We start from the raw sequence: 43,500 nt of genomic DNA, 5'->3' as shown, positions 1-43,500 counted from the left end.
CTGTGATCGTTCGGGCACGGGGCTGGGGTTGTTGATCGGGTGCGGGGCGCGGGCTGAGGTTCTTGGTCACGCGCGGGGCGCGGGGTTGGGGCTGTTGGTTGTGTGCGGGGCACGGGGCTGGCGTCGTTGGGCACGCGCGGAGCGCGGGCTGAGGTAGTGACGCGGAGCGTGCTTCTAGCGCGGAGCGTGCCCTTTAGCGCGGAGCGCGGGGTTTGGCACGGAGCGTGCTTCTGCCTCAAAGCGTGCCTCTAGCATGCAGCGTGCCTCTGGCGTGCACCACGAAGCTAGACGTGCAGCACGAACCTAAGCGCGCAGCACGAAGCTAAACACGCACCACCAAGCCCAAATCGCCAGTCAAGCGCATCCCCCTACTCCTCCCTCTCCCCCTCCCCCTCACCCGTCACAGCACCAATCGCCTCCCGCAACATCCCCGCCACATCCCCCACCAGCAAATGCCGCCCCTCCCTCACGACCTCCCGCCCCGACACCACCACATTCCGCACATCCGCGTTCGTCGCCGCGAACACCGCCGCCTCCGCCGTGTACCCCGGAGCCGCCCCCGCCGTCCGCGCCGAATCCATCGCCACCGTCACCAAATCCGCGTAAGCCCCCGGCTCCAGCCGTCCCGCCTCCGGCCACCCCAGCGCGAAGTGCCCGTTGGACGTCGCGGTCGCCAGCAAGCCCCCCGCCGTCCAGTGGCCCCGCTCCCGCGTCCGCAGCCGTTCGTTCAGTTCGACCGCCCGCGCCTCCTCGAACAGGTCGATCACCGCGTGCTGGTCCGACCCCAAGCAGATCGGCGCGCCCGCATCCCGCAGGTCCCGGGCCGGGCCTATGCCGTCCGCCAGGTCCCGTTCCGTCGTCGGGCACATGCACACGCCCGTCAGCGTCGCCCCCAGCAGGCCGATGTCCTCCTCGGTCAGGTGCGTCGCGTGGACCGCCACCGTCAGCGCTCCCAGCGCCCCCGCCTCCGCCAGCAGCCGGGTCGGTGTCATCCCGTACGCGGCTTCGCACGCCTCGTTCTCCGCCGGTTGCTCCGACAGGTGGATGTGCAGCGGGGCCTGGCGTTCCTTCGCCCACGACGCCACGGCCGCTATCTGCTCGCGTGGCACCGCCCGCACCGAGTGGATCGCCGCCCCTACGCGCGCGTGCAGGCGGCCCGCCTTGCCCGTGTGCTCGTAGATGCTGTCCACGCGGCGCGCCCAGTTCCCCGCCGTGCCATCCCCGAAGCGCAGCTGCGGGCCCTTCAGCGGTGTCCCGATGCCACCCGCCAGATAGCACGTGTCCAGCAGCGTGATCCGGATGCCCGCGTCAGCAGCGGCCGCGATCAGGGCCTCGCCCATCGCGTTCGGGTCGTCGTAGGGCGCGCCCCCGGGACGGTGGTGCAGGTAGTGGAACTCCCCCACGCAGCTGATCCCCGCCAACGCCATCTCCGCGTAGACGGCCGTGGCCAGCGCCCGGTACGAGTCGGGGTCCAGGCGATCCGCCACCTTGTACATCTGTTCGCGCCACGTCCAGAACGTGCCGTGATCAGCCTGCACCCGCGAGCGCAGCGCCCGGTGGAAGGCGTGCGAGTGGGCGTTCGCCAGGCCCGGCAGCGTCAGGCCGGGCAGGCGGTGGGCGTCCGGTGGGGCGGGGACGTCGGGGATGATGGTGGTGAAGCGTTCGCCGTCGGCCTCGATGAGCACATCGGTGGCCACTCCGTCTCCGAGCCAGGCGAACTCGGCATGCCAGCGCATATCGGTTCCCTACCCGCCTGCCAGGTCTTTGAGCACCGTCGCCAACGCCTCAACACCGGCCAGGCAGTCGGCGGGTTCCGCGTACTCGGCGGGGGCGTGTGAGACGCCGGTCGGGTTGCGCACGAACAGCATCGCCGTGGGCAGCAGCGCCGACAGAATGCCTGCGTCGTGGCCCGCGCCGGTCGGCAGGACCGGGACGCCGCCCAGGGTTGTCACCAGGCGGTCGCGCAACGACTTGTTGAAGTCCACTACCTCGGTGTAGGACTCCTCAGCCAGCTCGACGGCCACACGGTGCTCGGCGGCTGCGCGCCGTGCGGCCTCGTGCACGTCGGCTACGGTCGCGCGCACCGCGTCGTCGTCGGGGCCTCGGCTGTCCAGCCAGGCCGTCACCTGCGACGGGATCGCGTTCACCCCGCCGGGCACCACGTTCACCTTGCCCACCGTCGCCACGCTGTCATGCCGCTCGGCGGCCTCGCGGGCTGCCAGGACGGCGTGTGCGAACGGCAGCATCGGGTCGCGGCGGTCCGTCAGCAGTGTCGTTCCCGCGTGGTTGCCTTCGCCGGTGAAGTCCAGTCGCCAGCGGCCGTGCGGGATGATCGCGCTGGCCACGCCGACTGGTTCCTGAAGGGCTCGGCCCTGTTCTACGTGCAGTTCTACGTAGCAGGCGACGCGGTTCAGGAGGTCGGCGTCCGGGCCGATTCGGGTCGGGTCCAGGTTGTGGGCGGCGATTACCTCGGCGAAAGTCTGGCCGTTGCCGTCGCGTAGGGTGCGGGCTCGTTCGGGTGTGATTGCTCCTGCCAGCAAGCGGGAGCCTAGGCAGGCTACGCCGAAGCGTGCGCCCTCCTCTTCCGCGAACGCTGCTACGCCGATCGGCTTGGTTGGGGTGAAGTTCTCGGCCCGTAGCTTGTCCAAGGCCGCGAATGCCGACACCACTCCTAGGGGGCCGTCGAACGCGCCGCCGCCTGGCACCGAGTCCAGGTGGCTCCCGGTCAGCACGGCCCCGGTGCGAGTGCCGTCGGCCGGGAGCCACCATGCGAACAGGTTCCCGTTCGCGTCGCGCTCGATCTCTAGGCCGCGCCCAGCCGCCTCGTCGAGGAACCAGGCGCGGCACTCCAGCTCAGGCGCCGTCCACGCGAAGCGGTGGTAGCCGCCGGTCGCGTCGTCCCGCCCTACGGGCAGCAGTGCCGCCCACATCTCCGCGAAGGTCATAGGGCCGCTACTCCGACATCGGGACGCGCACGCCGCGCTCCGCCGCGACCTCCGCGGCGCGGTCGTAGCCCGCGTCCACGTGCCGCATCACGCCGGTCCCCGGGTCGTTGGTCAGCACCCGCTCCAGCTTCTGCGCCGACAGCTCCGTCCCGTCCACCAGGCACACCTGTCCCGCGTGGATCGAGCGGCCGATGCCGACGCCGCCGCCGTGGTGGATCGACACCCACGTCGCGCCCGACGCCGTGTTCAGCATCGCGTTCAGCAGCGGCCAGTCGGCGATCGCGTCCGAGCCGTCGGCCATGCCCTCGGTCTCGCGGTACGGCGAGGCCACCGAGCCCGAGTCCAGGTGGTCGCGGCCCAGCACGAGCGGCGCGCTGATCTCGCCGCGCGCCACCAGGTCGTTGAAGACGGCCCCGGCCTTGTCGCGCTCGCCGTAGCCCAGCCAGCAGATCCGCGACGGCAGGCCCTGGAAGTGCACCTTCTCCCCCGCCATCCTGATCCAGCGGGTCAGCGGCTCGTTGTCGGGGAACAGGTCGAGGATCGCCTTGTCGGTGCGGGCGATGTCCTTGGGGTCGCCCGACAGCGCCGCCCAGCGGAACGGGCCCTTGCCTTCGCAGAACAGCGGCCGGATGTAGGCGGGCACGAAGCCGGGGAACGCGAACGCCCGGTCGTACCCGGCGAGCTGGGCCTCGCCGCGGATCGAGTTGCCGTAGTCGAAGACCTCGGCCCCGGCGTCCATGAAGCCGACCATGGCCTCCACGTGCGCGGCCATCGACTCGCGGGCGCGGGTGATGAAGCCCTGGCGGTCCTTGTCGCGCTCGGCGGCCATGTCCTCGAACGCCACGCCGCGCGGCAGGTACATCGTCGGGTCGTGCGCGCTGGTCTGGTCGGTGACGATGTCGATGGGCGCGCCCCGGCGCAGCAGCTCGGGCACGAGGTCGGCCGCGTTGCCCAGCAGGCCGATGGACAGCGGCGCGCGCTTGGCCTTGGCCTCCTCCGCCAGGCGCAGCGCCTCGTCCAGGGAGTCGGCGCGCACGTCGCAGTAGCGGTGCGCCACGCGGCGGTCGATGCGCGACGGGTCGCACTCGACGCAGATCGCGACGCCGCCGTTCATCGTGACGGCCAGCGGCTGCGCGCCGCCCATGCCGCCGAGCCCGGCGGTCAGCGTGATCGTCCCGGCCAGCGTGCCGCCGAACTTCTTGGCGGCCACGGCGGCGAAGGTCTCGTAGGTGCCCTGGAGGATGCCCTGGGTGCCGATGTAGATCCACGACCCGGCCGTCATCTGCCCGTACATCGTGAGGCCCTCGGCCTCCAGGCGGCGGAACTCCTCCCAGTTCGCCCACTGGGGCACCAGGTTGGAGTTGGCGATCAGCACGCGCGGCGCCCACTCGTGGGTGCGGAAGATCCCGACCGGCTTGCCGGACTGCACGAGCAGCGTCTCGTCGCCCTCCAGGTCGGTCAGCGAGCGCACGATCGCGTCGTAGGACGCCCAGTTGCGCGCGGCCTTGCCGGTGCCGCCGTAGACGACCAGTTCGTCGGGGTGCTCAGCGACCTCGGGGTCCAGGTTGTTCATGAGCATGCGCAGGGCGGCCTCCTGGCCCCAGCCCTTGGCGGTGAGGTCGGTGCCGCGCGGCGCGCGGACGGGACGTGGTCCGGACATGCGGTGCTCCTTCGGGGAAGACGGGGTCAGGAGAGGCGGCCGGTGACCGTCTCGGCGGCGGCGACCAGCGAGCCGTCGCGCACCAGCGCGGTGGTGGCGGCGATCTCGGGCGCCAGGTGGCGGTCCGGGCCGGGCCCGGGGACGTGCTCGCGCAGCGCGGCGACGACCGCGGCGGTGGCGGGGCCGGGCCGCAGCGGGGCGCGCAGGTCCAGCGCCCGCGCGGCCGCCATGATCTCGATGGCGACGACCTGGGCCAGCCCCTCGACGGACCGGCGCAGCTTGCGGGCCGCGTTCCAGCCCATGGACACGTGGTCCTCCTGCATCGCCGAGCTCGGGATGGAGTCGGCCGAGGCGGGCGCGGCCCGGCGCTTGAGGTCGGACACGATCGCGGCCTGGGTGTACTGGGCGATCATCAGGCCGGAGTCCACGCCCGCGTCGTCGGCCAGGAACGGCGGCAGCCCGGCCGAGCGCGCCCGGTCCAGCAGCCGGTCGGTGCGGCGCTCGGACATGGAGGCGACGTCGGCGGTGGGGATGGCGAGGAAGTCCAGCACGTAGGCGACGGGCGCGCCGTGGAAGTTGCCGTTGGACTCCACCCGGCCGTCGGGCAGCACGACGGGGTTGTCGACCGCCGAGGCCAGCTCGCGGGAGGCGACCAGCTCGGCGTGCGCGAGGGTGTCGCGGGCCGCGCCGTTGACCTGCGGGGTGCAGCGCAGCGAGTAGGCGTCCTGGACGCGGGTGCAGTCGGGGCCGCGGTGCGATTCCATGATCGGCGAGTCGGCGAGCAGGGCGCGCAGGTTGGCGGCGGAGATGGACTGGCCGGGGTGCGGGCGCAGGTCCTGGAGGTCGGCGGCGAACACGCGGTCGGTGCCGAGCAGCGCCTCGACGGACATGGCGGCGGCGAGGTCGGCGGCCTTGTACAGCTCGTGCAGGTCGCGGATGGCCAGCACCAGCATGCCGAGCATGCCGTCGGTGCCGTTCAGCAGCGCCAGGCCCTCCTTCTCGGCCAGCGCGACCGGCGCGATCCCGGCCTCGGCGAGGGCGTCGGCGGTCTCGCGCAGCTCGCCCTTGGCGTCGCGGACCTGGCCTTCGCCGATCAGCGCCAGCGCGACGTGCGCGAGCGGGGCGAGGTCGCCGGAGCAGCCGAGGCTGCCGTGCTCGTGGACGATGGGGGTGATCCCGGCGTTCAGCAGGGCGGCGAGGGCCTGCGCGGTGGCGGGCTGGACGCCGGTGCGGCCGGTGGCCAGGGTGTGCAGGCGCAGCAACATCAGGCCGCGCACCACCTCCCGCTCGACCTCCGGGCCGGACCCGGCGGCGTGCGAGCGGACGATGTTGAGCTGGAGCTTGGCGCGCAGCTCGGGCGCGATGTGCCGGGTGGCGAGCGCGCCGAACCCGGTCGATACGCCGTAGACGGGCGTGGAGCGGCCGGCCAGCTCCTCGATGTGGGCCCGCGCGGCGGTCATCGCGGCCATCGCCTCGTCGGTCAGCTCGACCCGCGCGCCGTGCCGCGTCACCGCCACGACCTGGTCCAGGGTCAGCGGTTCCGGGCCGACCTGGATGTTCTTGTCCCCCATGCCGAAACTCATACCCACCATTCCAGCGGGCGGATCGGCCCTGGTGGAGGGCCCCGGCGGGCGTTGTGTCTCGCATGTGAGACATTGGGGCCATGAGCCAGGTCCCCGCCGCGCGGCGCACGCTGGCGGTGTTGCGGTTGCTGGCGGGGTCGGCCGGGCCGCTGCCCGCCTCGGCGATCGCGCGCTCGCTCGACCTGCCGCGCTCCAGCACCTACCACCTGCTGGCGGCGATGGCGGAGGACGGGTTCGTGTCCTACCTGCCCGAGGAGCGCCGCTGGGGGCTGGGCGTGGCGGCGTTCGAGATCGGCTCGGCCTACCTGCGGCACGGGCCGCTGGAGCGGCTGGCCCGGCCGCTGCTGCGCCGCCTGGTGGACCGGACCGGCGAGATCGCCCAGCTCGGCATCCTGCACGGCGCCGAGACCCTCTACCTGCTGAAGGAGCAGCCCCGGCGGCACGCGACGCTGGTGACCGACGTGGGCGTGCGGATGCCCGCCCAGCTCACCGCGAGCGGCCGGTCGATGCTGGCGCACCTGCCCGCCGCGCAGGTGCGGGCGCTGTTCCCCGGCCCGTTCGTGGACCGCACCGGGTACGGCCCGGCGTCGCTGCGCGAGTTGCGGCGCGAGCTGGCCGCCGAGGCGCGGCGCGGCTGGTCCACCGAGGACGGCCTGGTCACCGAGGGGCTGGCCAGCATCGCGGCCTGCTCGTTCGACCACACCCGGCACCCGACGGCCGCGATCACCGTCACCTTCCGGCGGGAGAGCCGCCCGGAGGAGGGCTGGCCCGCGCTGGCCGAGAGCGTGCGGGCCACGGCCGCCGACCTGACGGCGCGGCTGGGCGGGCGGGTGCCCTGACGCCGGGCATGGAAAAGGCCGCGCCCGTGCGGGCGCGGCCTTTCTCAGGTTCCGGCGGTCAGACCAGGCCGGCCTTCTTCAGCCAGTCCTTGGCGACGTCCTCGGGGTCGGACTTGTCGATGTCCATCTTCCCGTTCATGTCGATCAGGTCCTGGGTGGTGAGCTTGGCCGACACCGCGTTCAGCACGGCGCGGGCGTTGGCGTCCACCTTCGCCTTGTTGACCAGCGGCAGCACGTTCTGGGCGCCGAAGACGTTCTTCGGGTCCTCCAGCGCGACCAGCTTGTTCTTGGCGATGGCCGGGTTGGTGGTGAAGAGGTTGCCCGCCTGGATCTGGCCCTTGGTCAGGTTCGACAGGGTGATGGGGCCGGTGTCCAGCGACTTGAACTGCTTGAACTTCAGGCCGTAGACCTTCTCCAGGCCGACGATGCCCTGCTGGCGGGTCTTGAACTCCGGCGGGCCGCCGACCACGAACGTCCCGGCGACCTTCTTCAGGTCCTCCAGGGTCTTGAGGCCGTTCTTGGTCGCGGTGTCCTGGGTGACGACCAGGGCGTCCTTGTCCTCGGCCTTGGAGGCGTCGAGCACCTCCAGGGACGCGGGCAGCTTGGCCTTGAGGGCGGCGTTCACCTCGTCGGTGGTCGCGGCCTTGTTCTCCTTGTCCAGCAGCGACAGCAGCGCCCCGTTGTACTCGGGGAACACCTGGATCGCGCCGCTCTCGGCCTGCTTGTAGTAGACCTCGCGCGCGCCGATCTTGAACTTGCGCTCGACCTTGACGCCCTTGGCCTCCAGGGCCTGCGCGTAGATCTCGGCGATGACCTCGCTCTCGGCGAAGTCGGCCGAGCCGATGGCGAGCGTCGCGCCGCCGCCGGAGGCGCCCTTGTCGCCGCCCTTCAGCGGGTCGCCGCCGTCGTCGCCGCCGCCGCACGCCGTCAACGCCAGGGCGGCGGCCAGTACGAGGCCCGCGCCTCGCATCATCCGGGACATATGAGTTCCTTCCTGGTGTTCACGGTAGGGAGGTGCGCCTCAGGAGCCGGTCTGGAGCCGGACCCCGGGCGAGACGACGAAGCGGCGCAGCAGCGCGAACAGCAGCTGGACGAGGACGGCCAGCACGGCGACGAGGATCGCCCCGCCCGCCATCTGGTCGTACTCCTGCCGGGCGTAGCCGTCCATGATGTAGCGGCCGAACCCGCCGAGGCCCACGTAGGCCGCCAGCGTCGCCGTCGAGATGATCTGGATCGCGGCGGTGCGCAGGCCGAGCAGGATCAGCGGGAGCGCCACCGGGGCCTCCAGCCGCAGCGCGACCTGCACACCGGTCATGCCCATGCCCTCGGCCGCGTCGCGCAGGCCGGGCTCGACCTGCTGGACGCCCGCGTAGGTGTTCACCAGCACGGGCGGGACCGCCAGGATCACCAGCGGGATCAGGATCGGGACCAGGTCGCCCGCCGAGGTCAGCACCACCGCGAGGATGAGCAGGCCGAGGGTGGGCAGGGCGCGGGCCGCGTTGGCGGAGGCCATCACGACGAAGCCGACCACGCCCGCGAGGCGGCCGTGCCGCACGTGCCCGAGCAGCAGCCCGAGCGGCAGCGCGATCGCCACGGTGATCAGGAAGGCCAGCAGCGAGTACCACAGGTGCTCGGCCAGGCGGCTGGGGATGCCGTCGGGGCCGCTCCACTGGCCGGACTCGCCGAACCAGGAGAGCGCGTCGAAAATGGCGTTCACGCGGCACCTCCGCCGGGCAGCGCGGCCTGGTCGGCGGTCTTGCGGCGGCGCGTGCCCCCGGCGCGCTCCCACGGGGTGAACGCGCGCTGGATCCCCAGCAGGATCAGGTCCGACAGCAGGGCCAGCAGGATCACCAGGACGACGCCGACGACGATCGGCGTCGGGAAGTCGCGTTGCAGGCCGGTGGTGAACAGCTGGCCGAGCCCGCCCAGCCCCATGATCGCGCCGACGCTGACCAGGCTGATGTTGGAGACGGTCGCCACCCGCAGCCCGGCCATGACGACCGGCAGCGCGATCGGCAGCTCGACCTGGAGCAGGCGGCGCAGCGGGCCGAAGCCCATCGCGGTCGCGGCCTGCCGCACGTGGTCGGGCACCGCGGCCAGGCCGTCCACGACGCCGGGCACCAGCACCGACAACGTGTAGAGGGTGAGCGGGACGACGACGGTGGTGTAGGTCAGCCCGGTGAAGGCGATCAGGATGACGAACAGCGCGATGGCGGGCAGCGCGTACAGGATGCTCGTGATCGCCAGCGTCGGCTGGTAGAGGCGCTTCCAGCGGGCGCAGGCGAGGCCCAGCGGCAGCGAGACGAGGAAGCCCAGCAGGACGGGCGTGAACGACAGGATGAGGTGCTCGCGCAGCGCCTCGGCGATGTCGTCGGTGAGGTTGTTGCTGATCCACTCCCAGCGGATCAGCGGCTCCCCGTCGTCCCCGGCGGCGAGCGGGCTCACCGGTCGGCCGCCTTGTCGGCGACCGTGTCGGCGGTCTGGCCGGACGCGTCGTCCTCGGCCTCCAGCTCCTGCGTGAAGCGCAGCCGCCGGATGCCCTTGTCGCCGCCGAGGAAGTCGCGCACGAACGCGTTGGCGGGCGCCGCCAGCAGCTCGTCCGGGCTGGCGTACTGCGCCAGCTTCCCGCCGACCTGGAACACCGCGATGCGGTGGCCGAGCTTGACGGCCTCGTCGATGTCGTGGGTGACGAACACGATGGTCTTCTCGACCTCGTCCTGGAGGCGCAGGAACTCGTCCTGGAGGCCGGTGCGCACGACCGGGTCGACGGCGCTGAACGGCTCGTCCATCAGCAGGATCGGCGGATCGGCCGCCAGCGCGCGGGCGACGCCGACGCGCTGCTGCTGGCCGCCCGACAGCTGCACCGGGTAGCGCTTGGCGAGGGCGGCGTCGAGGCCGACGCGCTCCATCAGCTCCAGCGCGTGCGTCCGGGCCTCCTTCTTGTTGCGGCCGAGCAGGAGCGGCACGGTGGCGATGTTGTCCACGATCGTGCGGTGCGGGAACAGGCCCGCCTGCTGGATGACGTAGCCGATGCCGCGCCGCAACGTCGGCGGGTCGACGTCGCGCACGTTCCGGCCGTCCACCGTGATGGTGCCGTCGGTGGCGTCCACCATGCGGTTGATCATGCGCAGCGTGGTGGTCTTGCCGCAGCCGGACGGGCCCACCAGCACGGTGATGCGGCCGGCGGGGATCTCCAGGTCCAGGTGGTCGACGGCCACGGTGCCGTCGGGATAGCGCTTGCTCACGCCCTCGAAGGTGATCAAACGGGTCACGTCCTCATCAGGGCGTTGCCGCAACGCCGTCGTTCCGTGCACTGACAGGTGATGATCGGTTCGGCTCTACCCAACAGTAGCCAGGGGACACCTTCGTGCGCGGCCCCCGGCAGGTCAAGCGACTTCTTCTTAAGCTTAACTACCTGAATTAAGGAGAAAGTAGCGTAAGCCCGTGGACAACAGCCGAATCGTTATCGGGGACGGCGCGCTGGACTGCGCGTCGATCGCCCGTGCGGCGCGTGCGGACGTGACGATCGCCATAGCCCCCAAGGGCGTCGTCCGAGCCCGCGCCGCCTGGGAGACCGCCCGCGCCATCGCCGCCGAGCGGCCGGTGTACGGCCGCACGACGGGGGTGGGCGCCAACCGCGTGGTGGACGTGGAGTGGGCCGACGCCGACGCGCACGGCCTGCGCCTGCTGCGCAGCCACGCGGCCGGGGCCGGGCCGCTGGCCGCGCCCGAGATCGCGCGGGCGATGCTGACCGTGCGCGCCAACCAGATCGCGGCGGGCGGCTCGGGCGTCGATCCGGGCGTGCTGGCCGCGCTCGCCGACGTGCTGAACCTGGGCCTGGTGCCGCCGGTGCCGGTGTACGGGGCGATCGGCACCGGCGACCTGACCGCGCTCGCCTCCACCGCCCTGTGCCTGCTGGGCGAGCGGTCCTGGCTGGGCGGCCCGGACCTGGGGCTGGCGCGCGGGCCGGGCTTCCGGCTGCGGTCGGCCGACGCGCTGGCGTTCATCAGCTCCAACGCCGCCACGCTCGGCGAGGCGGCGCTGGCGATCGCCGACCTGCGCATGTTGCTGGCCGCCTCGACGGTGGTGGCGGCGCTGTCGTTGTTCGCGGTGCGCGGTTCGGAGGAGCCGTACGCGCCCGCGGTGCACGACGCGTGCCCGCATCCGGGGCAGCGGGAGACGGCCGCGACGGTGCGGACGTTGCTGGCCTTCGACCGCGCCGAGCCGGTGCGCATCCAGGACCCCTACGGCTACCGCGCGTTCCCGCAGGTGCACGGCCCGGCGCTGGAGGCGGCGCGGTACGCCGAGGAGGTCGTGACGCGGGAGGTGAACGCGGCCTCGGAGAACCCGCTGATCGACGTGGCGGGCGGCGCGGTCTGGCACAACGGCAACTTCCACACCGCCTACGTCGGGCTCGCGCTGGACGCGGCGCGGGCGGCGCTGTTCCAGACGATGGCGCTGTCGGCGGCGCGGCTCGGCACGCTCGCCGAGCCGGGCTTCACCGGGCTGTACCCGTTCCTGGCGGCGACCGAGGCGTCGTCGGGGATCATGATCCTGGAGTACGTGGCGCACTCGGCGCTGGCCGACGTGCGGCGGCTGGCGACGCCCGCCGGGCTCGGCAACGCGGTGTTGTCGCGCGGGGTGGAGGAGCACGCCGGGTTCTCCACGCAGGCGGCGCGGGCCACCACCGACGCGCTCGCCGCCTACCGGATCGGGCTGGGCTGCGAGCTGCTGGCGGCGGTGCGGGCGTTGCGGATGCAGGGCCGGGCACCCGGCGGCGGGGCGCTGCGGGCCGCCTACGACACCACCGACGCGGTGCTCGACCCGGGCGTGGAGGACCGGCCGCTGGACGGCGACATCGCGGCCGCCGCCGACGCCCTGCCCCGGCTGGCGCGGCTGCTCCCGTGACCCCGAACCTTCCGGCCTCTCCAGCTCCTCCGGCCTCTCCGGCCCCTCCGGTCTCACGGCAGGACGCCCCCGGTGGAGGCGCGGACCAGCAGCGTCGGCTCGCGGACGACGCGGCGCTCGCGCGGCTCGCCGTCGATGACGTCGACCACCAGCCGCACCGCCGAGCGCACGATGCCGTCGATGTCCCAGTCGACGGTGGTGAGCGGCGGGGTGAGCAGCGCCGACATCGGGTGGTTGTCGTAGCCGCAGACCGCCACGTCGCCCGGCACGTCGAGGCCGAGCGCGCGCGTGGCGGCGTAGACGCCGTAGGCGATGACGTCGGAGAAGCAGAACACCGCCGAGGGCCGCCCCGCCGCCGACAACACCTCGGTGGCCACGGCCGTCGCCTCGGCGAGCGACTGCGGCGCGACCACCGCCTCGGCGCGCAGGCCGAGGCGCTCGGCCTCGGCGTTGACGTGCACGTCGGCGGGCCGGTCGGGGGTGCTGGCGCGGGTCGGGGTGAACACCGCCACGCGCCGGTGCCCGAGCGCGGCCAGGTGCTCCAGCGCGAGGGTGACGCCGCGCCGGTTGTCGAACACGACCTCGCCCTGGGCGCGGTCGCCGTGCAGCGCGTCGCCGATCGACACCACCGGCAGGGCCTCGGCGAGCTCGGACCACAACGCGGCGGCCGGGTCGAGCGGCTGCACGATCAGGCCGTCGACCCGCTGGTCGCGCAGCCGCCGGGCGAGCGCCAGCTCGCGGTCGGGGTCGCCGCCGGCGTCGACCAGCAGCGCGTAGCGGTCGCGGGCCAGCAGGGCGCGGCCGATGCCGACCGCCAGCGACTGCTGCCAGTAGTCCTCCAGCGAGCCGCACAGCAGCCCGACCATGCCGGTGCGGCCGCTGGCCAGCGCGCGGGCGATCGGGTGGGCCTCGTAGCCCAGCTCGGCGGCGGCCGCGCGCACCCGCTCCTGGGTCTCCTCGGAGGTCTGGATGCCGCGCAGCGCGTAGGAGACGGCGGCCGGGGACAGCCCGGTCGCCTGCGCCACCTCCCGGATGGTCGCGCGCTTGCGCCTGTCCGCCGCCACGCGGCCACCCTACGGGGTGGGACCGACAAATCCACGGCGGCGGCTTGACGCGCCGCCTACTGAACCGCTTCACTGAAGCGGTTAACTGATGCGGTTCAGTACATGTCGGGAGGGTGCACGCCGTGACCGTCGCCGACGTGCACCAGCACCTCTGGGGCGCGCCGCTGCTGGCCGCCCTGCGCGCCCGCCGCACTCCCCCGTACCTCGACGGCTGGACCCTCCACCTGGACGGCGAGCCCCCGTACGAGGTCGATCCCGCCGCCCACGACACCGCCCGCCGCGCCGATCTCGCCCGCGCCGACGGCCTGGACCTCGCGCTGGTGTCGCTGTCCACGCCGCTGGGGATCGAGTGGCTGCCGCCCGGCGAGGCGCGGCCACTGCTGGACGCCTACCACGAGGGCGCGGCCACGCTGCCCGAGCCGTTCGGCGCGTGGGCGGCGGCGAACCTCGGCGAGATCGACGCGGCGGCGACCGCCAAGGCGCTGGACGCGGGTTTCGTCGGCCTCCAGCTCCCCGCGACCGCCCTAGCCGACCCCGCCGGGTTCGAGCGCTGCGCCCCGCTGCTCGACCTGCTCGAAGAGCGCAGCCTGCCGCTGTTCGTCCATCCCGGACCCGCGCCCGCCGCCGGTGACGTCCCGGCCTGGTGGGCGGCGCTGGTGCCGTACGTCCAGCAGATGCAGGCCTCCTGGTTCGCCTTCCGCGCCTTCGGCCGCCCCCGCCACCCGCGCCTGCGCGTCTGCTTCGCGATGCTCGCGGGCCTCGCGCCGCTGCACGGCGAGCGCCTGGCCGCGCGCGGCGGCGGGCGCGGCGAGGTCGACCCCGCCGCGTTCGTCGAGACGTCCTCCTACGGGCCCCGCGCCGCCGACGCGACCGTCCGCGCCCTGGGCGTGGACGTGGTCGTGCACGGCACCGACCGCCCGTACGCCGAGCCCCGCGACCTCGCCCTGGGCGAGGCCGCGACCCACGCGTTCCGCGTGGCCAACCCGCACCGTCTACTGCACGGAGAGGAGCGAGACAATGCCCGCTGACGTCATCACCCCTGGTGCCGCCGCCTGTCTGGAAGACCTGCCGGCCCGGCCGCTGGACAAGCGCGAACTGCGCGACCTGGTGAACGCGCTGGCCGCCGACCCCGGCCTGTGGCGGCAGCACGTCGCCTTCTCCGCCGACGAGCGGCACTACGCCTCGCTCTACCGCGACGAGTACGTGGACGTGTGGCTGCTGTGCTGGACGCCGGAGAACGACACCGGCTGGCACGACCACGACGTGTCGTCCGGCGCGGTCCGCGTGGTGTCGGGCGAGCTGGAGGAGTGCAACCCGCGCATCGGCGGCGACCACGTGCAGACCCGCGTCGGCGAGGGCACCTCGTTCGCCTTCGGTCCCGAGCACATCCACCGCCTGGTCGGGGCGGCCGACGCCAGCGTGTCGATCCACGCCTACTCGCCGCCGCTGTGGCGGCTGGGCCAGTACTCGATCGCCGACGACGGCGTGATGCGCCGCGTGTCGGTCAGCTACGCCGACGAGCTGCGCCCGCTGGACTCGCCCGCCTGACGCCGTCTAGCGCTTGTGCACCGCACCGAGCAGGGCCGCTCGGGACTCCCAGTCCCGGGCGGCCTCTTCGTTGCCACGGCCGCGTTCCAGGGCGGCCAGCCGGAGGGCGGCTTCCGCTAGGCCGTTGTCGGCCGCGCGTCGCCACCACAGCTCAGCCCCGGCCATGTCGCCGCGCAGCTCCAGCATCACGCCGAGGTTGAACAGGCCGACGGACATGCCGGTGTCGGCACCGCGCCGCGCCCATTCCATGGCCCCGTCGTGGTCGCCCTGCTCCTGCAACGCGGCCGTCAGGCCGGTGATGCCGCCGATGTTGCCGACCTCTGCGGCCAGGCGGTACCAGGCTTCGGCGGCGCGAGCGTCGCCGCGTTCCAGCAGCTCACGGCTGCCGAGGGTGATCGCGGCGTCCAGGTCGCCCGCCTCGGCGCGGGCGCGCAGTTCGCGTTCCGCCCGCTTGCCCTTGCGCCATCCGGCCACCATGGCAGCACATCATGCCCTGCCGGATGTCAGCGCGGGAGTAGCTCGCTTTCGGCGGGACGGGGCGGCGGCACCACCGGTGGGGCGGGTGGGCGCATCGGGATCAGCGATTCCCGCAGGCGGGCTTGCAGCCAGCGTTGGGCCGGTTTCTCCACCAGGCGGTGCACCGCGTACGCGACCAGCAGCGCGGTCGCGGTGGCCAGGGCCAGCGCCGTCCAGCGGTTCAAGGCCGGGTAGGCGTGGTCCAGCAGCGGTAGCGCGACCTGCGAGTGCGTCAGGTAGAGGGGGTAGGTGAGCGCGCCCAAGGTGGCGAGCGGAGTGGCGAGGCCGGGGCTGCGCAGGCGGCGCAGGCGTCCGGTCGCCACGCCGATCATCACCGCGAAGATGACGGTCACGGCGGCGGCGACCACCCGCTCGCCGCCGCCCCGGAACACGTGCTCGGCCCGGTAGGCGGCCCAGTGCAGCGCCAGCAGCCAGCACGCGCCGACGTACCCCCACAGCAGCAGCGTCGGGCCGTGCCGGTGGATCAGGTACAGCGCCATGCCCGCGACGAAGTAGGGACTCCATGTCGGCACCAGCATGACCTGGAGCAGTTTGTGCCCGGCCTCGTCGGCGAACACCCCGCCGAGCAGCCAGGCCGCCATGAACACCAGGCAGGCGCGGTAGGTCACTCCGACGGCGGCGAGCCCGGCGGCCAGCACGTAGAAGTGCAGCTCGATCCAGAGGGTCCAGTAGACGGCGTCCACGTTCCGCACGCCGAGGCCGCCCTGGAGCATGGTCAGGTTCGGCACGACCAGGCCGGGCGCGCCGGAACCCCGGCCGGTCAGCCCGAACACCGCCGCGCCCAGTAGCACGCTCGCCCAGTAGGCGGGCATCAGCCGCACCACGCGGGAGACCCCGAACTCCCCGGGCCCGCGCCCCCACAGGCTCTTGAGGATGACGAAGCCGCTGATCAGGAAGAACAGGTCCACGCCGAGGTAGCCGTACCGGGTGATCGCGCCGAGCGCGGGGAACACCTCGCGGGACGGCTCCGGCCACGCCCCCGCGCCGCCGAACCCGGTGAAGTGGTACGCCACCACCACGAGCGCCGCGACGAAGCGGAGCAGGTCCAGCTCGCCGAGCCGCTCGCGCCGCCCGGTCACCGGAGGGAGCGCGGTGGGAGGGGCGAAAACGGCTGGGTGAGGGCGTTTCGTCACCCGCGGAACCCTGGTGGCGCGGGATGGCGCTCGGGGGGCCGCCGGGCGAGTCTCCGGTGAACTCCGCGTGGCTGTGGCGAACGGTGCCCGCGACGGAGAACGATCAGTAAAATCGGCCGGACGTTCCCCCCGAATTGGTGGTCATTCATGAGCTATCGCCGCGCACGCCGCGGCGCGGCGGTTCTCGCGCTGTGCCTGGGCGTCCTGCCGACGGGCGGCTGCTCGGCGGTGGACGGGCCGGTGCGGCGCCCGGCGTCGGCCGCCTCGGTGCGCCCGGCGTCCGCCGCCGTCGAGCCGCCGGTCGTGATGTTCCTGGGCGACAGCTACACCGTGGGCGAGCGCGGCACCCAGCCGGAGAACGCCTACTCCGCGGCGGTCGCGCGGCTGCTGGGCTGGCAGGTGATCGTCGGGGGCCGGGGCGGCACCGGGTTCGTGGCGAACGGGGGCCGGCAGCCGTTCGGGGTGATGTTCGAGAGCCAGCTCGGCTGGCGGCCCCCGCCGGACCTGCTGATCGTGTCCGGCGGGCACAACGACTGGGTGCATCCCGCGCCGCGGGTCGGCGCCGCCGCGCGCGAGCTGCTGGCCCGCGCGCGGCAGCGCTGGCCGAAGACCCGGCTGGCGCTGATCGGGCCGATCTGGGGCAACGAGGCCCCGCCGCCCAACGCCGTCGCCGTGCGGGACGCGCTGCGCGGGGTGGCCGGGGAGCTGGGCGTCCCGTTCGTCGACCCGATCGGTGAGCAGTGGATCACCGGCAACCGGGCGACCGGCACCGGCAACGCGACCGGGTTCATCCGGTCCGACGGGGTGCACCCGACCGTGGAGGGCCACCGCTACCTGGCCGCCCGGCTGGCCGAGGACCTGCGGAGACTCGGCTTGGCACACCCCGTCCGCAACCGCTAGGCGGGCCGGGCCAGGCAGAGCGAGAAGTCGCCCGCCGCGTCGGTCCACATCTCGGCGAGCGCGAGCCCGGCGGCGGCCATCTCGCGTTCCAGGCGCTCGCGGCGGAACTTGGCGGAGATCTCGGTGCGCGTCTCCTCACCCGCCGCGAACTCCACCGCCAGGTCGAGGCCGCCGATCCGCACCGTCTGGTCGCGCGTGGAGCGCAGCCGCATCTCGATCCACTCCTCGGCGGCGTTCCACGCGGCCACGTGCTCGAACGCGCCGGGGTCGAAGTCGGCGGCCAGCTCCCGGTTGACGACGTGCAGCACGTTGCGGTTGAACTCGGCGGTCACCCCGGCGGCGTCGTCGTAGGCGCGCACCAGGCGGGCGGGGTCCTTGACGAGGTCGGCGCCCAGCAGCAGCGCGTCGCCCTCGCCCATCGTGGCGCGCAGCCCGCCGAGGAACCCGGCGCGCTCGGCGGGCGCCATGTTGCCGATCGTGCCGCCGAGGAAGGCGACCAGCCGCCGGTCCCCGGTGGGCAGCAGGTGCAGGTGCTGCTCGTAGTCGGCGACGACCGGGCGCACGGTGATGCCGGGGTGGTCGGCGGCGATGGCGGCGGCCGCGCCGGACAGGAAGTCGCCGCTGACGTCCACCGGGACGTAGGAGCGCAGCGTGCCGCCCAGCGCGTCCAGCAGCAGGCGCGTCTTCTCGCCCGAGCCCGCGCCCAGCTCCAGCAGGGTGCGCGCGCCGGTCAGGGCGGCGATCTCGGCGGCGCGGGCGGTGAGGATCTCGCGCTCGCGGCGGGTCGGGTAGTACTCCTCCAGCGCGGTGATCTCCTCGAAGAGCACGCTGCCGCGCTCGTCGTAGAACCACTTGGGCGGCAACGTCTTGGGGTCGGCGGTCAGCCCGTCGCGGACGTCCCGCCGGAGGGTCTTGGCGAGGTCGTCGGCGGTCAGGAACCGGTCCACGTGATGTCCTGCTTTCGTCGGTGGTCAGAGCGGGGTGATCCGGACGCCGGACGCCGGGTCGGCGGTGACCAGCGAGCGGTCCGGGACGGGCCGCCAGCCGGGATCGTCGTCCAGGGGTTCGGAGGCGATGCGCACCTCGTCCGCCGTGGTGCGGGTGAACAGCGAGTCGCCCCAGGTGGTGGCCGCCAGGGTGGTGCCGTCGGCGGCCAGCAGGTTGTAGCGGCCGGGGGCGAGCCCGGCGACGGTGCGGACGGTGACGGCGAGGCCCTCGGCCAGGTCGCCGGCCCGGTGCCAGTGCCGGGCGGCGAGCGCGAACAGCAGCGCCGAGTCCACGGGCGCGCGGGCGTCGGGCACCTCGGACAGGTCCCCGGCCAGCTCGCGCAGCTTGGCCTCGACGCCCGCGAAGCCCTCGACCTTGCCGTTGTGGCTGAACAGCCGCGTCCCGGCGCGGAACGGTTGCGCGCACGACTCGTCCACCGGGAACTGGGTGGTGGCCGAGCGGATCGCGGCGACCGCGCACGTGCTGTCCACGGCGCGCGCGATCTCGCGGAACGACTGGTCGGTCCAGATGGGCTGGGCGCGACGGAACCGCATCGCCGCGCCGTCGCGGTACCAGCCCACGCCGAAACCGTCGGCGTTGAGCAGGTTCCCCTGCGTCATGCGCGGCGCGTACGACTGGTGCTCCAGCGAGTGGTCGCCGTCGTAGACGAGGGAGTGCAGCGAGATCCCCGGGCCGAGGTAGCCCACGTGACGGCACATCAGCGCACGTCCCGCGCGCAGCGGAAGCCGGTGAAGATCTGCCGCCGGATCGGGTAGTCCCAGTTCCGGAAGGTGTTGCGCACGGCCAGCGGGTGGGTCGCCCACGATCCGCCGCGCAGCACCTTGTAGTCGGGGCCGAAGAACGCCTCCGAGTACTCCTTGTAGGGGAAGGACCGGAAACCCTCGTAGCCGTGGAAGTCGGAGGAGGTCCACTCCCACACGTCGCCCACCATCCGCCGCACGCCGTAGGCGGACGCGCCCGACGCGTACGCGCCTTCCTCGGACGGCCGCAACGCGCGCTGGCCCAGGTTGGCGCGGCCCGGTTCGTAGTGGTCGCCCCACGGGTAGCGGCGCGCACGGTTCGCGTCGGGGTCCCAGGCGGCGGCCTTCTCCCACTCGGCCTCGGTGGGCAGCCGCTTGCCCGCCCATCGCGCGTACGCGTCGGCCTCGTACCAGCACACGTGCTGGACGGCCTCGGCAGGCGGAACCGGCTCGACGCGCCCGAACCGCCGCCGCAGCCACTGACCGCCCTCGCGCGTCCAGAACGCGGGCGCGCGCTTGCCGCTGCCGTTGCGCCACTCCCATCCCTTGGTGGTCCACCAGCGCGGCTCGTCGTAGCCGCCCGCCTCCATGAACGCGAGGTAGTCGGCGTTGCTGACCGGTTCGGCGTCGATGTAGTAGGCGGGCAGGTCCACCATGTGGCCCGGCCGCTCGTTGTCGTAGGCCCACGGGTCGTCGGAGGTGCCCATCACGAACGGCCCGGCCACCACCAGCACCTCGCGCGCGGCGGACGGTTCCACCGGGGACGCGGGGAGCACCGGGTCGAGCAGCGCGGGCGCGCCCCGGCGGAGCTGGTGGGTGGCGAGCATGGTCTCGTCATGCATGTGCTCGTGCTGCACGACCATCCCGTAGACGAACCCGCCCGAGGTGAGCGGGTCGTCGCCGTCGAAGCGGGCCTTGCCCAGGGTGTCGAGCACCCTGGCGCGCACCGTTTCGAGGTAGGCGCGGGCCTCGTCCGGCGGCAGGAGCGGCAGCGTGGGGCGTTCGGCGCGGGGGTGCTCGAACGCGTCGTACAGGCCGTCGATCTCGGGCCGCAACGGCTCGGTCCCGGCGGCGGCGCGCAGCAGCCACAGTTCCTCGTAGTTGCCGACGTGCGCCAGGTCCCACACCAGCGGGGACATCAGCGGGGAGACCTGCGCGGTCAGCCCGTCCTCGTCCAGCACGCCGGTGGTGAGGCCGAGGCTGCGGTCGCGGACCGCGCCCAGTTCCCCGGCGATGAGTTCCTTCAGCGCATGGTCGTCCAGCGCGTAGGGCGCGGTCATGCGGTCCTTCCTTCCAGCAGGACGTCGTCGGCCGGGCAGCGGCCCCGGTCGACGTAGCGGTCGGCGTACTCCGCCACCAGCGGCACCAGCTCCGCCGCGCCGAGCCGGGGCAGCGCCTCCAGCGCGGCGGCGAAGCAGCCCCGGGCCGCGACCGCCAGCGCCGGGTCGGTCAGGCCGTCGCGGGCGGCGGCCGTCCAGCGGCCCGCGACCGGCTCGGTGGCGGCCTCGGCGGCGGAGGCGGCGCGCGGGTCGTCCAGCAGCGCGGCGGCGACCGCGACGGGGACGGGCCAGTACGGGCCGGGCAGCGCGTCGATCATGCGCAGCTCCAGCCAGCCGCGCGGCCGCACCGGCGGGAACAGCGTGGACAGGTGGTACACCAGGTCGTCATGCCCCGGCTCGCCCTTGGCCAGCCACTCGCCGAAGGTCAGCCCCGGATCGGCCCGCCAGTCCCCGCCGGGGGTGCGGATCACCATCATCCGGGCGTCCAGCGCGTACCGGGCCCACTCGTCGGCGGGGTTCGCGCCGGGCGAGCGGTGCACCGGCAGGGTGCGGCAGGGGTCGAGGTCGGTCCAGATGGCCTGGCGGGTGGAGCGCAGCCCGGTGCGCGAGCCCGCCCGCACCGGCGAGTTGGCGAACGCGGCGACCAGCACGGGGCCGAGCGCGTGCGCCAGCCGCCAGCGGCGCGCCGCGTCGGCGGCGTCCGCGCCGATGTCCACGCACACCTGCACCGAGGCGGTCGAGCACATCATGTCGGTGCCGGAATCGGTGTAGCCGCCCGCCCGGTAGTAGTCGCGCATGGCCAGGTAGCGGGGGTGCTCGGCCTGGAAGCGGGGCGGCCGGAACGGGTCCACGCCGTATCCGGCCAGGTCGAGCCCGGCGGGCGCGAGGGCGTCGCGGACGTGCGCGATGTCGGCGGTGAGGGCGGCGTGCAGGGGCGCGAGGCCCGGGAAGGGGGCGGAGCTGAGCTCCAGTTGGCCGCCCGGCTCGTAGGTGAGGCGGGAACCGTTGGGGGGCGGGTCGGCGGCGGTCATCAGGTCGCGCACGCGCGCGGCGGGGACGGGGGCGGCGGGGTCGGCGGGGGAGGTCACGAACCACTCGGTCTCCGCGCCGACGACGCCGGGCGGGCCGTTCTTGAAGCAGACGCCGTGGATGTACTGGTAGACGTCGTCGACGGTCAGTCTGGTCACCCGAAGCCCTCTCTTTTTCGGCAACGGGAACGGACCTTCCCCACTGAAACAGTTCAGTAATCCGACATTCTTCGCAGTTCCCTGAAGAGTCGGTGAACACCGGCGGTCACCCGCCCGCCACCCCCGGCTTCTCAACGGTCCCCGGGTGCACTAGAGTCCCCTTTCCCACCGTTTTGTCCGAGCGGTCGGGACCCAGACGCACGGAGGTCACATGCGCGGGGACCCGGGTTCCCTCTTCGACGCGCACGCCGCCCGCCTGCACGCCTACTGCTGGTCGTTGCTGGGCGACGCCGCGGCGGCCTCGGCGGTCGCCGACACCTTCGTCGCCGCGGTGCGCCATCCCCCGCGCGGCGACAACGTGTTGTGGCTGTACGCGCTGGCCCGCTCGGCGTGCGGCGAGCGCGGCGCGTTCGCCGTGCCCGCCGTGCCGCCGTTCGGCACCGCCGACCCGCTGCTGCGCGCGGCCGGGTCGCTGCGCGCCGACCACCGCGAGGCGCTGCTGCTGGAGGCGGGCGAGTGGCTGGAGGTGCCCGACATCGCGCGGGTGCTCGGCATCGCGCCCGACACCGCCCGGCAGATCCTCAACGCCGCCCGCGCCCGGCTGGAGCGCTCGGTGCTGGAGACGCTGATGCGCGGCGCGGGCGACACCGACCTCATCACCGCCTTCGAGAAGGGCCGGCTGCCCCGCCTGCTGGCCGACCGCGCGCCCGCCACCGCGCCCGACTGGCTGCGCGAGCGCGTGCTCGCCGCGTGCGACGCCCCGCTCGCCGCCGGGGCCACCGGCCCGCTGTCGGTGGTGTCGGCCCCCAACCCGCTGGTGGTCATCGGCACCGGGCCGGAGGCCCGCCGCCGTCCCCGGCGCGGGATCGGCAAGGGCATCGGCGCGGTCGCCGGACTCGCCGCCTCGATCGCCGCCGCGGTGAGCGTGCTGGTGTCGTGGCCGACGGCCAAGGGCGTCGGCGTCAGCGCCGCCACCCCGACCTCCGACGGCGGCCGGAGCAGCGTCCCGCTGAGCGAACCCGCCGCCGACTCCACCAGCAAGCCCGCCACGACGCCCACGCGCGACGGCGGCCCGGCGAAGAGCACGACGCCCGGCCACGACGGCGTGCCGACCAGCGACGAGGCCCCGGAGGGCACGGCGCCCCCGGCGTCCCCGGCCGACCCGGGCCTCAAGCCGCCGCCCGCGCCGTCCGACGACGGCGGCGAGCGCGGCAGGCCCGCCAAGCCGCCCAAGGACGACGAGCCGAGCAGGCCCCCGACGTCCCCGGCCAAGCCGCCGGAGACCGAGGAGCCGACCGAGCCCGCCCCCACGACGCCGCCGGAGACCGAGGAGCCCACCACTCCCCCGCCCCCGACGACGCCGGAGGAGCCGACCGAGCCGCCCGTCGACGAGCCCGCGCCGTCCCCCACCAACAACCCCGACCCCACCCCGCAGAGCTAGTCAAAGTCCCGGCCCAGCGGGCTCGCCTGGCGGCTCGCCCCCTGACCGTGCCTTGGCGAGTGCCACATCGCTTCGCGATCTGTCCCGGCGGGACTCGCCTCCGGCATCGCCCCACCAGGACAGCTAGTCACTCGCGCGACACCTGAGGTCTTTGAGACAGACCTTAGGCGCAGGGGCTAGAGACCAGCGCCCGGCTCTACCGGGCTCTGGCCGCGCCGGACCAGCAGCGCTGCGGCGATCGCGATCACCGCGACGGCTCCCGCGACGGTCAGCGACGTCTGGAACCCGTCCATGAACGCCAGGTGGCTGCCGCTCGTGATCGCTTCGGCGGCCCGGCCGGTGGTGCCCGGCGGGACCGGCGCGACGCCCTGCGAGACCAGGCCCGCCTGCCCCGCCAGCTGACCTGCGGCGGCTTCCGGGACGCCCGCCTCCGCGAGGCGCTGCGGCAGCACGTCGCCGACGCGGCCCGCCAGCAGCGTGCCGAGCACCGACGTCCCGAGCACGCCGCCGACCTGCGCGGCGGTCTGCTGGAGGCCGCCCGCCACGCCCGCCAGGTGCGCCGGGGCGTTGCCGACGATGGCCTCGGTCCCGGCGACCAGCACCAGCCCGAACGCCAGCCCGATCAGCACGAACCACGGCCACATGTGGGAGTAGGGCGCGTCCACGCCGATCCGCGCCAGGCCGAACAGCGCGGCGGCGGTGGCGACCATGCCGAGCACCAGCGGCACCCGGGGCCCGAACCGCTGGGTGAGCGCCCCCGCGACCGGCGAGGCCACGATGAACACCGCCGTCATCGGGAGCATCCGCACCCCGGCGTCCACCGGGCTCATGCCGTGCACCTGCTGGAGGTACAGGGTGATGAAGAAGATCGTGCCGAACATGCCGAAGAAGCCCAGCACGATCAGCCCGGTCGCGGCCGACAACGACACCGACCGGAACAGCCCGAGCGGCAGCAGCGGGTGCGCGGCGCGCGCCTCGTTGGCCACGAACGCCGCGCCCAGCACGGCCGCGGCGGCGAACGACACCAGCGGCACCGCCGCCGTGAAGCTGTCCTCCCCGGCCTTGATCAGGCCCCACACCAGCGCGAACAGCGCCGCCGACAGCAGCGCGACGCCCGGCAGGTCGAACGAGCCGCGCGCCTGCTCGCCGCGCGACTCGCGGATCACCCACAACCCGGCCAGCAGCGCGACCACGCCGAGCGGGGCGTTGAGGAAGAACACCGACTCCCAGTTGACGTTCTCCACCAGCAGGCCGCCGACGATCGGGCCGCCCGCGATGGAGACGCCGACGGTGGCGCCCCAGATGCCGATCGCGGCGTTGAGCCGTTCGGCGGGGAAGGTGGCGCGCAGGATGGCGAGGCCCGCCGGTTGCAGCAGGGCGCCCGCGAAGCCCTGCACGACGCGCCAGAACACCACCGCGCCGAGGCCGCCGGACAGGCCGATCATCACCGAGGCGACGGCGAAGCCCGCCACCCCGGCCAGGAAGGTGCGGCGGCGGCCGAACCGGTCGGCGATCTTGCCGGCCGGGATCAGCGTGACCGCCAGGGCCAGCAGGTAGGCGTTGGTGACCCACTGCAACCCGGCGAGGTCGGCGTGCAGGTCGCGGGCGATGGCGGGGTTGGCGATGGAGACCACGGTGGCGTCCAGGCCGACCATCATCACGCCGAGCGCGACGGCCACCAGGGTCAGCCAGGGATGCCCCTGGCCGGGCCGGGCGCGTGCGGGGGCCTTGGCCACGGGGCGGCCCGGCGGCGGCAGGACTCCGGCGTTCGGGGACTGCGACATGTGCGTCCTCCAGAGGGGAAGGGGAGACCTCAAAATGTCATGGCATGACATTTGTCGTCAAGAGACGAACTTCACGCGATGACATCGGACTTGGCGTGCCCGGAACCGGCCGTTACACTGCGCACATGACCGCGACCGCCCCCGAGGCCCGCTCGACGGGCCCCGGAACCCCGCCCCCGGGCCGGCGCGAACGCAAGAAGCAGCGCACCCGCGAAGCCCTGATCGACGCCGCGTTCCGGCTGTTCGCCGAGAAGGGCTTCGACGCCACCACCGTCGAGGAGATCGCCGACGCGGTGGACGTGTCGGCGCGCACGTTCTTCCGCTACTTCGCCTCCAAGGAGGACGTGGCGCTGACCTTCCAGGAGGAGCAGCAGGAGGCCGTCCTCGCGGCGCTGGCCGAGCGCCCGGCCGGTGAGCCGGTGATGACGGCGCTGCGCCGCACCGTGGTGGCGATCGCGCGCGCCGCCGAGCGCGGCGACCTCGGCTTCGACCCCGACCGTTTCCGCTGCATGATGACGCTGACCGCCGACAGCCCGACGCTGCTGGCGGGCAGCCTGGAGCACGCGCAGAAGAAGCAGCATCTGACGACGCTGGCGGTGGCCGCGCGGATGGGCGTCGACCCCGAGACCGACCTGCGCCCGCACGTCGCGGCGGCCACGGTGGTCTGCGTGTTCCGCGCCGCCGCCGACGCGATGCGCTGCGGGAGCATGGGCTTCACCTCGATGGCCGAGGCGGTGGACGCGGCGTTCGCGCTGCTGGAGGAGGGCGTCAACTTCCCGGCGGGCCCGGCGTCCCCCGAGTCCGGCTGACGCCCCCGCCCGGCCTCAGCCCGTCCCGGTGAGGATCAGGCCGCTGGTCGGCACGCCGGTCCCGGCGGTCACCAGGACGTTGCGCACGTCGGCGACCTGGTTGACCGAGGTGCCGCGGATCTGCCGCACGCCCTCGGCGATGCCGTTCATGCCGTGGATGTACGCCTCGCCCAGCTGACCCCCGTGCGGGTTGAGCGGTAGCGCGCCGTCGAGCCCGATGCCCTGCTCCCTGATGTAGTCCTTGGCCTCGCCGCGCCCGCAGAAGCCCAGCTCCTCCAGCTGGATCAGCACGAACGGCGTGAAGTGGTCGTAGAGGACGGCGGTCTGCACGTCGGCGGCGGTCAGCCCCGACTGCCGCCACAACGCCTCGCCCACGGTGCCCATCGCGGGCAGCGCCGCGATGTCGCCGCTGTAGTAGCTGAACATCATCATCTGGTCGGGGCCGGTGCCCTGCGCGGCGGCGGCGATGACGGCGGGCGGGTGCGGCAGGTCGCGGGCGCGCTCGGCGCTGGTCACCACGATCGCCACGCCGCCGTCGGACTCCTGGCAGCAGTCCAGCAGGTGCAGCGGGTCCACGATCCAGCGCGACGCCTGGTGCTCCTCCAGCGTGATGGGCCGCCCGTGGAACCACGCCTTGGGGTTGGTGGCCGCGTGCCGCCGCATCGTGACCGCGACGCGGCCGAAGTCCTCGCTGGTCGCGCCGTACTCGTGCATGTAGCGGCGGGCCTGCATCGCCACCCACGCGGCCGGGGTCGCGAACCCGTAGGGCAGGTGCCAGGAGAACTCCATGGCGTTGGAGCCGGTACCGCCGCTCTTGTTGGCCTGCCCGAAGCGGTGGCCGCTGCGCTCGTTGAACGCGCGGTAGCACACCACCACGTCGGCCTGGCCGGTCGCGACGGCCATCGCGGCGTGCGCGACGGTCCCGGCCGCCGCGCCGCCGCCGTAGTCCACGCGGGAGAAGAACCGCAGCGCCGGGATGCCCAGCTCGCGCTGCACGGCGATCTCGGCGCTGGCGTCGGCGGTGAAGGTGACCAGGCCGTCCACGTCGGACGGCGACAACCCGGCGTCCTTGATCGCGGCCAGGCACGCCTCGGCGGCGAGCTGGAGTTCCGACCGGCCCGACTCCTTGGAGAACTCGGTGGCGCCGATCCCGGCGATGGCCGCCTTGCCCGACAGGCTCACGCGTCCTCCTTGAACGTGACGGTGGCGGTGACGTGGTCGCCGAGGCTCACCGCGCCGCGCACCTTGAGGGTGTGGTCGCCCGCGCGCTCGGTGCGGACGCGCAGCGTGTCGCCCGCGTAGGCGGGGACGCCGAGGCGGACGGCGATGGTCGCCAGCTTCCCACCGGGCACCGCCTGGAGCGCGGCGCGCTGCACCACGCCCATGGTGGTCAGGATGTTGAGGAAGATGTCCTTGGTGCCCTGCGCGCGGGCGAGCGCGGTGTCGTGGTGGACGGGTGTGAAGTCGCGCGTGGCCAGGGCCGTCGCGATGACGAACGTGGGCGTCAGCGGGATCTCCAGCTCGGCGGGCTCGGGCTCGGGGGTCGCTTCCGCGACGGGCTCGGGCGCGCCGGCCGGGGTCCACTGCGGCAGCGTCAGCTCGTCGTCCATCCGCTCGAAGACCAGGCGGACGGGCATGCCCACGTGCACGTCCTCGGGCGGACAGCCGTTGACGTTGCCGACCACGCGCACGCCCTCCGCCAGCTCCACGACCGCCACCACGTACGGCGGCGTGCGGCCGGGCACCGGCGGGTGGTGGTGCACGACGTAGGAGTAGACGGTGCCGCGCCCGCTCGCCACGACGTGCTCGCGGTTGGTGGAGTTGCAGCTCGGGCACATCGGGCCGGGCGGGTGGCGCAACGTCCCGCAGTCGGCGCAGCGCTGGATGCGCAGCTCGCCTTCGTTGACGCCGTCCCAGAAGAACCGGGTGTCCAGGCCGATCGCGGGCTGGAGCGGGTACTTGCCGCCCTTTTTCGGAGCGTTCCCAGCGCGCTTGCGCGGCTGGAACTTCAGCACGCGGAACAACATCTCCGCCACGCGCTGGTCGTCGGCGTCGTACCAGCTCTGGTACCAGGTGACGAAGTAGCCCTCGCCCATGCCGGTCTTCTTGGGGCCGGTGACGCCGCCGAAGCGCATGGTGGAGCGCAGGTGCTCGCCGACCTTCACGTAGCGGTCGTAGGTCTGCTCGCAGTTGGTGGCGACGACGCCGGTGTAGCCGTGCTCGTTGAGCAGCCGCAGCGGCTCGTCGGCGACGCCGCCGCCCTTGTGCTCCACCAGGCCCGGCATCGACCAGACCTGGATCATGGCGGGCGGCGCGGCGTCGGCCCAGTCCCCGGGGTCGCCGAGGGCCTGCGTCCAGTTGCGGATCATCGCCGCGTTCACCGGGTCGAGGCAGGGCAGGGCGGGCTGCTCGCCCAGGGCCGTGAGCCGTTCGGCGAGCGCGGTCAACTCCTCGTGCACTCTTCGGTCTCCTTAACGGGGTGCGCGGGGCAGGCCGAGGCCGATCATCGCGATCAGCTCGCGCTGGATCTCGTTGACGCCGCCGCCGAAGGTCAGCACGATCGCGCCCTTGACGCCGTGGTCGAGCCGCGCGACGAACTCGGCGGTGGCCGGGTCGCCGGGGTCGCCGAAACGGGCCAGCACGTCGCCGACGATCCGGCCGACCTCCTGCATGCGCTCCGAGCCGTAGATCTTGGTGGCGGACGCGTCGGCCGCGCCCAGCCAGCCGAGGTCCTGGTTGGCGGCGACCTGCCAGTTGAGGAACTCGTTGACGCGCAGGTAGGCGTACACCTGCGCGACCGCGCGCCGCACGTCCGGCTCCTCGATCAGCGGCGCGCCGGAGGGCCCGGTCGCGGTCTTGGCCCACGCCTCGAAGCGGTCGTAGGTGTGGCCGATGTTGCCCGCCGGGCCGAGCGTCACGCGCTCGTGGTTGAGCTGGTTGACGATGAGGTCCCAGCCCTTGTTCTCCTCGCCGATCAGCATGTCCACCGGCACGCGGACGTCCTGGTAGTAGGTCGAGTTGGTGTGGTGGCGGCCGTCCATGGTGACGATCGGCGTCCACGAGAAGCCCGGGTCCTCGCAGCCCAGGATGAGCATCGAGATGCCCTTGTGCTTCTTGGCGTCGGGATCGGTGCGCGCGGCCATCCAGATGTAGTCGGAATAGTGCGCGCCCGAGGTGAAGATCTTCTGCCCGTTCACCACGTAGTGGTCGCCGTCGCGGACGGCGGTGGTGCGCAGCGACGCCAGGTCGGTGCCCGCCTCCGGCTCGCTGTAGCCGATCGCGAAGTGGCACTCCCCCGCCAGGATCTTCGGCAGGAACCGCTGCTTCTGCGCGTCGGTGCCGTACTGGAGGATCGTCGGCGCGACCGAGTTCAGCGTGATGATCGGGTACGGGACCTCGGCGCGGGCGATCTCGTTGGCGAAGATCTGCTGCTCCATCGGGCCGTAGCCGCGCCCGCCGTACTCCTTGGGCAGCGCGACGCCGAGCATGCCGTCGCGGCCGAGCCGCTTGCAGTGCTCCATGTAGTGCTCGCCGAACGGGTCGTCGGCGATCTGGGCGCGCTGCTCGGGTGTCAGGCAGTTGCGGAAGTACTCGCGCAGCTCGGCGCGCAGCTTCTTCTGCTCGTCGGTCAGGTCGATGAACATTCACGCCTCCTGAGCGACGAGCGCGCCGAGGTTGTCGAGCTGGTCTTCGGGGCCGCCCAGCAGGTGCCCGAGGTGCTTGCCCCAGGCGAAGTAGCGGTGCAGCGGGTAGGTGACGTCCAGGCCGATGCCGCCGTGCAGGTGCTGGCAGGTGTAGAGCGCCTTCACCACCGGGTCGGTGGCGTTGAAGGCGGCGATGGCGAGGGTCTCGTCCACGTCGTCGTAGCCTTCGGCGAGCCGCCACGCGCCCGCCCACACCGCGACGTCCAGGGCGCGCTTGGCGATGTAGACGTCACCGATGTTCATGGTGACGGCCTGGAACTGCGCCAGCGCGCGGCCGAACTGCTCGCGGCCCTTGACGTACTCGGCGGTCAGGGTGAGCGCGCCGTCGATCACGCCGGACGCCAGCGCGACCGCGCCGAGCACGGCGGAGCGGCGCAGGGTCGTCCAGGCCGCGCCGTCGGCGACGCCGCCGAGCAGCGCGTCCGCGCCCACGCGCACGCCGTCCAGCTCGACGCGGGACAGCGGGTCGGTGGTGGCCGACGGGTGCGGGGTGATCCGCGTCGCGCCCGGCTCGACGAGAAAGACGCCGATCCCGCCGCCGCCCTCACCGCCGTCGATGACGGCGGGGATCAGGATGCGCTCGGACTCGGCCGCGAACGGCACGAACGTCTTGACGCCGTCCAGCACGTACCCGTCGCCGTCGCCGCGCGCGGTGGTGCGGACCCGCCCGGCCGGGCCGACCTCGCGGTAGGCCCCGGTGAGGATCGCGCCGCCCTCGGCGAGCGGGGCCAGCAGCGCCCGTTGCTCGGCGGTGCCGTGCGCGGCGATCGGGGCGGCGGCCAGCGCCAGCGACGCGTAGGCGGGCACCGGCGCGACGTGCGCGCCGATCTGCCGCAGGATGACCGTCAGCTCGACCGGGCCGAGGCCCGCGCCTCCGGCGTCCTCGGGCAGCACCACGCCGAGCAGCCCGGCCTGCGCGAGCGCCTTCCAGATCGCCGCGTCGTAGGGCGCGCCGGTCTTCTCGAACGCCTCAAGCCGCTGCGGTCCGGCCTCTCGCTTGAGCAGGTCGGCGGCGAGGCCCTCCAGCTCGCGCCGGTCCTCGTCCAGGTTGAAGTCCACTCATCGGCTCCCTTCCAGGAGGTGCAGTCGGCCCCGGCGCGCGAACTCCTCGCGCAGCGCGGCCGCGTCTTGGGGGGTCAGGGGGCGGTAGACCAGGTCCCGGCCGGGCCGCCACCACACCGGGTCGGCGGTGCGCCAGCCCTCCCGCGCCAGGCCGCGCTTGAGGATCTTGTTGGAGGCGGTGGCGGGCAGCTCGGCGGCGAGCCGCACGTAGCGGGGCGGCCACTTGGGGCCGAGGTCGGGACGGCCGCGCAGGTAGGCGGCGAACGCCTCGGGGTCGAAGGAGTCGGCGGCCAGCGCGACCATCACCTGGTCGCCGGAGGCGGCGTCGGGCACCCCGTAGACGGCGAGCCGCCGCACGCCGGGCAGGTCGGCGAGGACACGTTCCACCTGGACGGCCCCGAAGTTCTCGCCGTCCACGCGCAGCCGCTCGGCGGTGCGCCCGGCGAAGAAGGCGTAGCCCTGCCCGTCGGCGTAGGCGAGGTCGCCGCTCCAGAACATGCCGTCGCGCAGGCGGTCGGGGGCGTCCTCGTTGTAGTAGCCGTCGAACAGGCCGTGGCCCTGGGTGTTGACGAGTTCGCCGATCGCCTCGTCGGGGTTGAGGGGGCGTCCGGCCTCGTCCAGGCGCGCGGGCGGGCACTCGCGGCCGGTGGCGGGGTCGAGGATCTTGACGCCGTCGCCGAGCCTGCCGAGCGCGCCGGGCGGGCCGAACGGGTCGGGCGAGAAGGCGATGGCGGTCTCGGTGGAGCCGTAGGCGTCGATGACGAAGCAGCCGAAACGGTCGGCGAACGCCTTCTGCTCGGCGGGCGCGGCCTCGTTCCCGAATGCGATCTTGAGGGGGTTGTCGGCGTCGTCCGCGCGTGCCGGGACCTCCAGCGCGTACGACAGCGCCTTGCCGACGTAGTGCAGGTAGGTGCAGCCGTGCTCGCGGACGTCGGGCAGCAGCCCCGACGCCGAGAACCGCGACCGGACCACCAGCTCGGCCCCGGCGAACAGCGCGGGCGCGTAGGCGGCCATGATCGCGCCGGAGTGGAACAGCGGCATCGGGCAGTAGACGGTGTCGTCGGGCTTGAGCAGCCGCCCGCCGAGGCTCTCGCCGGGCACGTGCACCTTGCGGTGGGTGACGCGGACGGCGCGGGGGCGGCCGGAGGTGCCCGAGGTGAAGATGAGCATCAGCAACGTCTCGGGCGTGATGTCCGAGACGTCCGGGAGCGGCGCGCCCGCGTGCGGGGCGAGCAGCGCGCCGTATTCGGCGCCGTCGATGTCGAGGACGGGCAGCGGGTCGAGGCCGCGCGCGAGGTCGGCGTAGCGCTCGTTGGTGAGGATCAGGTCGCAGTCGGCGCGGCGGGCGTCGTCGGCCAGCTCGGCGGCGCTGCGGGTGGGGTTGAGGGCGACCACCACCGCCCCGGACAGGGCGGCCCCGCCCAGCAGGAACACCAGCTCGGGGACGTTGTCGAGCAGGACGCCCACGTGCACCGGGGCCCCTGCTTTCAGCCCCGTCTTGAGCCACGCGGCGCGGGCCGCGCATTCGGCGACGGTCTCCCGCCACGTCCAGGCGCGGCCGTCGTCGGCGCAGCGCAGGCCCGGGGCGTCCGCGGAGGCCCGGTCCGCCAGCAGTCGTGCCACGGTCGTCATCGCCACCTCCCGGCGGCAAAACTAGAACAGATTCTAGTCAGTGTCCAGAGGTGTGATCATCGCCGGGAGCACCCGGCTGAACACCGGTGTGAGCGAGGCCAGCGCGGCTCGGAAGGTGTGGTGGCGGCACCGCCTTGACGCAATCAGATAACACGTTCTCACAAGCCCTGTACCCTAGGGCGGGGGCCGACACAGCATGGGGCGGCCGTGCCCGCATCCGAAGGGGGAACGACCGTGACCGCAGAGCCGGCGACGACCGACGAGCAGACGCCGGAGCGTCCCGCCGGCGCGCGCTCGCGCAGCCAGCACGAGCGCCGCAAGCGCATCATCCAGGTGGGCGCGGCGCTGGCCTCGCGCGGCGGCGTCGAGACCATGAAGATGCGCGACGTGGCCGAGCGCGCCGGGGTCGCGCTCGGCACCCTGTACCGCTACTTCCCCTCCAAGATGGACCTGGTCGTCGCGGTGGTCAGCGAGGAGCTGGACCTGCTGGAGGGCAGCATCGAGCGCCGCCCGCCGCGCACCGACGACGCGCCGCACCGGGCGGTGGAGGTGCTGATGCGCGCCACGCGCGGGCTGATGCGCGAGCCGGAACTCGCCGAGGCGCTGATCCGCTCGCTGCTGCTGTCGGACGTCAAGACCGACTTCGGCGACCGCATGACCGGGCTGCTGCTGCGCGCGGCGGTCGGGCCGGACGCGCGGGTCGCCGCCGACGACCCGCGCCGCACCGTGGCCAAGGCGCTGTCCAGCGTGTGGACGATGGAGATGATCGAGATCCTGCGCGGGCACTCCACGGTCGAGGAGGCCCAGGCGCGCCTGGAGGTGTCGGCCGCCCGCCTGCTCACCGGCTTCTAGCGGGTGAGCAGGCGGGCCGCCGCCGGTCAGGGCCGCTGCCCCGCCTTGTCCACGACGCCGACCGACACGACGCGCATGTTGCCGCCGCTGTTACTGAGCACGCGGCACCGCTCCAGGATCTCCCGCGGGTCGCGGTAGGCGGTGGTGCGCTCCCCCGCGTAGCGGTAGGTGCGGGCGTCGAACAGGACCTCGTAGAGCTGCCAGCCGTGCTGGCGGCGGCCGAGCGCGATCCCGGGCCGTCCGCCGTCCAGCTTCAGCGTCCGCATGGCGGCGGCTCCGGGCACCCTGCTCATGGCGCGGTAGACGGCGGCCTCCAGCTTGGGCGGCGGCAGCTGGGTGCCCAGGACGGCGGCCAGGTTGTCGAACGCCGCGTTGTCGCGTTCGGTCTTCGGGTCGGCCGTGCAGCCGGACGGCGGCGGGGGCGTGGGCTTCGGCTCGCCGCCCACCTCCGTGGACTCGACGTAGCGCTCCTCCACCACCCCCGTGCCCGCACGGCTCCCCTTCGCGCCCTCGGACCGGCCGTGCTCGTAGGCCAGTGCCAGCAGCTTGCCGGGGTCGGTCGGGAGTTCGGCGAGCCCGGCGTAGTCCTGCGGCGGCCAGGCGGCCTTCGGCACCTCCGTCCCGTTCTCGACCTCCAGCTTGCCGTCCTCAAGGAACGCCGACGCGCCGCCGTCGGCCCGCGTCCACTGCTCCTCGTAGTACCGGATCTCGCCGGGGTCGTTCTCGTCGTGCATCGGCCAGCGCTGCGGCTCCTTCACGTTCCGGTAGTGCGTGTAGATCCACTGGTCCGGGCGCGGCGGCGTGAACTCGCGGTGCTCGGCGGCGGCGGCGGCCCTGCCGAGGAGCTGCAACGCGTCCACCGGCGACGAGCCCGGGGCGCGGCCGCCCGACTCGTCGTCGAACGGGGCGATGACGACCGCACCGGCGGTGATGGCGGCGGCGGCCAGGCCCACCACGGCGAACCGCGTCCGGAGGCGGGGCCGCCGGGCCGTGCGCTTCTTGGCGGGCCTGCCGTGCGCGGGCTCGGTGCGCAGGGGCTCGGTGTGCGCGGCCTTCGCCCGCTCCATGAGCGCGGCGCGGGCGGCGGTGCGGGCGGTGTCGGCCGGGGGCCCGGGGGCCTCCCAGGAGTCGTGCAGGATCTCCAGGTCGTTCATGCCGGGTCCTCTCCGAGGGTCGTGGGGTCGCTGTCGCCGAGCGCGGCGCGGATCTTCTTGCGCGCCCGGTGCATCCGGGAGCGGGCCGTCCCGGCGGGGACGGCGAGCGCCTGCGCCGCCTCGGCCAGGGACAACCCGCCCCAGGCCACCAGCAGCAGCACGTCGCGGTCGCCGGGCGCGAGGTCCGCCAGCGCCGCCGCCAGCGGGCCGCGCACGGCCTGCGCGTCCACCCGTCCGGCGACGCGGTCGGCGTGGCTGTCGGCGGGGGCGTCCGGGCCGGTGCGGGTCAGCGCCCGGTACAGGCGGACCTCGGCGCGGCCGTGCCGGGCGATGAGGTTGGAGGCGATGCCGTACAACCAGGGCCGCGCGTCCGGCCGGTCGAGGTCGTAGCTGGCGCGCCGGTCGAAGGCGACCAGGAACGTCTCGGCGGCCACGTCGTCGGCGAGGCTCGCGCCCAGCCGCCGCGCCGCGTACCCGTGGATCATCGTGTAGTAGCGGTCGAACAGCGCGGCGAAGTCCTCCGGCTCGCGCAGGGCGGCCCGGATGATCGCGGCGTCGGACGCCCGCTGCGAGGTCGCCGCCGTCAACTCCGGCTCCGTGGCGTCATGGGGTGCCTTCCGTGTGGGGGGATCACTCCTGCTTCGCCGATGCCGCGCGGAGCGTTCGAGGACAACGCAAATCCGGGTGAAAAATCCCCTTCCGTCGATTCGTTGTCGGCCCTGTGCCCCGTCCGTACAGTCCCGGCCAAGGGCGCCCCGAACCTCTCTCCCCATCCCCGCACGACCCAGGAGAGCACATGTCCCGCACACCCCTGCTGCTGGGAGTCGCCGCCGCGACCGCACTGGTCGCGGCCACGGCGAGCCCGGTGCACGCGAGCGGCGCGGCCACCCCTGCCGCGCCCGCCCGCGTCCAGGCAGCCGCCCCGGCCGCTCCGGCACCCCCGGACGACCGCGCGGCACGCGTCCAGAAGAACCTCCGCGTCAAGCTCGGCGCCTCGTTCGGCGGCGCCTACGTCACCGGGTCGAAGGTCGTCGTCGCCACCACCGACGAGGCCGAGACCGCCGCCATCCGCGCCGCCGGGGCCGAGCCCCGGGTGGTGCGCCGCAGCGAGCGCGCCCTCGGCTCGGTCCAGGACGCGCTGAACGCCCACTCCCGGTCGGCCGCCAAGTCGGTGACCTCCTGGTACGTGGACGCCGCCACCAACACCGTCGTGGTCAACGCCCGTTCCGCCGCCGACGGCGCGAAGTTCGTGAAGGCCGCCGGGGTGGACGCCGCCGCCGTCCGCGTCGAGCGCAGCAGCGAGCGGCCGCGCCCGCTGTACGACCTGGTCGGCGGCGAGCGCTACTGGACGCCGTCGGCGGGCTGCTCCATCGCGTTCTCGGTGACCGGCGGGTTCGTCACCGCCGGTCACTGCGGCGACACCGGCGAGACCACCAGCGGCGCCAACCAGGTCGCGCAGGGTTCCTTCGGCGGCTCCTCGTTCCCCGGCAACGACTACGCCTGGGTGAACACCAACAGCCAGTGGACGCCGACGCCGAAGGTGAACCGCTGGAACGGCACCTACGAGACGGTGCGGGGCGCGACGGCCGCGCCGGTCGGCACCGCCGTCTGCCGGTCGGGCTCCACGACCAACACCCAGCTGTGGTGCGGCACGATCCAGCAGCTCAACGCGACCGTCAACTACGCCGAGGGCACCGTCACCGGGCTGATCCGCACCAACATCTGCGCCGACCCCGGCGACTCGGGCGGCGCGCTGATCACCCAGACCGGCGGGCAGGCGCAGGGCATCACCTCCGGTGGCTCGGGCACCTGCCGCGACGGCCAGGGCTCGGGCGACTCGACCTACTTCCAGCCGGTCACCGAGGTGTTGTCCATCCTGGCCGGGCAGGGCCGCCAGCTCATCACCGACGGCGGCGGTCCGGGCGAGCCCCCGACCGGATGCAGCGGCTACACCACGCGGGTCAACGGCACGCTGAGCAGCGGCGCGAACCAGTACCAGCCGAGCGCGGGCTTCAGCTCCGGCGCGGGCGCGCACGCGGGCTGTCTGGACGGCCCGGCGGGTGTGGACTTCGACCTGTACCTCCAGAAGTTGTCCGGCTCGACCTGGACGACGGTCGCCCAGTCCACCAGCCCCGGCCCGGACGAGACGATCAACTACAACGGGACCGCCGGGACCTACCGCTACCGGGTGCACGCCTACAGCGGCTCCGGCTCCTACACCGTCGGCTACAACCGGCCGTAACCCTCCCCCGAACCGGAGCCCCGGCCGCAGCTCCCAGAAGGCGGCCGGGGCTCCCCCGCGCCCGCGAGAACGGGCTCGCGCGCCCGCGCGTCCGGCTCCGGCCGCACGACACCGCCCGTCACCGGGCCACCACGGCGCGGCCCTTCGCACTACGCTGTGGGCGACCAACACCGGACGAAGAAGGTGTGCGTGTGACCGAGCAGGAACCGTTCATCAGCGACGGCGTCATCATCGAGTTCATCGACGGCAAGGACGTGCCGGTGAACCACAAGGACTTCGGCGAGCGCGCCGTCGTCATGCGGGACGCCAAGAACGAGGAAGGCCCCATCCTCTACTTCACCGAGGCCGAGTGGGACGCCTTCGTCGCGGGCGTGAAGGACGGCGAGTTCGACGACCTCCTGGAGGAGGAGCCCCCCGCCGAAGCCTGACCGCGCGGACCGGGAGGGCCCGCCCTCCCGGTCGCCGCCGTCCGTGGCAGACTCGACCGGTCCGGACGGCGAGGGTTGAGGCAGGTGGGATGGGCGAGGCACTGCGGATCACGCGGCGCAACGCGCGCTTCCAGCAGTGGCAGGCGCTGCTGGGCAACCGCAACAAGCGGCAGCGCGCGGGCGAGTTCCTGGTGCAGGGGGTCCGGCCGATCACGCTGGCGGTCGAGCACGGCTGGCCGGTGCGCGCCCTGATCTACAACGCCGAACGTTCCCTGTCGCGGTGGGCGTCGGAGCTGCTCGACGCGGCGGGCGGCGAGCACGTCGCGATGACGCCGGAGCTGATCGGCGAGCTGAGCGACAAGGACGAGGACGTGCCGGAGCTGCTGGCCGTCGTCGGGCTGCCGGAGGACGATCCGGCCCGCGTCACCGCAGGTCCCGACTTCCTGGGGCTGGTGTTCGACCGGCCGACCACGCCCGGCAACATCGGCTCGATGGTCCGGTCGGCCGACGCGTTCGGCGGGGCGGGCGTGTTCGTGACCGGGCACGCGGCCGACCCGTACGACCCGAAGTCGGTGCGCGCGTCCACCGGCTCGTTGTTCGCCGTGCCGGTGGTGCGGTCCCGCTCGCACCGCGAGGTGCTCCAGTGGGCGGCCGACGTGCGCGCGCAGGGCGTGCCGCTCACGATCGTCGGCACCGACGAGCACGGCACGGCCGACATCGCCGACCTGGACCTCACGGGCCCGGTCCTGCTGGCCATCGGCAACGAGACGGCCGGGCTCAGCGCGGGGTGGCGCGAGGAGTGCGACGTGATGGCGCGCATCCCGATCACCGGCGCGGCCAGCTCCCTGAACGCGGCCAACGCCGCGACCGTGGTGCTCTACGAGGCCGCCCGCCAGCGCGCGAACCTGCTCAGGGGTTCGTGACCTTCCCGGCCTCACCGAGCAGGTCGAGTTCGCCGTCGCGGGCCCGGTAGGCGTAGACGGCGCCGTCGATGATCTCGCCCTTGTCGGTGAACCGGACGCGCGGGGTGACGCCGCCGGTGTAGTTGACCTCGCGCAGCGCGTTGTTGATCGCCTTGGCGGTGTCCTTGCGGTCGGCGAGCGTCGCCATGAGGACGCCCGCCGCGTCGTAGCCGTCGGCGGCGTAGGCGGGCGGGCGCTCCCGGCTGACCTTGGCGAACGCGTCGGTGAACTTCGCGTACCCGGGCACGGCGGAGTCCGGCGCGCGCTGCCCGGCGAGCAGGCAGGAGCAGGTGAAGACGGTGCCCTCGGCGGCCTGCCGCCCGGCCCGCTCGATGTAGACCTTGTCCAGGGCGGCGTCGGACAGGAAGAAGCGGGCCGTCACCCCGGCGGCGCGGGCCTGCTTCACCAGCCGCGCCGCTTCGGGGTAGTTCCCGCCGTAGACGACGCTGTCGGCGCCGGACTTCTTCATCTCCGCGACGGCCGCGCCGAAGTCGGTGTCCTCGGTCCTGACCGAGATCCGCTTGGGGACCACCCCGGCCAGGCCGAGCCGCGCGAACACCTGGTTGGCGACGGTCTGGGAGTAGACCTGCTCGTCCTCGACCAGCAGCGCCTTCTTCCCCTTGCCCTGCTTGGCGGCCAGGTCGCCGAGCGCGGCGGCGGCGACCTTGGCGTCGGGGACGACGGCGTGCCAGGTCTTCCAGCCCCGTTCGACCAGCGTGGGGTTGGAGGCGGCGGGCGAGACGCTGGGAATCCCGGCCTGCTCCAGGACGGGAACGGCGGCGTTGGTCTCGGCGCTGAGGGAGGGCCCGACGACGGCGACCACACCGGAGTCCACGGCCCGGCGGGCCGCCATCTGCGCCACGTCCGCGTTGCCCCGGGTGTCGAACTCCACGAGCTGGGCGCGGACGGCGGGGTTCTTGTCGTTGTGGGCCTGGACCGCCGCTCGGGCCCCGTCGCGCATGGGGACGCCGAGGTGGGCCGTGTCACCCGTCAACGGGCCCATGAACGCGACCTTGACGGTCTTGGTGGCACCCTTGGCCCCTGCCGTCCCCTTGCCGCCGCCTGAATTCAGCAGCACGACCGGCACGACGATCACAGCGGCGACGGCCCCGACCGCCAGCACCGCCGCACGCACTCTGCGCCGCTGCGGTTGCACGGACGGCTGGGTGAGCTGCGAGGGGAACAGCCCCTTGTCAGAGGCGGACAAGACGAGCGTGGCACCGGGCGCAAGAGCGGTTTCGACGTCCTGCGCGCCGACCAGGCCGAGCAGCCGCGTCACGACCTGCGCGCTCGTCGGCCGCCGCGCGGAATCCTTGGCCAGGCAGGACCCGACCAGCGCGGCGAGGGGGCCGGGCAACGCACGCACGTCGGCCTCGGCGTTCAGCACGGCGTGGAGCACAGCCGGGATGGAGTCGCCGCCGAACGGGACGCGCCCGGTGGCGGCGAACAACATCGTCCCGCCCCAGGCGAAGACGTCGGCGGCGGGCCCGATCGCACCGCCCGCGATCTGCTCGGGCGCCATGTAGGCGGGGGTGCCGACGACCTGGCTGGTGGCGGTGAGGGCGGCGGAGTCCAGCGCCCGCGCGATCCCGAAGTCGATGACGCGCGCGCCGTCCCGCCCGATCAGGACGTTGGGCGGCTTGAAGTCGCGGTGCACGATCCCGGCGCGGTGGATGGCGGCGAGGGCGGTGGCGGTGCCGATGGCGAGCCGGAGCAGCGCCCCGGCGTCCATGGGCCCGCGCTCGCGCACGAGATCGGTGAGCGAGGGACCGTCCACGAATTCGCTGACGATGTAGGGCCGATCACCGTCGATGTCGGCGTCCAGCACTTGCGCGGTGCAGAACCCGGAGACGCGCTCGGCGACTTCCAGTTCACGCACGAACCGCGACCGGGCTTGGGGGTCGCGGCTGAGCCGGGCGTGCAGCAACTTGACGGCGACCTGCTGCCCGCCGGGGCTTTGGCCGAGATAGACCGACCCTTGCCCACCGTCACCGAGACGGCCGAGCAGCTCGTAGCTCCCGACGCGGGTGGGATCGTCGGGCAGCAGGGGTTCGGCCATTCGGTGTCCCTCCGGGGGGGGCGTCGAGGCAGCCCTAAGATCATGCCGCCCCACCCGCTTGGACGCACCCCACCCCGAAATTGTTGCCCGCCGCCTGCAACTCCCCCTTGACGGTCCGGGCGAGACGTTCGACCATCACGGTCACTGTGCAACTTCGTTCAACGCACGTGGAGAGGACCGATCATGCGCCTGGTGTTCCTGGGCAAGGAAACGACCAGCGGCCAGAGCCCCACGTTGTACGCGACCGCTCGCGACTCGTACATCGTCCAGGGCTGGATCGTCACGGACTCCGAACTGATCAGCCGTCTCGACCTGTCCGACGACGAGACCCTCGTGGAGGTGCCCCCGCGCCTGATGACCCATCTCGCCAAGGACGGCATGAGCGGGGAGGTCGTGAACCTGGCACCGCCCATCGTCCACGTCAACGACAAGGGCAACTACATCATCAAGGGCGTCCGCGTACCGGACGACGACATTCTTCAACAGATGGACATCCCGGACCACGAAACCTGCGTGGAGATCCCCAGGAAGGCCATGGCCCTGCTGGTGTGAGGAGTTACATGGAGCCAATCGAATACCACCAGTTCCAAACCATGCTTCGTTCAGCCAGACGAGCATGGCATCTGGAGTTGCGCGACACCTACAACGTGGAGTTCGAAGAGGCTCCGCTAGCCCGGTGGCGGAACGGCGAGGCCGACGACTTCGCCTGGCTGGAAGACTGGCTCAAGTTCATTCGCGAGCTGACCGAAAGTGGTGTCGAGGTCCAACGCGTCCGCTTGGTGACCGAGCCCCATACGGAATACACGCGATGGAGCATCAGCGTCACACCGCTCAACGTCTCAGCCGGGGAGGATGTTCGGTATCTACCGCGCGACCTGGCGGCGGACATTCCGTTGCCGGACGAAGATTGCTGGCTGCTGGATGACGATCGACTCGTTCTCAGCCTTTTCAAAGCAGATGGCCGTTCGGCGGGGTTCGCGGTGGAGCAGGACCCAGAAGCCCTGGCCCGTTACCGGGCCGTGCGCGATGTCGCTTGGCCCAGGGCTGTGCCCTTCGCTCAGTACGTGAGCCGGTAGCCTCTCCACGTGTCCACCCCTGCTCGTCAAGCCCGAGAAGCCCTTGGAGCCCGCCTGCGAGACATTCGCAAGGACGTCGGCCTGACGGGCAGGGCGCTGGCCGCTCAGGCCGGCTGGCATTACACCCTCGTCTCCAAGATCGAACATGGCACGATCAACATTTCCGAAGAGCATGTTCGCAAGTGGTGCACCGCCTGCGACGCCGAGCACGAACTTGAGGATCTGATAGCCACCGTCCGCTCCATCGACACGATGTTCGTGGAGTGGCGCAGGCAACTTCGTTCAGGAACGCGACGACGCCAGAACGCCAGCGTTCAACTGGAGGCGAAGACAAAGTTCTTTCGCGTCTTCGAGCCCATGTTCGTGCCCGGCCTGCTCCAGACGGCCGAGTACGCCCATGCGATGCTGTCCATGACCGTCGACTTCCATCGCCTGCCCGATGATGTCGAGGCGGGCGTACAGGCTCGCATGGAACGGCAGGGAATCCTCTATCAGGGCGACAGGAAATTCCACATGGTGGTCACCCAAACGGCACTGACCATCGGAGTCGTTCCCGTCGACGTCATCCGAGGGCAGCTGGATCGACTCCTTGCACTCTCCTCCCTTCCTCGCCTGCATTTGGGAATCATCCCCACCCGCGCGGAACACGGGTTCTTTCCGCTGCACGGATTCTGGATCATGGACGACCGCGAGGTCATCTTCGAGACGGTGTCGGCGGAGGTCCGGCTCACGCAACCCCGCGAGATAGCCGTGTACCGCAGGGCCTTCGATCGGCTGGCCTCATCCGCCGTATACGGCCGGGCCGCTCGGGGCCTCATCACTCAGGCGATGACCGAACTGGCCACCACCGACTGATTCAACATCGTTCAACTTCCTGGATCGGCTCGATCGAACGCTCCTAGCGTCCAAGCCATGGGCTTCGACAGACCACGCCACGCGGCGGGCACGACCGGTCGGAGCTTCCAGGTACGGCGACCAGCCGTGCCCTAAGGCTCATGGAGGAGTCCGTGACCGTCACCGCGCAACGACCGACCAAGGCCGCGCACAGCGAGGACCCCGCGTCCCTGATCCCTGCGGAGTTGATGGCTCGCCTGGTAGGCCGGATCTGCGGGGAACGCAACGTGTCCGAGCACTTCGCCGAACGCATCATGGTCCAGGCCCTGGGCTTCCTCCAGGCGTGCGCGCTCAATCCCGGCACCGGTCTGTCGCCCTCGGAGACCGTGGACATCGGCTGGCACGCCTTCATCCTGCACACCCGCGAGTACGCGGCGTTCTGCGAGCGCGTGGCGGACAGGTTCATCCACCACGCCCCCACCGACCCCGCCACGATCGGCGCGACCACACGCGAGGCCGAGGCGATCGGCGCCACGGTCGCCGCCATGCGGGCGGCCGGGATCGAGGTGGACCCCGAGCTGTGGGTTCCTTCCAGCAAGTGCAGCCAGTGCTACGCCGGTTGCTTCGACGACCCGAAGGAAGTCTGACGATGCCCGCTCTGCGCTGGGACGCCGTTCCCGAGTCGCACCGTGCCGCGATCGAAGTCCGGTGCGGTCAGATCGTCAAGGCCGAGCCGATCACCGGCGGGCTGATGCCGGGGTTGACGGCGCGTCTGCACACCGCCGACTGCCTGCTCTTCTTCAAGGCGATCCCGGCCGACCACCCCGCCGTCCGGCTGTACCGACGCGAGCGCACCGCCAACCAGACGCTCAGCGAGACCACGCCCGCACCCCGGCTGCTGTGGTCGATCGAGTCCGAGGGCTGGGTGTCGCTGCTGCTGGAGCACCTGGACGGCCGCGACGCCGATCTGTCGCCCGGCTCACCCGACCTTCCCGGCGTCCTGGCTGCCCTGCGGCGGCTCAACTCCTTGCGCACCGGGGAGAAGAGCATGCCCCCGGTGGCCGACAACCTGGCAGCGCTCCAGGACAAGGCCGCCGCCCTGGCGGACAAGCAGCTCCCCGGTGCGCACTGGGCGATGTACGCCGAGGCCGTGGCCGGGTTCGTCCCGGAGACGGCGGCCGGACCGTTCCTGGTGCACTACGACCCGCACCCCGGCAACTTCCAGGTCACCACCGGTGGCGTGAAGGTGGTCGACTGGGCGTTCGCCTGCGCGGGCGCGTCCTGGATCGACGCGGCGTTCCTGGTACCCCGCCTCATCGAGGCCGGACACACTCCCGCCCAGGCCGAGGCTCTGGTGAACACCCATCCCGGCTGGACCACCGCACCCGCTGACGCCGTCACCGGACTCGCGGCACTGTGGAGCCTGTTCCGCGAGTACAAGGCGCTCTACGGCCCCGACGAAGCAAGGGGTTTCCGTGCCCAAGCCGCCGAAGCGGGACGGGCCTGGGTGAACTACCGGACCCGCTGACACCCCGCTACCGGCTCCATCGCACCGATGCGGTGGGGCCGGTCGGTTCGGAGGAGGGGGGTTCCCCTTGCTTACCGGTTCCTCAAGGAAACGATCTGAGCGGCGGGACGGGCACGCGCGGGGCGTCTCACCGCGTCACTGCGTCACTGCGTCACCGCGCCTCGCGGGTGAGGGCGGGACGCCTGCCCGAACTGCCCCGGCCGTCCTGCGATGGCCTGTGGTGCGGAATCAGAGATCGGGTGACGCCGTTGCTCTGATCATCGCGGGGCCGCACGGCCCGGCACCGCAGCGGAGGGACGCTCCCGATGGTCAGTGTCGGGTGCGGAAAACTCGCGCGGGCTGGGGGTGCTGGATATCTGCACCAACCTGCGCGGGGCGGGGGTTGTTGATCGGGCGCGGGGCGCGGGGTTGGGGTTGCTGGTCAGGTGGAGAAACCCGCGCGGGCTGGGGTCGTTGGGCACGTGGCCTTAACCCTGCGCGGGCTGGGGTTGTTGGTCGGGTGCGGGGCGCGGGTTGAGGTTGTTGGTCTCGTGTACACCCCCACAGATTGAGTCGGTGGGTCGCCTGCGGCGAAAGCGGCTGTGTTTCCTGGGGGGACGTC

Annotated in this window: 39 protein-coding genes and 1 pseudogene; 16 read left to right on the top strand and 24 right to left on the bottom strand. The window is 73.0% G+C overall.

Annotated features, from left to right (window positions below; all coding sequences use genetic code 11):
• Positions 1-368: 368 nt before the first annotated feature.
• The 4 genes from AH6_RS36485 to hutH are packed head-to-tail and all read right to left on the bottom strand — an operon-like array spanning position 369 to position 6,176.
• Positions 369-1,736, bottom strand: a complete 1,368-nt coding sequence (locus tag AH6_RS36485; RefSeq protein ID WP_067489560.1) for a formimidoylglutamate deiminase — start codon at positions 1,734-1,736, stop codon at positions 369-371.
• A gap of 9 nt (positions 1,737-1,745) precedes the next feature.
• Positions 1,746-2,945: an allantoate amidohydrolase gene (locus AH6_RS36480; protein ID WP_067489557.1), complete on the bottom strand. Its 1,200-nt coding sequence runs from the start codon at positions 2,943-2,945 to the stop codon at positions 1,746-1,748.
• Between the two features lie 7 nt (positions 2,946-2,952).
• Positions 2,953-4,605: a urocanate hydratase gene (hutU, locus tag AH6_RS36475; RefSeq protein WP_067489554.1), complete on the bottom strand. Its 1,653-nt coding sequence runs from the start codon at positions 4,603-4,605 to the stop codon at positions 2,953-2,955.
• 26 nt (positions 4,606-4,631) lie between these two features.
• Positions 4,632-6,176 carry a histidine ammonia-lyase gene (gene hutH, locus AH6_RS36470; RefSeq protein WP_067489551.1) on the bottom strand — a complete coding sequence of 515 codons (1,545 nt, stop codon included), beginning with the start codon at positions 6,174-6,176 and terminating at the stop codon, positions 4,632-4,634.
• 92 nt (positions 6,177-6,268) lie between these two features.
• Between hutH and AH6_RS36465 the strand changes: the two genes are divergently transcribed.
• Complete coding sequence (locus AH6_RS36465) at positions 6,269-7,027, top strand: IclR family transcriptional regulator (protein WP_067489548.1); 759 nt, start codon at positions 6,269-6,271, stop codon at positions 7,025-7,027.
• A gap of 58 nt (positions 7,028-7,085) precedes the next feature.
• On the opposite strand, the gene AH6_RS36460 is transcribed toward AH6_RS36465, so the two are convergent.
• The 4 genes and pseudogenes from AH6_RS36460 to AH6_RS36445 all read right to left on the bottom strand — a co-directional run.
• A complete protein-coding gene (locus tag AH6_RS36460) occupies positions 7,086-8,009 on the bottom strand; it encodes an ABC transporter substrate-binding protein (protein ID WP_174555155.1) in 924 nt (307 codons plus the stop codon).
• A 39-nt stretch (positions 8,010-8,048) separates the two neighbouring features.
• Positions 8,049-8,744, bottom strand: a complete 696-nt coding sequence (locus tag AH6_RS36455; protein WP_067489546.1) for an ABC transporter permease — start codon at positions 8,742-8,744, stop codon at positions 8,049-8,051.
• Positions 8,741-9,472 carry an ABC transporter permease gene (locus AH6_RS36450; RefSeq protein WP_067489543.1) on the bottom strand — a complete coding sequence of 244 codons (732 nt, stop codon included), beginning with the start codon at positions 9,470-9,472 and terminating at the stop codon, positions 8,741-8,743. The genes AH6_RS36455 and AH6_RS36450 overlap by 4 nt, the downstream gene beginning before the upstream one ends.
• A gap of 2 nt (positions 9,473-9,474) precedes the next feature.
• A pseudogene (locus AH6_RS36445) lies at positions 9,475-10,290 on the bottom strand (ABC transporter ATP-binding protein); the annotation flags it as partial.
• 181 nt (positions 10,291-10,471) lie between these two features.
• Here AH6_RS36445 and AH6_RS36440 point away from each other — a divergent pair.
• Positions 10,472-11,935 carry an aromatic amino acid ammonia-lyase gene (locus AH6_RS36440; protein ID WP_067489537.1) on the top strand — a complete coding sequence of 488 codons (1,464 nt, stop codon included), beginning with the start codon at positions 10,472-10,474 and terminating at the stop codon, positions 11,933-11,935.
• A gap of 53 nt (positions 11,936-11,988) precedes the next feature.
• Here AH6_RS36440 and AH6_RS36435 read toward each other — a convergent pair whose 3' ends face one another.
• On the bottom strand, positions 11,989-12,999 hold the full coding sequence (locus tag AH6_RS36435) for a LacI family DNA-binding transcriptional regulator (protein WP_245679626.1): 1,011 nt from the start codon (positions 12,997-12,999) through the stop codon (positions 11,989-11,991).
• A gap of 122 nt (positions 13,000-13,121) precedes the next feature.
• Here AH6_RS36435 and AH6_RS36430 point away from each other — a divergent pair, with 122 nt between their 5' ends.
• The gene (locus tag AH6_RS36430) at positions 13,122-14,027 is read left to right on the top strand and encodes an amidohydrolase family protein (RefSeq protein ID WP_067489572.1); all 906 of its coding nucleotides are present in this window, start codon (positions 13,122-13,124) and stop codon (positions 14,025-14,027) included.
• Positions 14,017-14,547, top strand: coding sequence for a cysteine dioxygenase (locus tag AH6_RS36425; RefSeq protein WP_067489534.1), 531 nt, complete (start codon positions 14,017-14,019; stop codon positions 14,545-14,547). The genes AH6_RS36430 and AH6_RS36425 overlap by 11 nt, the downstream gene beginning before the upstream one ends.
• A 6-nt stretch (positions 14,548-14,553) precedes the next feature.
• Here the strand turns inward: AH6_RS36425 and AH6_RS36420 are convergent, their stop codons facing one another.
• Together AH6_RS36420 and AH6_RS36415 are read right to left on the bottom strand one after the other, a co-directional pair.
• A complete protein-coding gene (locus AH6_RS36420; protein ID WP_067489531.1) occupies positions 14,554-15,024 on the bottom strand; it encodes an SEL1-like repeat protein in 471 nt (156 codons plus the stop codon).
• A 26-nt stretch (positions 15,025-15,050) separates the two neighbouring features.
• On the bottom strand, positions 15,051-16,163 hold the full coding sequence (locus AH6_RS36415) for an acyltransferase family protein (protein ID WP_067489528.1): 1,113 nt from the start codon (positions 16,161-16,163) through the stop codon (positions 15,051-15,053).
• A 201-nt stretch (positions 16,164-16,364) separates the two neighbouring features.
• Here AH6_RS36415 and AH6_RS36410 point away from each other — a divergent pair, with 201 nt between their 5' ends.
• Positions 16,365-17,117, top strand: coding sequence for an SGNH/GDSL hydrolase family protein (locus tag AH6_RS36410; protein ID WP_067489525.1), 753 nt, complete (start codon positions 16,365-16,367; stop codon positions 17,115-17,117).
• Here AH6_RS36410 and egtD read toward each other — a convergent pair.
• Genes egtD through egtA form a run of 4 tightly spaced genes read right to left on the bottom strand, consistent with a single transcriptional unit; the run spans position 17,114 to position 21,332 of the window.
• The gene (gene egtD, locus AH6_RS36405; protein WP_067489521.1) at positions 17,114-18,064 is read right to left on the bottom strand and encodes an L-histidine N(alpha)-methyltransferase; all 951 of its coding nucleotides are present in this window, start codon (positions 18,062-18,064) and stop codon (positions 17,114-17,116) included. The two genes, AH6_RS36410 and egtD, sit on opposite strands and share 4 nt — an antisense overlap.
• 24 nt (positions 18,065-18,088) lie before the next feature.
• A complete protein-coding gene (gene egtC, locus AH6_RS36400; protein WP_067489518.1) occupies positions 18,089-18,823 on the bottom strand; it encodes an ergothioneine biosynthesis protein EgtC in 735 nt (244 codons plus the stop codon).
• A complete protein-coding gene (gene egtB / locus AH6_RS36395) occupies positions 18,823-20,145 on the bottom strand; it encodes an ergothioneine biosynthesis protein EgtB (RefSeq protein WP_067489515.1) in 1,323 nt (440 codons plus the stop codon). The genes egtC and egtB overlap by 1 nt, the downstream gene beginning before the upstream one ends.
• Positions 20,142-21,332 (bottom strand): ergothioneine biosynthesis glutamate--cysteine ligase EgtA, encoded by a 1,191-nt coding sequence (gene egtA / locus AH6_RS36390; protein WP_067489513.1) that lies wholly within the window; start codon positions 21,330-21,332, stop codon positions 20,142-20,144. The genes egtB and egtA overlap by 4 nt, the downstream gene beginning before the upstream one ends.
• A 211-nt stretch (positions 21,333-21,543) precedes the next feature.
• On the opposite strand from egtA, the gene AH6_RS36385 reads away from it, so the two are divergent.
• Positions 21,544-22,773: a hypothetical protein gene (locus tag AH6_RS36385; protein WP_067489510.1), complete on the top strand. Its 1,230-nt coding sequence runs from the start codon at positions 21,544-21,546 to the stop codon at positions 22,771-22,773.
• Positions 22,774-22,949: 176 nt separating this feature from the next.
• On the opposite strand, the gene AH6_RS36380 is transcribed toward AH6_RS36385, so the two are convergent.
• Positions 22,950-24,557 (bottom strand): MFS transporter, encoded by a 1,608-nt coding sequence (locus AH6_RS36380; protein WP_083983821.1) that lies wholly within the window; start codon positions 24,555-24,557, stop codon positions 22,950-22,952.
• Positions 24,558-24,682: 125 nt separating this feature from the next.
• On the opposite strand from AH6_RS36380, the gene AH6_RS36375 reads away from it, so the two are divergent.
• The gene (locus tag AH6_RS36375) at positions 24,683-25,366 is read left to right on the top strand and encodes a TetR family transcriptional regulator (protein ID WP_067489507.1); all 684 of its coding nucleotides are present in this window, start codon (positions 24,683-24,685) and stop codon (positions 25,364-25,366) included.
• Between the two features lie 15 nt (positions 25,367-25,381).
• On the opposite strand, the gene AH6_RS36370 is transcribed toward AH6_RS36375, so the two are convergent.
• The 5 genes from AH6_RS36370 to AH6_RS36350 are packed head-to-tail and all read right to left on the bottom strand — an operon-like array spanning position 25,382 to position 31,764.
• On the bottom strand, positions 25,382-26,548 hold the full coding sequence (locus tag AH6_RS36370; protein ID WP_067489504.1) for a lipid-transfer protein: 1,167 nt from the start codon (positions 26,546-26,548) through the stop codon (positions 25,382-25,384).
• Positions 26,545-27,825: an OB-fold domain-containing protein gene (locus tag AH6_RS36365; protein WP_067489501.1), complete on the bottom strand. Its 1,281-nt coding sequence runs from the start codon at positions 27,823-27,825 to the stop codon at positions 26,545-26,547. Before AH6_RS36365 ends, AH6_RS36370 begins: the two co-directional genes overlap by 4 nt.
• A 12-nt stretch (positions 27,826-27,837) precedes the next feature.
• On the bottom strand, positions 27,838-29,010 hold the full coding sequence (locus tag AH6_RS36360) for an acyl-CoA dehydrogenase family protein (protein WP_067489498.1): 1,173 nt from the start codon (positions 29,008-29,010) through the stop codon (positions 27,838-27,840).
• Positions 29,011-30,129 (bottom strand): acyl-CoA dehydrogenase family protein, encoded by a 1,119-nt coding sequence (locus tag AH6_RS36355; protein WP_067489495.1) that lies wholly within the window; start codon positions 30,127-30,129, stop codon positions 29,011-29,013.
• Positions 30,130-31,764 (bottom strand): AMP-binding protein, encoded by a 1,635-nt coding sequence (locus AH6_RS36350; RefSeq protein WP_067489492.1) that lies wholly within the window; start codon positions 31,762-31,764, stop codon positions 30,130-30,132.
• A 234-nt stretch (positions 31,765-31,998) separates the two neighbouring features.
• Here AH6_RS36350 and AH6_RS36345 point away from each other — a divergent pair, with 234 nt between their 5' ends.
• Positions 31,999-32,616 (top strand): TetR/AcrR family transcriptional regulator, encoded by a 618-nt coding sequence (locus AH6_RS36345; protein ID WP_067489489.1) that lies wholly within the window; start codon positions 31,999-32,001, stop codon positions 32,614-32,616.
• Between the two features lie 26 nt (positions 32,617-32,642).
• Here the strand turns inward: AH6_RS36345 and AH6_RS36340 are convergent, their stop codons facing one another.
• The gene (locus AH6_RS36340; RefSeq protein ID WP_067489486.1) at positions 32,643-33,770 is read right to left on the bottom strand and encodes a hypothetical protein; all 1,128 of its coding nucleotides are present in this window, start codon (positions 33,768-33,770) and stop codon (positions 32,643-32,645) included.
• Positions 33,767-34,357: an RNA polymerase sigma factor gene (locus AH6_RS36335; RefSeq protein ID WP_067489482.1), complete on the bottom strand. Its 591-nt coding sequence runs from the start codon at positions 34,355-34,357 to the stop codon at positions 33,767-33,769. The genes AH6_RS36340 and AH6_RS36335 overlap by 4 nt, the downstream gene beginning before the upstream one ends.
• 209 nt (positions 34,358-34,566) lie before the next feature.
• Between AH6_RS36335 and AH6_RS36330 the strand changes: the two genes are divergently transcribed.
• The 3 genes from AH6_RS36330 (at position 34,567) to AH6_RS36320 (ending at position 37,363) form a co-directional block, all read left to right on the top strand.
• Positions 34,567-36,012 (top strand): S1 family peptidase, encoded by a 1,446-nt coding sequence (locus AH6_RS36330; protein ID WP_067489479.1) that lies wholly within the window; start codon positions 34,567-34,569, stop codon positions 36,010-36,012.
• A gap of 191 nt (positions 36,013-36,203) precedes the next feature.
• A complete protein-coding gene (locus AH6_RS45105) occupies positions 36,204-36,440 on the top strand; it encodes a DUF397 domain-containing protein (RefSeq protein WP_067489477.1) in 237 nt (78 codons plus the stop codon).
• A gap of 89 nt (positions 36,441-36,529) precedes the next feature.
• Positions 36,530-37,363, top strand: coding sequence for a TrmH family RNA methyltransferase (locus AH6_RS36320; RefSeq protein WP_067489474.1), 834 nt, complete (start codon positions 36,530-36,532; stop codon positions 37,361-37,363).
• On the opposite strand, the gene AH6_RS36315 is transcribed toward AH6_RS36320, so the two are convergent.
• Positions 37,350-39,461 carry a bifunctional serine/threonine-protein kinase/ABC transporter substrate-binding protein gene (locus AH6_RS36315; RefSeq protein ID WP_067489471.1) on the bottom strand — a complete coding sequence of 704 codons (2,112 nt, stop codon included), beginning with the start codon at positions 39,459-39,461 and terminating at the stop codon, positions 37,350-37,352. The two genes, AH6_RS36320 and AH6_RS36315, sit on opposite strands and share 14 nt — an antisense overlap.
• Positions 39,462-39,644: 183 nt before the next feature.
• Here AH6_RS36315 and AH6_RS36310 point away from each other — a divergent pair, with 183 nt between their 5' ends.
• The 5 genes from AH6_RS36310 (at position 39,645) to AH6_RS36290 (ending at position 42,899) form a co-directional block, all read left to right on the top strand.
• Positions 39,645-40,013 (top strand): hypothetical protein, encoded by a 369-nt coding sequence (locus tag AH6_RS36310; protein WP_067489468.1) that lies wholly within the window; start codon positions 39,645-39,647, stop codon positions 40,011-40,013.
• A gap of 8 nt (positions 40,014-40,021) precedes the next feature.
• Entirely contained in the window at positions 40,022-40,537 is a 516-nt protein-coding gene (locus AH6_RS36305; protein WP_067489566.1) for a DUF6879 family protein, read from the top strand.
• A gap of 9 nt (positions 40,538-40,546) precedes the next feature.
• Positions 40,547-41,392: a helix-turn-helix domain-containing protein gene (locus AH6_RS36300; RefSeq protein WP_067489465.1), complete on the top strand. Its 846-nt coding sequence runs from the start codon at positions 40,547-40,549 to the stop codon at positions 41,390-41,392.
• A 140-nt stretch (positions 41,393-41,532) separates the two neighbouring features.
• Positions 41,533-42,018 carry a glycine-rich domain-containing protein gene (locus tag AH6_RS36295; RefSeq protein WP_218006014.1) on the top strand — a complete coding sequence of 162 codons (486 nt, stop codon included), beginning with the start codon at positions 41,533-41,535 and terminating at the stop codon, positions 42,016-42,018.
• Positions 42,019-42,020: 2 nt separating this feature from the next.
• Positions 42,021-42,899 (top strand): phosphotransferase family protein, encoded by an 879-nt coding sequence (locus AH6_RS36290; protein ID WP_067489462.1) that lies wholly within the window; start codon positions 42,021-42,023, stop codon positions 42,897-42,899.
• The last annotated feature ends 601 nt before the right edge of the window (positions 42,900-43,500 follow it).

It is taken from the genome of Actinomadura hibisca NBRC 15177, from assembly GCF_001552635.1.
Classification (GTDB): Bacteria; Actinomycetota; Actinomycetes; order Streptosporangiales; family Streptosporangiaceae; genus Spirillospora; species Spirillospora hibisca.
The sequence above is the reverse complement of the archived record's forward strand: the minus strand, read 5'-3'. Positions and strand labels throughout refer to the sequence as shown.

What these genes read in the sequence shown, in the direction of transcription:
- AH6_RS36485 (WP_067489560.1), bottom strand. Translation starts at nt 1,736, where the DNA reads ATGCGCTGGCATGCCGAGTTCGCCTGGCTCGGAGACGGAGTGGCCACC.
- AH6_RS36480 (WP_067489557.1), bottom strand. Translation starts at nt 2,945, where the DNA reads ATGACCTTCGCGGAGATGTGGGCGGCACTGCTGCCCGTAGGGCGGGAC.
- hutU (WP_067489554.1), bottom strand. Translation starts at nt 4,605, where the DNA reads ATGTCCGGACCACGTCCCGTCCGCGCGCCGCGCGGCACCGACCTCACC.
- hutH (WP_067489551.1), bottom strand. Translation starts at nt 6,176, where the DNA reads ATGGGGGACAAGAACATCCAGGTCGGCCCGGAACCGCTGACCCTGGAC.
- AH6_RS36465 (WP_067489548.1), top strand. Translation starts at nt 6,269, where the DNA reads ATGAGCCAGGTCCCCGCCGCGCGGCGCACGCTGGCGGTGTTGCGGTTG.
- AH6_RS36460 (WP_174555155.1), bottom strand. Translation starts at nt 8,009, where the DNA reads ATGTCCCGGATGATGCGAGGCGCGGGCCTCGTACTGGCCGCCGCCCTG.
- AH6_RS36425 (WP_067489534.1), top strand. Translation starts at nt 14,017, where the DNA reads ATGCCCGCTGACGTCATCACCCCTGGTGCCGCCGCCTGTCTGGAAGAC.
- AH6_RS36420 (WP_067489531.1), bottom strand. Translation starts at nt 15,024, where the DNA reads ATGGTGGCCGGATGGCGCAAGGGCAAGCGGGCGGAACGCGAACTGCGC.
- AH6_RS36410 (WP_067489525.1), top strand. Translation starts at nt 16,365, where the DNA reads ATGAGCTATCGCCGCGCACGCCGCGGCGCGGCGGTTCTCGCGCTGTGC.
- egtC (WP_067489518.1), bottom strand. Translation starts at nt 18,823, where the DNA reads ATGTGCCGTCACGTGGGCTACCTCGGCCCGGGGATCTCGCTGCACTCC.
- egtB (WP_067489515.1), bottom strand. Translation starts at nt 20,145, where the DNA reads ATGACCGCGCCCTACGCGCTGGACGACCATGCGCTGAAGGAACTCATC.
- AH6_RS36385 (WP_067489510.1), top strand. Translation starts at nt 21,544, where the DNA reads ATGCGCGGGGACCCGGGTTCCCTCTTCGACGCGCACGCCGCCCGCCTG.
- AH6_RS36380 (WP_083983821.1), bottom strand. Translation starts at nt 24,557, where the DNA reads ATGTCGCAGTCCCCGAACGCCGGAGTCCTGCCGCCGCCGGGCCGCCCC.
- AH6_RS36375 (WP_067489507.1), top strand. Translation starts at nt 24,683, where the DNA reads ATGACCGCGACCGCCCCCGAGGCCCGCTCGACGGGCCCCGGAACCCCG.
- AH6_RS36360 (WP_067489498.1), bottom strand. Translation starts at nt 29,010, where the DNA reads ATGTTCATCGACCTGACCGACGAGCAGAAGAAGCTGCGCGCCGAGCTG.
- AH6_RS36350 (WP_067489492.1), bottom strand. Translation starts at nt 31,764, where the DNA reads ATGACGACCGTGGCACGACTGCTGGCGGACCGGGCCTCCGCGGACGCC.
- AH6_RS36340 (WP_067489486.1), bottom strand. Translation starts at nt 33,770, where the DNA reads ATGAACGACCTGGAGATCCTGCACGACTCCTGGGAGGCCCCCGGGCCC.
- AH6_RS36330 (WP_067489479.1), top strand. Translation starts at nt 34,567, where the DNA reads ATGTCCCGCACACCCCTGCTGCTGGGAGTCGCCGCCGCGACCGCACTG.
- AH6_RS36320 (WP_067489474.1), top strand. Translation starts at nt 36,530, where the DNA reads ATGGGCGAGGCACTGCGGATCACGCGGCGCAACGCGCGCTTCCAGCAG.
- AH6_RS36315 (WP_067489471.1), bottom strand. Translation starts at nt 39,461, where the DNA reads ATGGCCGAACCCCTGCTGCCCGACGATCCCACCCGCGTCGGGAGCTAC.
- AH6_RS36310 (WP_067489468.1), top strand. Translation starts at nt 39,645, where the DNA reads ATGCGCCTGGTGTTCCTGGGCAAGGAAACGACCAGCGGCCAGAGCCCC.
- AH6_RS36305 (WP_067489566.1), top strand. Translation starts at nt 40,022, where the DNA reads ATGGAGCCAATCGAATACCACCAGTTCCAAACCATGCTTCGTTCAGCC.
- AH6_RS36295 (WP_218006014.1), top strand. Translation starts at nt 41,533, where the DNA reads ATGGAGGAGTCCGTGACCGTCACCGCGCAACGACCGACCAAGGCCGCG.
- AH6_RS36290 (WP_067489462.1), top strand. Translation starts at nt 42,021, where the DNA reads ATGCCCGCTCTGCGCTGGGACGCCGTTCCCGAGTCGCACCGTGCCGCG.